The sequence below is a fragment of the Serratia microhaemolytica genome (assembly GCF_004011885.1).
Lineage (GTDB): Bacteria > Pseudomonadota > Gammaproteobacteria > Enterobacterales > Enterobacteriaceae > Serratia_G > Serratia_G microhaemolytica.
The window spans coordinates 56,109-113,079 of record NZ_SBEF01000004.1 but is presented as its reverse complement, the minus strand read 5'-3'; the positions used below and the strand labels follow the sequence as shown (position 1 = coordinate 113,079).

The following is a 56,971-nucleotide window of genomic DNA, read 5'->3' as shown; positions in this document are numbered from 1 at the left end:
CTTTCTGCCAAGGTTTTCCCTCCATGTGTCAGTGTTAAGCGCGCCAATTGCCTTAAGCTATCTAGCCCTTTACGATGTCGGCTGCCTTTGAATAACTCCTGTTTCCACTGTGCCAGTTCCCCCTGTTCATCGCGTTCTCGGTAGGTTTCTTCTAGCAGGCGGCGGATCTCTGTCGGTAGTGTTACGGTTTTACTGCGCGCCTGTCGTAACCAAACTTCCAAGCTACGACAGAGTAGATAGGGGGCATAAACGTTGGCGGTGGTACCAAAGGCAGATTGCGGGTTCTGTTGTGCTTGAGCCAGTTCGGGGGCCAAAATCCATGCCTGACATTCAGCAGTTGCTGGGCGTGGTGTTTGATGATGTCGCCATAAACGCCCGAGGCGTTGTAATAACATGTCGGTGGGAGCAAATCGTGTCACCAGTAGGTCGGCATCAATATCCAGCGATTGTTCAAGTACCTGTGTGCCAATTAAAATCCTTCCCTGTGCCATTCGCGTGCCCCAACCCGGTTTACCAAAGCAGTTCACCCAGTGATCTTCATTGCGCTGACGGTCTTTCTGTGTGAAGCGTGAATGAAGTAAACCACACGCAATATCCAACTCGCTGGCTCGTGCAGCAAATTCAAGGTAGCGATGTTGTGCTTCATCAACACTGTTTTCAATCCACAGTATTTGTTCGCCTTGGCAGGCGCGTTCCAGTACCGCTTCGATGACCGGTTGATGCGCCATTGGTAGTAACTGAAGTGAGACCGCGCGCTGTTCAGTAATCACTACCGGGTGTTCCTGTATCTCTGGTGTATTCGCTGGCAGTGCGGTTATCAGTGGATAGGCTTCAGTCTCAGTGGGTTTGCCCAGTAATTCCCCGCATTTTGTGCTGCTTAATGTCGCGCTGAGGATGATCACTGTGCAGTGCAACTCGCGCAGTAGGCTGATTAGCTCATTTAAAATAACGCTGGTGTATGCGTCATAACTGTGTACTTCGTCGAGGATCACCACTTTACCGGCCAAGCCGAAAGTGCGTACAAAACCATGACGTACATTCATCGCAGCCATTAATGCCTGATCCAGTGTGCCTACAGCAAACGGAGCCAATAGGCCTCGCTTACGATGATCGAACCAACTACGGCCTGGTTGCCCCTCTTCTCCCATCTCATGTTCCATCAGCCAAGCATTGCCATGTAGTAGTAATGCGTTTCGATGTGGGCTGTCGTGTTCAAGAATGGCGGTTAGGTATTGGTTAAATCGTTGATAGATTTTATTTGAGGTGAGTTGAGTCGGTAGCGCAAAATAGATACCGCTGGCTTCTCCTCGCGCTAGCACTTGATAAGCCGCGTAGAGTGCTGCCTCGGTTTTTCCCAATCCCATCGGGGCTTCCATTACGTATATCCCAGCGCCAACACAATTCTGGTATAACGCTAACTGGGTTGGATTAGGTTGATATGGTTTTCCACTAACATCTTGGAAAATGTCGCCAAAACTTAACCCTTGACGCACTTTTATCGGCAGAAAACCGGCACTGTCCAACGCTGGTTCAATATTGGGTTGCCAAGGAAGTTGCGGATCTTCAAAAAAGCTGCCAGAGCCTATCCAATCTGCCACTGAGGTTAATCCTGCTAATAGCAACGCTTGTGAATGGTGAGCAATGGTTGGGAAGGTTTCATTCAGTGCTGATTGCAAAGCCAATACTAGCTGATGCCGTTGTTCCTGCCAGCCTGTACCCCCTAAAAATTTGGCGTCAGCAACGTAAGCGTCAACGTTTGGGCTAGTTCCGTGATGCTGGCCAGCAATCCTGGGTATCCATGTATCATTACAGATCGCCGTTAATGCTAGCTGACTGCATCCAGCATGTTTTCCCCAGTCTTTCTCTTCCAGTGTTACAAACTGTGCCAATGTTGTTAGCCATCGATTATTTGGCACAACTTGAGACTGTAATTTCAGAAAGAATGTGGGACTTACCTTGCCAATATCATGCACTGCTGCCACCAGCCCACTGCCCGCTGGAAATAGGCGTGGTTGCAAGTTCTCGGGTAATCGCCGGATCAAGGCTCGCGCAACTTCACCGACAATCAGGCAATGTTCGAATACCGAACGACCGAGCCGAGACTCACCGAGGTAATCGTATGTTTTTGCAGGGCAGTTGTGATAAGGCACTACGGCAATCGTTGTCGCTTGCTCGGTTGCAACACGTCTACGCGATATCATATCGCCTCCAAGAGTGACCATTGACGGATGTGGCAGCTTGGTGCGCTGCAATGGAGAGATAAAATTTAGAATATTGCGTGTGAAGAATAGTTTTCACATCTGACGGATGAACATCTTCCATGCGTAATTCCTTGTAATCAACCTGTGCGATGGGCACACCACAGACTCACCGCAATCTGATCCATGATGTTTATTTGAGCGCGAGATTGTACAATTTTATTTTACTATTCCATGTGATCGGGATCATAAAAAAAAGAGAATATCTTATTTTTCAAAAAGTAATAACAAGTAAAAATAGCGGGCAGGATGAACTGTTTTGGATTTGGTTATGCTTGGTAGGTCGGTGTGCGTTTGGTGGTTGGCGGAGGAGCAGAGATTCGAACTCTGGAACGGTTGCCCGTCGACGGTTTTCAAGACCGTTGCCTTCAGCCACTCGGCCACTCCTCCGCAACGCGGCGCACTATAAACGGCATGGCGAATGTTGTAAAGTGTGGTGCTGTTCAAGCGCACGAAAAATCAGCATCTGTGTGGCATTTCCACATCTCGCACTCAACTGGGATTTGTTACACTGAGCAGCAAGTCTATTAGGGTGAGTCAAACAAGATATGTTGGAATTTGCAGGTCAGGTCATTGAAACCGATGCGCAGGGGTATTTGAAGCAAACTGACGATTGGTGCCCAGAGTTAGCCGCGCTGATCGCCGCACAAGAAGGGATTGAGCTGAGTGAGGAGCATTGGCAGGTGGTGTGGTTTGTGCGCGAGTTTTATCAGCAGTTTAATACTTCCCCGGCGATCCGGATGCTGGTTAAGGCAATGGCGCAAAAATATGGTGAGGAGAAGGGCAATAGCCGTTATCTCTACCGTCTGTTTCCCGATGGGCCAGCCAAGCAGGCAACCAAAATCGCTGGGTTGCCTAAGCCGGTAAAGTGTATCTAGCGCTGTTCAGTGGCGGATGCCAAAGCCCTGATATTCAGCAACTCCTCGTGGTTCGGTCAGTACCCGCTCTATGCGCGCGTTACGCGGGCCACCGCTTTTTAACCAGTCGATGAGCTGTTCTACCGCCGGTTTTTCACCGCAGGCCAGTACTTCGACACTGCCATCTGGTAGGTTGCGTGCGTATCCTGTCAGCGCCAGTGTTAATGCTTTGCGTTGTGTGCTGTAACGAAAACCTACCCCTTGCACTACACCATAGACATACGCAGCAATACAAACTTGTGTCATAATCGGCTCCTCATCAGTTTCGTTTCAGGCAGTTTCTAGCCTACGCTCGAAATGTGCCATTCTTTCCGTTAACTTGGCAATCGACTTAATTATGACCTTACGCCTGCTTCTGACCAAAGGACGTGAAAAGTCCTTACTTCGCCGCCATCCGTGGATTTTCTCTGGTGCTGTGTTACGTGTTGAGGGTAAACCGTTGGCTGGTGAAACCATCGATATTTGCGATAGCCAGGGCAAATGGCTGGCGCGCGGTGCTTACTCCCCTCAGTCTCAAATCGCTGCCCGTGTCTGGAGTTTTCAGGCTGATGAAGAGATCGACACCGCTTTTTTTGTGGGTAAGTTGACCCGAGCACAGCAGTGGCGTGATTGGCTGGCTGAGCGCGATGGGCTGGATAGTTATCGTTTGATTGCCGGTGAATCTGATGGTTTGCCCGGTATTACTGTCGATCGCTTTCAAAACTTTCTGGTGCTGCAACTGCTCTCGGCCGGGGCTGAATATCAGCGTCCGGCACTGCTGGCTGCTTTGCAGCAGTGCTATCCAGAGTGTTCGATCTATGAACGTTCTGATGTCAGTGTGCGTAAGAAAGAGGGCTTGCCGTTGGTGCAGGGGCCGATTGTCGGTGCATTGCCTCCAGCGCTGTTGCCAATCACTGAGTTGGGTATGCAGTTGTTGGTCGATATTCAGCAGGGGCATAAGACCGGCTTTTATCTTGATCAACGTGATAGCCGTTTGGCCGCTCGCCGTTATAGCGCCGGGCGTCGTGTGCTGAATTGTTTCTCTTATACCGGTGCATTTGCCGTTTCTGCTTTGATGGGCGGTTGTCAGCAGGTGATCAGTGTCGATACTTCCGCCAGTGCGCTGGAGATTGCCAAGCAGAATGTGACGTTGAATCAGCTAGATTTGCGTAAGGCTGAGTTTGTGCGTGATGATGTGTTCCAGTTGTTGCGCCGTTACCGTACACAGGGCGAAAAGTTCGATCTGATTATTATGGATCCACCCAAATTTGTTGAGAATAAGAGCCAGTTGGCCGGCGCTTGTCGCGGATATAAAGATATCAATATGTTAGCGTTTCAGTTGCTCAATCCCGGTGGCATTCTGCTCAGTTTCTCCTGCTCTGGGCTGCTGCCGACAGAGCTGTTCCAGAAAATTTTAGCCGATGCTGCAGTAGATGCCGGATGTGAAGTACAATTTATTGAGCAGTTTCGGCAGGCTGCCGATCATCCCGTGATCAGTAGCTACCCTGAGGGGCTGTACCTGAAGGGCTTTGCCTGCCGCGTCATTTGACTTGAAATTGTGCGTTTTGCCCTTACATAAGAGAAAACGCACTGTTTCTTAGGAGGACATCATGATTTCCAGCAAATTTGGCATTGGACAGCAGGTTCGTCATAAACTGCTCGGCTACTTGGGTGTGGTGATTGATATCGATGCCCAATACTCTCTGGATCTTCCAGAGCCTGATGATATCGCTGCTAATGATGAGTTACGCCTCGCCCCTTGGTATCACGTTGTGATGGAGGACGAAGAGGGGCGTCCGGTACATACCTATCTGGCTGAAGCGCAACTGGCAAGTGAAATCCAGGAGGCTCATCCCGAGCAGCCTTCGCTGGATGAGTTGGCGCAGTCTATTCGCCGTCAGTTGCAAGCCCCCCGTTTGCGTAACTGAGTTGCGCTGTTGGGTACTGCAATATTGGATGTTGCTAGGTTGACTGATCATTAATGTTAAAATTTTATCCACTGTTTGATGCAGTTTGATGCGATGGGTCAACCTGTCGGTCACTTTGTACTCTCGGCAATGTGCGATGCGTTCAGGCTCTGTTGGGGTTCTGCTGTGGGTATCCTGCGGGTTTGTCTGCAAATACTCGGGCTGCCACTAACAACGTCTCCGTTCAGCTTGCGCTGATGTTCCGTTGTCAGCGGACTTCTGCCTGCTCAGCTATTCGCGGTTTAATCCCAGGCGCGGTATTTCAATTTTCGGGCAGCGATCAGCCACCACTTTCAATCCCGCTTGTTCAGCCAACTCTACCGCTTGTGGGTTGATTACCCCTAGCTGAAGCCATAATACCCTGGCACCAATGGCAATCGCTTGTTGTGCGGTTTCGTAGGCGGCTTCAGACTGACGGAACACGTCAACCATATCAATCGGGTGTGGTATCTCTGCTAAGCTGGCATATACTTTCTCACCGAGTAGCTGTTTTCCCGCCAGTTTTGGATTGACCGGTGTCACTTGGTACCCTTGTCGCTGTAGGTAGGCCATTACGCCGTAGCTAGGGCGCGATGGGTTGTCACTCGCCCCTACTACTGCAATCATTCTTATCTGTTTTAACATTGCTGCCATGTCTTTATCTTGCATCAGTGACCTCTCATTTTTCTTTCAATTTATTAACAACTAATCATCATTTATCATTGCGCTTACATCGTTCATTAAGATCATTCCTCAAACCCATTAAGATCATTATTTATACAAATGTATACACTTTTCCTTTAAAAAAATGAATAATTAGTTGGTGGTGGTTTAAATACCGTTTTTCGCTGACTATCCATTCCGTTTTATTATCGATGCGCTGCGAGCGAATAACCCCCGCTTACGTGGCTGGAGAATAAGCTAAAATATTAAAATTAGTTAATTTGTAAATAAGCTGCATATTAACTACCACTACACTATAGCGCAGCAAACACATTACCACTTCGCTCACCGACGCCACGCAGTTGCAGCCTGCTCACACTCCCCCAGACCAAAAACCAAACATATCCTTATGTTTTTACTTTGTTTAATAAAAAACAAACATATGCACAACAAAAAAACAAGAAGGAAAGAATTTGACATAACCTCTTATCATACCCAATACTGACTAATGGTTTTGCTATAAGGAAATAACAATGAAATTTGCTTTGTTAGTTGTTCTGTTGCTTCTTACGGGACTCTCTTTGAGTGTATCCACCACAGCAACAACGCTGAAACTTTCACCTGATATCGATTTAATGATGATAGATGGTAGAAGGATCACCGGTTCTTTGCTAAAGGGTGCTGAAAGTCTGGAATTAGACGCCGGACAGCATCAGCTATTGTTTAAAGTGACCAAGGCCGTGCATAAGAATGCCCAAACTCAGGTGATATATAGCTCATCTCCGTTAATAGTGGTATTCAACAGTCAGGATATCAAGGCAGTAGCGATTGTATTGCCGCGCATTGAAACCATTTGTGATGGCCGTAGCTTCGATAAATTGACCAATTATCAGGTGATTGATCAAAATGGCCGCGCTTTAAACATAAAAACTGATGTGTTGCATGTCACGAGGCCATTCAACGGTGAAGAGCTGGAGCGCACCGTGGCTGCCTATAACAGTCAAAATCACAAGGCTTCAGTGCCTGAATTGTCGAATCTACCAGCCAATGCTATGGGTTCCACTGAACTTAGATAACGTTTGCAGATGAACATGTTGAAATAAATACTCCGCTAATCCGAATCGTCATGCACCGCAATTTGTAACACCTTTTGCGGATGTCGCCCCGTTGCAACCAGCACTTTTGTGTTGGGTGATCTGTTACAACATCATCTTTTGTCCCATCTTATCTCCCTATTTCGTACAAACTATAACCTATTGCTGATGCTGGTTAGCTTAGCCAAAGTTTAAAAATTCTCACTTTTCTCCGCTGCTCAATACTTATCAGGCGTAGTAAATGATGTTAAAATTGACGGATATCAATTGCCGCATGAGCTTAGTCTATGATTCCGGAAAAACGCGTAATTCGTCGTATCCAATCTGGTGGTTGCGCAATCCATTGCCAGGATTGCAGCATCAGTCAACTGTGCATTCCCTTTACACTTAATGCGCATGAGCTTGATCAACTTGATAATATCATTGAACGAAAGAAGCCGATCCAGAAAGGTCAGACGCTGTTCAAAGCTGGCGATGAACTAAAATCTCTCTATGCAATACGTTCCGGTACCATTAAGAGCTATACCATTACTGAGCAGGGTGATGAGCAGATTACCGGTTTTCATCTGGCTGGGGATTTGGTTGGTTTCGATGCCATCGGTACGCTAAGTCACCCAAGTTTTGCTCAAGCATTAGAGACTTCGATGGTCTGTGAGATCCCGTTTGAGACGCTGGATGACCTGTCAGGAAAAATGCCCAGTCTGCGTCAGCAGATCATGCGGTTGATGAGCGATGAGATTAAAGTTGATCAGAGCATGATTTTGTTACTTTCAAAGAAAAATGCTGAAGAGCGGCTGGCGGCGTTTATCTACAATCTGTCACACCGCTTCGCCGAGCGTGGCTTCTCGCCACGTGAGTTCCGCTTGACGATGACGCGCGGCGATATCGGTAACTATCTCGGCTTGACGGTTGAGACGATCAGCCGCTTGTTGGGGCGCTTTCAAAAAAATGGCATGCTCAGTGTCAAAGGTAAGTACATCACTATCGAAAATATCGATGCCCTGTCACAGTTAGCCACGACGCAAAACAGTACCAGTTCCTCTATCGTCTGATGCTTTGTACCAGCCAGTAACTTTGTTAGCTTATTGGCTGGTCTCCCTCTGTCCTGTTGTTGAATGTTGAGTTACTCTGTAGTAAGGCTGATTAGAGGTCGCTGGGTGACTGGTGTTGAAAAACAGGCTGCTATCGCTTAACCAACTGGCGCTAGATGGCTATAAGGGGGAATTATGGCAAAATATCAAAATCTTCTGGTCGCTATTGACCCCAACCAAGATGATCAGCCGGCTCTGCGCCGGGCAGTTTACTTGGTGGTTCAAAATGGTGGGCATATTAAAGCCTTCCTTCCTATCTACGATTTTTCTTATGAGATGACCACGCTGTTGGCACCGGAAGAACGTGATGCTATGCGGCAAGGTGTGATTGCTCAACGCACTGCTTGGATCCGTGAACAGTGTCGCTTCTATATTGAAAATGGCATTCCGATTGAGATCAAAGTGGTATGGCACAATCGCCCCTATGAAGCGATTATTCAAGAGGTGATCACTGCTAATCACGATCTGCTGTTGAAGATGACTCATCAGCACGCTCGATTGGAGTCGGTGATCTTTACTCCCACCGATTGGCATCTGTTAAGAAAGTGTCCTTGTCCGGTTTGGATGGTTAAAGATCAACCCTGGCCCGAAGCAGGTAAAGCCCTGGTAGCGGTTAATCTGGCCGGTGAAGAGCCTTATCATCAAGCATTAAATCTGCGTTTGGTGCAGGAAGCACTGGAGTTGGCAAATAACATTAATCAGACTGAAGTGCATTTGGTCAGTGCCTATCCAGCAACGCCGATCAATATCACTATTGAGCTGCCCGATTTTGATCCGAGTGCCTATGGCGATGCTATCCGTGGTCTCTATCTGGTGGCGATGAAGAAATTACGCCAAACTTTTCACATCAGTGAACAGTTAACGCATGTCGAGAAGGGGTTGCCAGAAAAGGTGATACCCGAGTTGGCTGAGCGTTTGGGAGCCGGGGTAGTGGTATTAGGTACCGTTGGGCGCACTGGAATTTCAGCCGCTTTTATTGGTAATACCGCAGAACATATTATTGATCAGTTGACCTGTGATCTGCTGGTGTTGAAACCCGACGATTTTAACTGCCCTATCAGCAAAGAGAGTGACGATGAACAGGGCGATGAGAAGTAGGTTAGATTGAGAGACGGGTCACAGTGAGCACGGATCGCGCTGCAAACCGTGCTGTGACACCCCAAAGCGCACTGCTGGCGCTTTGGGATTTGGCAAGTTAGCCATTTAGCTGCGCTGAATTAAGTCAGCTCGATCACGTCAAACTGTACGTCTGTGTTCACATCTGCCTCATAGTCAACTTCGTCCAGACCAAAGCCGAACAGACGCAAAAACTCCTCTTTGTAACCTGAATAATCGGTCAGTTGGTTGAGGTTTTCGCTGGTGATCGACGGCCATAGCTCAAGGCAAGTCTGCTGAACATCTTCGCGCAGTTCCCAGTCATCCATGCGAATGCGCGCAGCATTATCCAGTTTCAGGTCGTCACCATAGAGGCGCGTGCGCATCATACGATCTATCTGCTCGATGCAGCCCTCATGGATACCCTTTTCTTTCATGATTTTGAACGACATGGAAATATAAAGCGGCATCACTGGGATAGCTGAAGAGGCTTGTGTCACCACTGATTTCAATACCGCAACATGTGCGCTTCCCTTCTTGCTGGCAAGAGCACTACGGATCTCTCCCGCTGCGCGATCCAGATCTTCTTTCGCTCGTCCAAGTGTACCGTGCCAGTAAATTGGCCAGGTCAACTCGGTACCAATATACGAGTAAGCAACCGATTTAGCCCCTTCAGCCAACACCCCCGCTTGTTCCAATGCCGACATCCACAATTCCCAATCCTGTCCGCCCATTACTTTGATGGTGTTCTGGATCTCTTCTTCTGTCGCAGGTTCAACTAACGCATTAATGATCTGATCTTTATTGGTATCAATCGCCGTGCTGCTATAAACTTCACCAATTGGCTTCAAAGTAGAACGGACGATTTCGCCACTTTCTGGCATTTTGCGCACCGGTGATGCCAATGAGTAAACCACCAGGTCAATCTGACCCAGATCAGCCTTGATCAGTTCGATAACTTTAGCGCGACACTCATTGGAGAAAGCATCTCCATTGATACTCTTGGCGTATAACCCAGCCTGTTTGGCCGCTTTATCAAATTCTGCCGAGTTGTACCAGCCAGCCGTGCCCGGTTTGCTCTCAGTGCCGGGTTTTTCAAAAAAGACACCGATGGTTGCTGCATCACTACCAAAGGCAGCGCTAATACGTGACGCCAAGCCGTAACCGGTTGAGGCTCCAATCACCAGTACACGTTTCGGGCCATTCGCAATTTTGCCCTGTGCTTTGATGTACGCAATTTGACGACGAACATTGGCTGCACAACCGACTGGATGAGTAGTGGTGCAAATAAAGCCGCGAATCTTCGGTTTGATAATCATATGAGTCAAGGATCCGTTAAAGGGATAAAATTAACGGCAGCAATTTTAACATAAGTTGAGTAAAAACTGATATGTTATCTGCCTGAGCGTGCTGCACATCAGATGAGTGTACTTAGTTTTAGACAAAATCACCCAGAGCATCACTAGCAATAAGTATACTTTAACCCGTGGGGGGCTTGGCATCATCAGGCTAACCAACCGGGGATTAATTTCACTGTGTAGGCATTGACTCTGTTTTGCCATTCCTTTTATGGTCTGGTGCCTTCAGTAATCCTGGGTTTAAGAAAAGCTGTTTGTAGATGTGCAGCATCGCTCACCCGCTAGTTGTTATAGCCACGTTATCCGCTTCAACAATCCGCTGATGTTACGTTAGATAAGCACTTGTTTGAAAAATTTAAGGAAGCAGCCATTGTGATCTATTCAGGTCTCTTGATAATTTTATTGCCGCTACTGATTGGCTATCTCATCCCCATCAAAAATGAGATTTTTATTCAATATATTAATAAGATGCTTAGCGGAATGGTGTATATCATTCTGTTTTTTATGGGGATCAGCCTGGCTTTTCTGGAGGATCTCGATAGCCATCTGTTGATGATTGTTAACTACACCCTGGTGTTTTTTCTCTCTATTTTCTTTGCCAATCTTCTGTTGCTTTTTCTGCTGGAGCGCGTGGATCCGTGGCAAACGAGTGTTAAGCAGCAACAACTGCCTTCACGTTGGCGTATGGCACTGGATTCATTGCGCCTCTGCCTGGTGGTGGTTTCTGGCTTCCTGTTAGGGTTGACCCAGTGGCACTGGCTGAAATTTGCTGAGCATGGCAGTGAGTACGCCTTAATTTTTCTGCTGTTGCTGGTTGGCGCACAATTGCGTAATAGCGGTATGACGCTGAGCCAGATCACGCTTAACCGTAAAGGGCTACTGATCGCGGTATTGGTCACGCTGGCCTCTTTGGCTGGCGGGGTTGTGGCTGCACAGATTTTAGGCCTGCCAATCCAAGCAGGGTTGGCAATCGCATCTGGATTTGGCTGGTATTCACTGTCGGGGATTTTGATCACCGATGCTTATGGCCCCGTACTGGGAAGTGCCGCATTTTTTAATGACTTGGCGCGGGAGCTGGTAGCAATTATGTTGATCCCGAGCCTGGTTGTTCGCTATCGCTCGGTAGCTTTAGGGTTGTGTGGCGCAACATCAATGGATTTTACTCTGCCGGTGTTGCAACGCAGTGCTGGAGCCGAGATCGTGCCGCCGGCTATCGTACATGGTTTTTTACTCAGTCTACTCGCGCCAGTCCTGATCGCGCTGTTTTCGTGAGTGATTTAAGCGTTGTCCGCACGAGAAAAACCAAGCAAGGCGATTAAACCTTGCTTGGTGAGTTGTGATAACGCGATGTCAGTAAGTAAAGCTGCCAGTGTCAGAACCAACTGGTTAGCCAATGCTATCCACTAACTGGATTGACTCATCTTCCATCAGATAATCATCTGCGTGAGTAAAATGGTAACTTTGGTTGCCATTCTGCACCACACTGAAGATTGCCGAGGCTAACTCGTTTTCACAATCCATCTCTTTGCAGAGTGAATATTCTGTATCCGGCAGCTGTGGTAACCCTTCTGCTGAGCCCAGCACCCGTAAATCTGGGCTCATCATCTCGATTGGTTGCACGGTAACACCCAGCCCCGCCTTACAGGCGGCACGAACCGCAGAGAGCGTTGATGCCACATAAGCAATACGCCAAGAAATGCCAGCAGCTTCCAGATAACTGATCGCCATCTCACGGAATGAACTCGGTTCATCCAGTACGACCAATGGCACTGGCTCACCAGACTGAAAATGGTAATCCGCTGCGCAGTACCACAACGTTGGCGAGGTGCGCAACACAATATGCGGATGTCCAGCAGTATCAGCGGTGGTGATGACCAAGTCCACTTCCTTGTTTGTTAACATTTCCAGCATAAATGGGCTACGTTTAACCCGTACATCGATCGCTAAACGCGGATAGAGCGATGTCACGCGATTAAGGAGGAAAGGTAAGATGCTATCGGCACTGTCATCCGATGCACCTATCGTTAAAACCCCCTTAATATTGTTATACATTAAATAGTTACAAACTTCGTCGTTAAAACGAAGGATCTTCCTCGCATAACCCAGAAGTTGTATACCGTGCTCAGTCAGTAACTTGTTGCGCCCATGACGGGCAAACAGCTCTTTACTCACTAGTTGCTCTAACCGCTGCATTTGTTGACTTACTGCAGATTGAGTTCGACAAACGGCAACAGCAGCCGCAGCAAACGTATTCAAATCAGCAACAGCAACAAAGGTTCTTAGCAGATCGAGATCGAGATTAAGAATCGGACGATTTGCAGTTGTCATTATGTTTTCTTCGCTTTTTAAATTCTAATTTACAAACTTCCCCGGTGTTTTCTTTAAGGCGCTAGCCAAAAACGAGCACCTTATGGTCAACACAGTACCTTACTCATTTGAGGAGGGCAAAAAAATTACTTGTATTTCGTTATTTCTACCTCTTTAGCATTACATATATAACAAAAGCTAATCAATAAACACACTGCATTCTTAGCTTTCACAACAGAACCCGATGAACAGCAAGAAAAAATGACCAACAAATCAAAATATTAACAAAAGGAAACAATAAATACAACTCCCTTTATGTTATTCACACAATGCAGCAATCGACATTGACCTCACTCTCTTCGACAACCGCATTTGCCATACGTTCTATCAGCTAATACCCTAGAATCGACTATGCATTTTCTTACACCACGCGCCCTACTGAACCGCAGTTAAAAGCGCCAGAAAATTCAACCGTTAATATTTTTTGCCACCAAAGTGTATGCTGATTGCTGGCTAAACCTCAAGATGATTACTAAAATTTTACTAATGATATCTTGGCAAAAAAATCGCTATTGCCCTCTTCAGCAAGCACAGCAGGAACACGTTCATATGCCATTTTTTTACAAAAATTTATCAAAAAGGCAACGTAAACCGAGGTTATTCATCAGAACAAAGAACTACCTGAATTAACTATAACAGATAATTTCACCATAAATAATATCAAATGAGACAAATATTCTAAATATTTTACTTTCTTAGCGTTTCCCTCCAAGTAAGCTAATGTTATCTCATTCATTTATCAAAAAGCGTGATCATCCCGCTATTAGCACATCACACACCTACTTATCGATCTCGGACAAAAAACACGCATCGTGGTCAACATAGTGTCAACTTGAGCTAATGCCAAGTTGACACTATGTTATCTTGGTGGGAAAAATTTCTGAGTGCGCAAGTATTGAAGTTAAGCATCGTGATTTATCTTCTGTAGCCATATCTACAGAATGATCCCCTGATGCTTACCTTGTGGCAGCAAGGATGCATCTCTAAGCAATCACCACACCGATCACAAAATATTCTTAAATGCAATAGTTTGTAGTTCGATGAGGTCAGCACTGTGCGCTGGCTTAGTGCAAACAGTGTGAGAACAGTCAAAAACAGATGTTTTGAATATCAAACCAATGAGGACGACGACAGTGAAAAAATTCGCCTATCTGCTGCTTCTGGTATCAAGTATCACCCATGCCACCACATTCTCGCTGCACGATGAGAAATTTGATGCCAGTTGCCGTTACTCAGTGAATGAATACGGGCATGTCGTTTATGAAGGCTCTGACTCACAAGCACCTAAAGCTTGTTGGCGTGCTGAGATGTCGGAAAAAATAGCCCATCATCTGGCAAGCTCAAACCTTCAACCCGCTGTTGAATCGGTCGAAATCAATGATTGGCTGACAGTCAATAAGTCGGATGTAATCAATAAGAAAATCCTGGGTGCTTGTCACCTTGGTGCTCATAGAGCAATCAGTCAACAGGAGAAACTTGCTCGCCATATTGAACTTATCAATATCAGTTCAGAGTACGAGTACGCCAGTGGAGTGTTAATCAATGCCTATAAATATGGTGACGCCATGCGCAAAAACTGGGTGCTCGCCAAAAATGGCTGTGCCCGTATGGTGGCGGCCATGACTCGTTAGTTTGCGGCATCGGTTGCTGCAATTGTCAACAGCAACTCAAGCGCGGCAAGCCGTTCTGGCGTTAAGCCAGTGAGTGATGTCGGGTATGGTGCTCAGCCCTTCACCACAACCGGTGCCCTCGTTGCCGGATCAATCTGCGATGGCTCAAGCATAATGTCTTGAGCAGAAAGCGATAGAGAAATTCAGTACATCAATCTACAGTAAACTTTTATTCTGCATTGATGTGAAATTTTGTGTCCATATTTTATTTTTTGTTGGTGTTTTAATTTGTCGGTAAGTATATTAGTGATGCATTAATCTGTTCATAAGCTTCATCACTCAATGCGCGTACTTCGTTCGTTGAAATGTCACCTGGCTGTAGCTAAGATTAATCTTTGTGTCCCTAACTTCCTTAACTATAAGAAACATCTATGCAAGCTGCTCATACAACCACTCCGGATGCTGAAGACGCATCCACTCTCGTTAATTCTCGGGGAAAGGTCATTGTTGCTTCTCTGGTTGGTACTGCCATTGAATTCTTTGACTTTTACATTTATGCCACTGCGGCGGTGATCGTCTTTCCACACGTCTTCTTTCCACAGGGTGATCCCGCTGCTGCCACGTTACAATCTCTGGCCACCTTCGCCATCGCTTTTATTGCACGCCCGATTGGTTCTGCACTGTTTGGCCACTTTGGTGATCGTGCTGGGCGTAAAGTCACACTTGTCGCTTCACTGTTGACCATGGGTATCTCCACTGTGCTGATTGGTGTCCTGCCCAGTTATGAAACAATTGGCATTATGGCACCAATCCTACTGGCGCTCGCTCGTTTTGGCCAAGGCTTGGGATTAGGGGGCGAATGGGGCGGTGCCGCTTTGCTTGCAACGGAAAATGCTCCCGCACGCAAGCGAGCGCTCTATGGTTCATTCCCTCAACTTGGTGCTCCAATTGGCTTTTTCTTTGCTAATGGCACCTTCTTACTGCTCTCTTGGCTATTGACTGAACAGCAGTTCATGAGTTGGGGCTGGCGTGTTCCTTTCATCTTCTCTGCGGTATTGGTGCTGATTGGCCTTTATGTACGTGTTTCTTTGCATGAAACACCCGTATTTGCCAAAGTCGCCAAGGCCGGAAAACAGGTTAAGATCCCGCTTGGAACCCTACTCAGTAAGCATATGCGTGCCACAGTTCTTGGCACTTTCATTATGTTGGCCACTTATACGCTGTTCTATCTGATGACAGTTTATTCGATGACGCATGGCACTACGCCACAGCCGCTCGGGTTAGGCTATTCACGCAACACGTTTCTGCTGATGATTATGCTGGCGGTGATCGGTTTTGGTCTGATGGTGCCGGTGGCCGGGCTACTTGCTGATGCCGTTGGTCGCCGTAAGACGATGATCTCGATCACCTTGCTGATGATCGGTTTTGCATTCCTGTTTCCTAGCCTGTTGGGTTCTGGTAGCCAGACGCTACTGATGGTATTTTTGCTGTTAGGTATGTGTTTGATGGGGCTGACCTTTGGCCCAATGGGTGCGCTGTTGCCTGAGCTGTTCCCCACCGAAGTGCGCTATACCGGAGCTTCTTTTTCTTATAATGTCGCTTCTATTCTCGGCGCTTCTGTCGCTCCCTACATTGCAGCATGGTTAACCCATAACTATGGGTTATTTTATGTTGGCCTCTATCTGGCTGTGATGGCCAGCCTGACGCTGACCGCTCTGCTACTGATGCAGGAAACCCGCGATAAATCGCTGTAATATTAAATTATTGCATTAGGGCAAAAGCAACTTCGCTTTTGCCCTCTACTGTGGTTTGCTCACTGTTAGCACCAAGTACGTCACCCAACCGGGCGCATAATCAGCAAACCCGTCGTCGCTAAGAAGTGGCACCAACCTCAGTGTGGCGCGGTTTTGTCGCCCGTTTTCCTGCCTGTACTGCCCTATTCATACGCTGCAGTATCAGCGCGGCAAGCAAACCCACTACCGCACAGCCGAGCATAAATAGGAAGACATCGTGATAACCCGCCACTCCGGGTTTGTTATCGACCATGTTACCAACCAGGGTGTAACAGTAAATCTCAGGGAAGTAGGTCAACAGCGAAATAAAGCCAGCAGCAGTTCCAGTGACTTTGGTTGGAATATTGACTTCATCGATGATTGAGAAAAAGACGGCGTTCGCAGAGTAAATAAACACCCCCAGCGCGATCATGTTGACCAAAGCAAGAGTGATAAATTTGGCATCACCCGGCAAGAAAACATAAACCAAGGTAAACAAGATCATCCCGATAAAGGCATAAATCATAAACCGTGTACGTGATTGGCAACGGTCTGCTAACTGACCACCAATCAAGCCACCCAAGGCAAACAACACATAAGCACGGATCACGCTAGCGATCGCCACTTCGGCTCCACCCATATTAAAAACCTGAGTCAGATAGGGTGTCACCATGCCAAAACCGATATAAATCGACCACATACAGAACGTTACGGTGCCTGCCAACCACATCGTCGGCATTTTCAGTACGAAGGCCATATCCGCCAATCGGAAATCTGATTTTTCGCCCGATTTTGCCTCATCTTCAAACACAAACCAGGCAACTATCCCAGTTAAAATCGTCACCACCGAGTAAAAAATTATCGTGGCGCGTAATCCTTCGATCCCTTGACCAAATTTGGCAAACAGCGGCACCGATAAAAAGCCTAGCACAATTGATGTGATCCCTTTGCCTAAAAACCAGTAACCATACAGACGTCCTTGTTCAGCACTCTCACCCAAGGTGCGAATAATACGTACACAGACTGCCCAGAAGGTAAATACTGTGGTGATCGCCCACAATGCATGAAGTGCAACAATCATTAAATAGGATGGAAAAGTCGCATAATAGAAGCCAGAGATTCCGGTTGATACCAGTGAGAAGGTCATCAATTTACGTGCTGAAAATCGATCCGCCGCCCATCCACCTGGTAAGTAGAGTAAAAAATTGATCAACCCATAGGCTGTCATTAAAAAACCGAGCTGAGCATTACTGGCTCCGGTTGCCTGTTGCATTGCATCATAATAGGTCTCGCGTAAATAAGGCAGTTTATAAATTGCACTGCCAGCGACACCACACAGGATCAGTGCGATCCACTTTTTCCAATCAGTCTGCATGGAATTTCCCCCAGATTTGCTACCCATCATCAGATATCGCTAGCATAAGCGTTACAGCAAAACTCACTGCTACCATTACGGTAAATGCACTTGGGAAGCATGATAATCACGACATAACACTTCACTTTTTCGTTTCGTTTTGCTGAAATCATGCCGGCGATCACAGAGTGAAATGTAATCACACTACGCAGTTTCGAAATGGAACCGATAGCCCGTGCCACTGTTCCATTTCGGGGCATGATCAACAACATTGTCACTGTGCTATGTGTTCAATATTTTCTAGTGCAATAAAAGCGCTCTTTGCCATCGTTGTCGTTAACGCATACCTGGTGATTGGCAAGCTGACACCCGTACCAACAGCCAGTAATAGTGATTAAGGAAGTCGATATGTTGATTGATAAAAGCGATATCTTGGCCTGGTTGTCACAATGCGCGACTACTTATGCTGAACAGATGCACTTTCTTACTGAGTTGGATCGCGATATTGGTGATGCTGATCACGGCGTAAATATGCACCGTGGCTTTCAGCATGTGGCGGCGTTACTGCCAGCCATTGAACGGCATGATATCGGTACGCTGTTTAAGAATACCGGGATGACGCTATTTTCCAGTGTCGGTGGAGCCAGTGGGCCGCTGTATGGCACTTTTTTTGTTTGTGCTGCTTCCGCTGCCGGTGCGCGAACGTCACTGACACTGAAAGATCTGCTTGATGCTATGAGTGTCGGTATTGACGGAGTGGTCGCACGCGGTAAAGCGGCTTTAGGCGATAAAACTCTGTGTGATGTCTGGCTGCCAGTATTGGAAACCGCCAAACAAGCGTTAAGTGATGGTATCGAGCCGATGCAGATCCTTGCCCTGATTGAGAGCAGTGCCGAGCAGTGTGTGATCAATACCATTATGATGCAGGCCAAGAAAGGGCGTGCCAGCTATCTGGGCGAACGCAGTATCGGGCATCAAGATCCAGGCGCAACCTCGTCAATGTTAATGCTGAAAACACTGCATCACACCATCAGAAAGCGCGTCAGCGGCACACCATAATCAACGAGATATAGCCAGCGTCTATCATCATCAGGCGCACCGCATCATCTGATACCCCTGCCGAGCAAGGCACACAGGCAGGGGCAGAGGGCATCAACTAGTGAATACGTGCTCCCTGTTGGCGTAGTGTCTCTTGTAGCGCTTTGATATCCACATCACGCACTTTTACCCCTTGGCGGACTGACTCTGCCGCTGCGGTTCCTGCGCCTTGGCCAGTGACTGAGCAACACATCATATTACGCATTGATGTGTGAGCGATCACACTGGCCGAAACGCAGCGTCCCGCCACCAGCAGGTTGTCGATCTTCTTCGGTACCAGACAGCGGTAAGGGATCTGGAAATAGTGCCCCGTAGTAGGCAAAATCAGGTAGCCGCTACCATCAATAAACTCAGGGAAGATGCCGATGCTATCTTCACAGCGCCCCTGTTGCAGCACATGCTCATCCGTGACACAGACTTCGCCCTCAATCAGACGTGATTCGCGTGTACCGAGTGTCATACCAAAATTGCGTAATCTGGCTTTCTCAAAACCGGGCACGTAATGTCGCAGCGCATCAATAGCCCAGAGCGCCTGCTGGCGACCGGCAATTTCAGCCTGTGTCAAATCCCAAGCATTGGTGCAGTCATAACCAAAGGCATACACCATATTGAGCTGCATTGCCTCGCCTGAATCAGTAAAACTTGACCAGGTTCCGGCGATGGCTGAAGCATCACCTGGGATCACACCTTCCTGCTGAGCACGGGTGAAAATCTCTTCCATATAGGGGCTAAACATGTTGTCTTCTTTGCCACTGGTTTTGATTGTCCAGTTTTTGCCCCAGTCGGCATAAGTCGGTTTTAACTCTTCACGTACAAAAGTCTGGAATTTTTTCACATCAACACCAGAACAGTTGAACATCACCGTCACTCCCATACGTTGATCTTTTGCCCGCTGGCGATACGGTGCTCCTGCTTTTGCCGCCACATCGGCATCACCGGTACAATCCACCACACACTGCGCTAGGATCGCACCACGACCGGACTTGGATTCCACGATCACCCCAAGTAAGTCATCGCCCTGTTTAATCACATCCACTACCCATGAGTGGTAAAGTGGTGTCACACCTGCTTCGACTATCATTTTATCTGCCACCACTTTGAACCCTTCCGAGTCAATCACTTGACTGATCGACTGTGGTTCTGGTCGGGTAAAGCCCAATTGCTGAGCACGCAGCTCATATTCACGCCCAATGCCCTCACAATCAACCGTTCCCCGATGGCGATACCAAGCAAAACTCTCCACGCCCACTTGTGTCAGTACGCCCCCCAAACAGCCATACCGTTCAACCAGCAACGTTTTAACACCAGTGCGTGCGGCAGCGATTGCCGCTGTCAATCCAGAGGGACCGCCACCTACCACCAGAACTTCTGTTTCAGCAATAACGGGGATCTCTTTTTTCGGTTCAATTAATGTCTTCATGATTCTACTCTCTCTGCCAGTAAATTTGGCTCCACAACAATAACAACAAAAATAAAACAGTGGATATGCACCGTTTCACATCAGTGTGATATCACCTGCTGTTCTATTTCCCCCTCCATTGCTAACAACCTCAGCGGTAAGTCTTGATTAATCTGCTTAATAAAACTATGCACAACAATGTAAATCACAAAGCATAATGGCAACGCCGTTAAAATAGAGACTGTCTGTAGCGGCTTTAAGCTTTGTGGATTAACAAAATAGAGAGCGAGTGAAACACCGCCTGTCAGGATCAGCCAAAAAGCAATATTCCAGTGTGTCGGCGTCTGATCTGCTGTCAAATTTTTCTGGGTTGTGGCTGCCAATGAATAACCAACAGTACAGTGGCCTGTAATATAGGATATGGCGGTGATAATCGCGAAAGCCAGAATAAATAGCGTGCCAAACGGCAACTGCCCTAGCATGGTATAAACTACTGCTCCACGCCCTTTTTCTGCCATTACCGCTAATAGGTCTAAGGCTGTTTTTAATTGTAAATGGATACCAAAGCTCGATAACACCATATAGAACAGCATACAACCCAATGAGCCACTCACCAAACCCGCAATCACTAATTGGCGAATAGTGCGTCCTTGCGATATTTTGGCAATAAATAAACCAAAAGGCAGTGAATAAACCACCCACCATGAAAAATAGAAAATTGTCCAATTTTGAGGAAATCCACCGTCAGCCAAACTGTCAGTGTGCAAACTCATATAAACAAAATTTTGCAACATCAAACCTAATCCATCGACAGATTGGTTCAAAATAAAAGCCAACGGGCCACAGACAGCAATCGCCGTCAGCATAATAATGTCGGCTTTGACATTCCAACAGCTCAATACCGCAACACCTCGTTTTAATCCAAAAATCAGTGCCACCAGCGGAATAAATGTCCAGAGAAAAATCACTAGGGTATCCAGCAAGGGATTGCTGTTTTGCCATCCCATCACATAAACAATGGCATTCGCGATCAGTGGGGTACCTAATGCTAATGAGGTCATTACACCGCCCAGCAAACCAAACATAAACAGAAAATTAATTACATGGCCAGGAAAGCCATCTGCTCGACGCCCAAGTAATGGCCGAGTAAATTCACTGATTTTTAATACCGATTGTTTGCGCACATGCAAGAAATAGCCGATCGGCACGGCACTCACGATATACCATGCCCACGCCGAAGGCCCCCAATGAAACATGCCATATGCTGATGCCCAGCGTGCCGCCTCGACAGAGCCGGGCGCCACACCAAAAGGGGGGGCTTGTAGAATATAGATCCACTCTACTGCGCCAAGATAAAGTAGGCTTCCTCCGGTACCTGAAGTAAAAATCATGCCAAGCCAGATCGGTGTTGAGAATGCCGGCGCTTCACCATCACGCCCTAACACCACCTTGCCATAACGTGAAGTCGCAAAATAAATTGTGACAACAACAACAGCAAAGGTCGCCAATAAAAAGAACCAGCCTAACTGTCCTGTGGTGATGGCATGTATTTTTTCTAGTGCTCGCCCACTGGCTTCTGGCTGATAGGCAAACAAGATAATCATCAACAGCGTCACCACTGTGGCTGGCCAAAAAACCACGCCATCAATTGCAGCGCCCTGTTGCTCTGACATCGCTTTCTTTCTCATAGGCGGAATAAATCTTTCCTGATGATCATGTTTATTTTTATTGATGATAATCTAATAAAAAGAAATGTAATTCATATCTCAACAATTATGTCAGCAAAGTTTGATAGCTGACACAACTTAGCAAAAACTCGCTATTATTCTGAGCTTTCTCTGTGAGAATATGGACACTTTCATTTGTTGTTACTTTTTTTCGTTCCAAATTGAAACCGAATTTATAACTCACGATTCATTTTGAAACAAAAATGGCAGTAGAAATTAAGCGGCGTATGACTTCAGCATACTGGAGGTTGCATCAAGATTGATCGTCGCCAGTCATATAGTTGGCTATCTACCTGGTGACGATCAGGTTTGCCGTTCACATACGACTCAAATTATTTAGCGTTTTAATAGCTGGTTAACCAGCGCTATCACCACATATTAGGAGATCATCGGTTGCAAGCCATATTTGTTGATTTTTCGCCATAATGTTGTTCGACCTATTTTCAACGCCTTGGCCATCTCATTCATTTTACCACCATACAGTTCCCATGCCTGTTCAATGGTTTGTCGTTCAACTTCATCCAATGACAACACTGCCGGTGTTCCCTCTTCATTGTTGGCGTGTGGATTATTTTTTATCTCGTCAGGTAACTCATTAAAGTAAATAACATTACCTTTCCTGTGTAATAAAATCTTCTCTATTCTATTTTTCAACTCTGAATGATTCCCTTTCCAACTGTAATTGACTAATGCTTCCAAGGCTTTGGGTTCAAGTGTGATAAAACTGTTATTCACTTTACCATGTTCACGCAACAGGTTATCAATCAGAAAACGCACATCCTCCTTACGACTTCTCAATGGTGGAATATCAATTTCATGAGTAGAGATTTCATAATAGAGCTGTCGACTAAAACGACTTTGTGACACATACAGCGCGAGATCAGACTGAGCACTGGCAATTAACTGAAAATTTACTGGTATCAAGCGTTGACTATCACTGCGCATAATCAATCCAGTTTTCAGCATCTTTAATAATGCACTTTGTAAACCGGTTGGTAGATACTCGATATTCTCCAGATAAAGTGTGCCACCGTGTGCCAGTTCAAATTTTGATGCTTGCCCTTTATCTTCATCATAACCAAGTACCTCTTTATCCATGCTCTCTGGATGTAACATGCCACAATTAAGAGTAATAAATGGCCCGGCTTTAAACTCACTTTCATTATGTATCGCCATCGCCAATCCCAGTTTTCCCACACCCTCTTCCCCATATAACAAAATAGGTACCCTTGATTTTACTGCGCGTCGTGCCACCGTGATCACATGGCGCATCTTTTTCGATACCGCTGGCAGATCCTCAAAAGTGATATTAGCGGTGCGACCAATCTGCCGCTGTGCTAATTCACGTATTTTATCTAGTGGGTGTATCAGTAATAAAAAACTGTTATCGCTTAATGGGCGTAACGTCACCAATGCCTCGATAAACTCCCCCAGCACCTCTACCGTGATCTGTTTACGCACCAGTTTCACCTGCTGTTCAATGCCAGCTAATATTATGGGTGAGAAGCGGATCAATTGGTGCACATTTTTGCCAATCGTATCATTAAGCGGCAAATTAAATGCATTAGCGGCCTGAAGATTAATCATGGTGATCACCCTATTCTCATCCCAGGCTAATAAGCCGTCATCCATGCACTCCAATACAGCATTGCGTTGGCATAGCACATTATTAGTGGTTAACTGCTCACTACGCATATGCAGACGCAACTCCACTTCTCGCGCACAGGCCGTAGCAATTAATAGGCTCTCTTTGCTATATAATTCAGCACGTTTTAATAACAGAATCGCGCCACACAGCTTACCATGTAGGTCAAAAAAAGGGGCTGCTGCTCCGGCATAAGGATGCAGATATTTGTGGTAATGCTCTGCCATTATCAGCTCTACCGGTGAATTCAGTTCCAGACACAGACTAACGGCATTGGTGCCAATCATATTTTCATTCCAGAAACAGCCTTTTCTTAACCCTAACTGCGCCAGTTCCTCAAGCAGGGCCGGATGTCCCTCTAGCTGTAACATACAGCCATTGTCATCACTCAGTGCCAGCATCATCGGCTCTGACGCCGACAAAGTATAAATATCCTCCAGCACAATAGCCGCAACCTGTAGTGTCGTGCGATGACGTGTTAATAGTGAATTAAAGGTGTAGCCAGCGACAATATGTGGTTTTATCCACTGATAGGGATTAACGTGTTTGCAGCAGCGCTGCCAGGATTTAAACACCACAGACGATGAAAACTCGGGGGAGACCCAATGGTGTTTCTGAAAAAAATCCCACCGCTTTTTAAGTTCTTCTTGCTTATCCATTATTACCCTCGAATTTTACTCATGAATAAAAGATTATTAAATAACCATGTTGCACCTGGGTTATTGTGCCATTGCGATAACCATAAAATGAAATCCACGGCACTGATTACGATATATTTTTCTGTTATGGTGCTATATCGCTACATTAAATCTTGTTCACTGTGACTCTACGGGAGCAATTTCGGTATCTCAGATACTGTCCTGTGGTTAACCAGGCGTAGCGATGTGAGACCACTGTGCGCTGTTAATAGCCGTGCAAAATGATTAACACTGCGCAAGGACAAACTCGCAACTAGCACCAGATTAATCGGATAACTGCCAAGCCGTTACTACTGGATTAACTGCCATCCGATTATGCCTAGCGCCATTGACACACAACTGCCTACATCTTATCCGTTTATACGTTCCACTCATTCATCACGAATGGAAAAGTCACTCAGATGCTCTAACGCACGGATCATCGCCGAATGATCCCACTGGCTGCCACCTAACGCAGCACAAGTATTAAACAGTTGTTGTGCCATCGCGGTATTGGGCAAGTTGAGCTGTAATTCACGCGCCCCTTCCAGTGCCAGATTGAGATCTTTCTGGTGTAAGGCAATTCTAAAACCAGGGTCAAAATTCCCTTTCACCATGCGTTCACCATGTACTTCAAGGATTTTTGATGAGGCAAACCCGCCCATCAGTGCCTGCCGCACGCGCGCTGGATCTGCGCCTGCTTTGGCCGCAAACAGCAGCGCTTCTGAGACTGCTTCAATATTAAGTGCAACAATGATCTGGTTGGCGACTTTGCAGGTCTGCCCGGCGCCGTGCCCACCGACCAAAGTGATATTTTTACCTAAGCACTGAAACAGTGGCAGAATGCGGTTAAATACCGTCTCATCCCCACCCGCCATAATTGACAGTGTTGCCGCTTTCGCGCCCACTTCACCGCCTGACACCGGGGCATCAAGGTAAGCTGCTCCACTTTTCTCAATCCGTGCGGCAAAGCGTTTGGTCGCCATCGGTGAGATTGAACTCATATCGACCACCGTTTTACCCGCTGTTAACCCTTTTTCTAGGCCATAGTCATTATTAAACAGCACATCTTCTACTTGTGGTGTGTCCGGCACCATAATGAAGATAACGTCACAACGCTGGGCGACTTCAGCCGGTGTTGCACAAGCCATCCCCTGTTTACCCAATAACTCTGCTGGTGCCGGTTCAAAATGTTGTGAGAAGTGGAGCGTGCCGCCGGCATCTTGCAAGTTTTTTGCCATCGGTTTGCCCATGATCCCAGTTCCAATAAAGCCAATATTTTTCATCCTCATCTCCTGATCCTGTTACGGCATCTGTTTTAACCAGCCAAGCCCGGCCTCAGTGCCATTGGCTGGAATGTATTCACACCCGATCCATCCGCTGTAGCCCAACGCATCAATCCGCTTCAATAAAAATGGATAGTTAATTTCGCCGCTGCCTGGTTCGTGGCGCCCAGGGTTATCGGCTAACTGAACATGACCAATAATCGGTAAGTAGCGCTCAAAGGTCGTTGTCAGATCGCCTTCCATGATTTGCATATGGTAAATGTCGTATTGATAACCGAGGTTGCTCGCGCCAACTTCAGCGATAATCGCAGCGGCCTGCGGGCTGCGATTGACAAAAAAATCGGCAATGTCACGTGTGTTAATCGCTTCAAGCAGTAAATTGATCCCCTGTTCTGCCAATCTCTGTGCTGCAAACTTGAGATTGTCAACCAGGGTACGATGCGCTTGCTCCACACTGACGTTGTGCGGCTTTTTGCCTGCCAAGCAGTTAACCTGGCGGCACCCCAGCGCGTTGGCATAGACGATTGCGCTTTCCACACCACGACGGAACTCATCGACACGATCGGGCAGGCAAGCAATTCCCCGTTCACCCGCAAGCCAATTTCCAGCCGGTAGGTTGAATAGCACTTGCGTGAGTTGCTGTTTATCGAGCTGTTCAGCAATCTCTTGTGCTGAAAATTCATAGGGAAACAGATACTCAACGCCATCAAAACCCGCTTTTTTCGCCGCTGCAAAACGTGCCATAAACGGATACTCGTTGAATAACATACTTAAGTTGGCAGCAAATTTAGCCATGTTCGCTCCTGCTACAGGTTACAGATCGATGATCGGTTCGAATTCGGTTACCTTGTCAATATCCAGCCCCATTGCGATGTTGGTGACCCGTTCCGTGATCACTTCCACCACCACCGGGACACGATACTGATCGCGTAACTGTTTGGCCTGCTCCAGCGCGGGGCCAATCTGTTCTGGATCAAATACACGCAATGCTTTGCAGCCCAATCCCTCGACCACCTTAACGTGGTCGATGCCGTAACCATTCACTTCCGGCGCGTTGATATTTTCAAATGCCAGTTGTACGCAGTAATCAATATCAAATGCACGTTGTGCTTGGCGGATCAAACCAAGGTAAGCGTTGTTAATCAGGACATGGATGTACGGCAAATTGAATTGGGCACCTACCGCCAACTCTTCCACCAGAAACTGAAAATCATAGTCACCCGATATCGCCACCACCGGCGTGTCGCTATCCGCTTTAACTACCCCGAGCGCGGCCGGTAACGTCCAGCCCAGTGGCCCCGCTTGACAGGCGTTGATCCAGTGGCGTGGTTTGTAAACATGTAGGAACTGATTGGCTGCGATCTGTGCCAGCCCAATCGTGGCGACATAACGTGTCTGTTTACCAAATGCTTTATTCATTTCATGGTAGATGCGCTGCGGTTTAATTGGCGTACAGTCGAAGTCATCACGGCGCAGCATTGAGCGCTTGCGTTCCAGGCAGGCTGCCGACCACTGGCTGCGATCTTTCAGGCGACCAGCCGCTCGCATCTCCGATGCCACCTCCACTAAGCGTGTTAACGCCACTTTGGCATCAGAGACAATGCCAAGATCTGGGCTGAAAACACGCCCAATTTGGGTTGGTTCAATGTCGACATGGATGAACCGGCGTCCATTGGTATAGGTCTCTAGATTGCCAGTGTTGCGGTTAGCCCAACGGTTACCGATCCCGAATACAAAATCGGCGGCCAAGAAGTTAGCATTACCATAGCGGTGGTTCGCTTGGCAGCCCATACGTCCTGCCATCAGCGGATGATCATCTGGGATTGCGCCCCAACCGCGTAAGGTCTGGATCACTGGCACACCGGTAATTTCTGCCAGTTGTTGCAGTAATTCAGAGGCTTCAGCATTGATAATGCCACCACCGGCGATCAATACTGGCCGCTCTGCCTGGTTCATCATCTCCAAAGCGCGTGCTGCTTGCGCACGTGTCGCTTCTGGACGATGTGGTACCAGCGGTTGATACAGGTCAATATCAAATTCAATCTCTGTCATCTGCACATCAAATGGCAGATCAATCAACACCGGGCCTGGGCGGCCTGAGCGCATCTCAAAGAATGCTTTCTGGAAAGTTCCTGGCAGTTGCCCGGCTTCTCGGATGGTCACGGCCATTTTGGTGACTGGCTTGGCAATCGATTCAATATCAACCGACTGAAAATCCTCCTTGTACAATTTGCTCACTGGCGCTTGACCTGTTAGACACAAAATAGCAATTGAGTCGGCTGATGCCGCATACAGCCCAGTGATCATATCAGTTCCTGCTGGCCCTGAAGTGCCAATACAGACCCCGATATTGTCTGCTGCGGCACGCGAATAGCCGTCTGCCATGTGTGATGCTCCCTCGACATGGCGCGCAAGAATATGCTCAATCCCACCGATTTTTTTTAGTGCTGCATAGAGCGGGTTGATCGCCGCACCGGGGACACCAAATGCGACACTAATCCCCTCTTTTTTCATAATTTCGACTGCCGCTTCGATTGCTCTCATTGTTGCCATTTATTGCTCTCCAGCAGGTAATTCTCTCTTCCGCTTTAACGGCAAAAGAGGGATTACTTTGACTTAACGTTTAATTTAACGCTGATTATTCAAGATTTTTTAGTCACAGCAACTCGCTGAATCACTGTTCAAAATGAAACGATCAGCAAACTGCTGCCGTTCCGTTCTGAAACGCTGCTGTGTGCAGGAAAACAAAAATTTGATCTTGTCGTGCTATTGACGTTGTGTTTGGTAGCAGGATGTGGTGCCTGAACAGCCTAGTGTTGGCTCACTTGTCTACTCGACAATGCCAACCACAATACCGATTAGCTTTCGTGCGCAGATTGAATGACATTGGCATTCCGTTTAGCGTTAAATTGCGGCAGAATATCGGCTAATTACCGCCATTGATTGGATCTTTTCATTAGGAATCATGATGACCACAGAACAAATTGATTACGCCAGCTACATTGATCACACACTACTGGCAATGGATGCCACTGAAGAACAAATCAGTAAGCTATGCCAAGAAGCACAGCAGCAGCATTTTTACGCCGTCTGTGTTAATTCCGGCTATGTGCCACTGGTTGCCCATCTGTTAGAAGCCAGTGAGGTGAAAGTCTGCTCGGTGATTGGTTTTCCGTTAGGGGCTGGGTTGAGCGCTGCAAAAGCGTTTGAAGCCAAAGCAGCGATTGCTGCCGGCGCACAGGAAATTGATATGGTGATCAATGTCGGCTGGTTAAAGAGTGGCTTGATCGATGCTGTCACGGCTGACATTGCTGCCGTGCGTGAGGTGTGTGCCGCTATCCCGTTGAAAGTGATCCTGGAAACTTGCCTGCTGAGTGATGAGCAGATTGTTCAGGTTTGTGAAATCTGCCGCCAGCTAGATGTTGCTTTTGTAAAAACCTCTACCGGTTTTAGTCAAGGTGGTGCTCGTGCCGAACAGGTCAAACTGATGCGCGCTACGGTTGGCGACAAGATGGGAGTAAAAGCATCAGGTGGAGTGCGTGACCGCGCTACCGCAGAGCTGATGATCACTGCCGGTGCAACACGTATTGGTACCAGTTCTGGTGTCGCCATCGTCTCTGGCAGCAACAATAGCACCAGCAGTTACTGATCCGATGAGTCAGCAGTCATTTTGATCGCGCTGACTATGATTGGGTTGATGATACCAACTCCACTGCTGAAATCTGCTTGGCTGTGCGACAGCCTGTCAGGCAGATGTGCAGTCCATATTCCATCTGTCGGCCATATCGCGCTACTCACCGTGGTTCAAAGCGTAAATGAGTGCCACTGGCAGACAACCCGTTGTACTGGCTTATGTCATTTACTCTGCGTCCTTACCAACAACAGGCGGTTGATGCCACCCTCAACCACTTTCGCCAACATCGCACACCGGCGCTGATCGTTCTGCCTACTGGTGCAGGCAAAAGCCTGGTGATTGCTGAACTGGCGAAACGTGCCAAAGGGCGCGTGCTGGTGTTGGCTCATGTAAAAGAATTAGTGGCACAAAATCACAGTAAGTATTGTGCCTACTCATTAAACGCAGATATTTTTTCCGCTGGTCTGGCACAAAAGCAGCACAACAGCAAGGTCGTGTTTGGCAGTGTGCAGTCGGTTGCGCCTCATCTGGCGCAATTTGATCGCGCATTCTCGCTGTTGATTATTGATGAGTGCCATCGCATCAGCGATGACGATGAGAGCCAATACCGACAGATTATTCAGCAATTACAGAAAATTAATCCACAACTCTGTTTGCTGGGTTTAACAGCTACGCCGTATCGGCTAGGTAAAGGCTGGATCTATCAATATCACTACCACGGCATGGTGCGTGGCGATAGCACCGCACTGTTCCGTGACTGTATCTATGAACTGCCGCTGCGCTACATGATCAAGCATGGGTTTTTAGTGCCGCCCAAACGGCTCGATATGCCGATTGTTGAGTATGATTTTAGCCAGCTAAAAGTAGGGAGCAATGGTCTATTCAATAACCATGATCTTGATCAGCAGTTAAAAAAACAGGCACGCATAACACCACAAATTGTTAAGCAAATTGTTGCCTATGCCGCCAACCGTCATGGCGTGATGATCTTTGCCGCAACAGTGGAACATGCCAATGAAGTCTATTCTCTGCTTCCTGCCGGTTCCGCTGCGCTGATCACTGCGCAAAGCTCCAGCCGTGAGCGCGACCAGTTAATTAACGCCTTCAAACAGCAACAACTGCGCTATCTGGTTAATGTTGCGGTATTAACCACCGGGTTTGACGCGCCACATGTTGATCTGATCGCCATTTTGCGACCGACTGAATCAATTAGTCTCTATCAGCAGATTATTGGCCGTGGATTGCGCCTCTCTCCTGGCAAGACTGACTGCCTGATCCTCGACTATGCTGGCAACCCTCACGATCTGTTTATGCCCGAAGTTGGCGCGGCCAAACCAGCCAGTGACAGCGAACCAGTACAAGTGTTTTGCCCTAGCTGCGGCTTCGCCAATCTGTTCTGGGGCAAATGTGACCCACAAGGTGAAATCATTGAGCATTATGGCCGCCGCTGCCAAGGTTACCTAACCTCATCGCCAGAACATCGACCAAACGACCGTTCTGCACCTGCTGCCAAGCGAGTACAGTGTGACTTTCGTTTTCGCTTTAAGCACTGTCCTGAATGTGATGCTCAGAACGATATTGCGGCACGGCGCTGCCACCATTGCCAAGCGTTGCTGATCGACGCTGATGATATGTTGAAAGCAGCATTAAAACTGAAAGACGCGTTGGTGTTACGCTGTAGCGGTATGACGCTGCAAAGCGGTGACGATCCAGACAGGGATTGGTTAAAAATCACCTATTATGATGAAGATGGTACGGATGTCAGCGAGCGTTTCCGCCTGGATACTGCGGCACAACGGCACGCCTTCGAACAGCGCTTTCTGCATGTACACCAACGTGCGCCAGGTGTCCCTTTTCGCTGGCAGAATTCACAACAGATTGCTGCGCAGGCGCACCTGCTACGCCATCCTGACTTTGTTGTTGCTCGCAAGCAGGGGCAATTTTGGCAAGTACGTGAGAAAATTTTTGATTATCAAGGCCGCTTTCGTCGTGCCAATCAACTCTATTAAACGGTCACTCGACAGCTTTCGATTGCCCAAAGCGGCACTTTCCGTTAGAATGCCGTCCGCTTTGCTGCCAGTTTTTGCAGCGTAAAGCCAATTTATCGTGCCTGTTACTGGGTCGCCTGTAGCAGGATAGATTTCTTTTAAAGAGAAAAAACAATGTTCACTATCAACGTACAAGTACGTAAAGAGCAGGGTAAGGGTGCGAGCCGCCGCCTGCGTGCAGCCAACAAATTCCCTGCTATCGTTTACGGTGGTAAAGAAGCGGCTGTGGCTATCGAATTAGACCATGATGCAGTTAAAAACATGGAAGCTAAACCTGAGTTCTACAGCGAAGCGCTGACTCTGGTGATCGACGGTGAAGCAACGCAAGTGAAGGTTCAGGCAGTACAACGCCACCCCTTCAAACCTAAACTGGCTCATATCGACTTCGTGCGCGTCTAACCGCAAACTGGTCGCTTTTACTGTCAGACAAAAAACGCCGTTATTACGGCGTTTTTTGTTTTTTGGCACTATCGCCGGCATCACCATTCACATCAACCGATTTGCCTGTGCGATAAACACTTACCTGACAAACCTCACTGAGCAGGCCTCTGTTTTCAAGCAATTCATTTACCTGAGCAAAACGTGGTGGCTATGACTTGCTGTTATAGCGCTGGAGTTGATCACGCAGATTGGGCGGCGTGCCTTTAATGGTTAAAGTATCGCTGCTGGCATCCCAAAAAATGCGTTCACCAAGCAGTTGTGCATCAAAATTCACATTGACGCCACCACCACTGCCGGCAAATTTGGTTAGCTGGCGCAGCGTAGCGCGATCCGCCGGGAAGCTCTGTTCCAGTTGATAACCCTGCTCACTGGAAAACTGTTGAAAGTCTTTGTCACCAACAGTTGTAAGTTGTTGTGATAAAACAGGCAACTCAATCTCTTCACCAGCCTGCAACTGTTCATGGCAATAACTGTAAACCTGTTGACGCACAGCGTGACGCTCATTGTTGTCCAGTTGTACTTCCGCACAATAATCATCGACTGCCTGTAGCAAGCCCCGATTCTGTGCCTTAGCATCCAGTCCCTCCGTCGCAGCCAGAAAGTCCATGAAGAAATCAGACACTTTCCGCCCTACCCGCCCCTTCAGAAAAGTGAGATAACGCTTCGATGCTGGATTTGTCTCCCATTCGGTCAGATCAATACGTGCAACAATATCAGCATGATTGATGTCCAGATGATGAGTACTGCGGATATCCAACTGCTCGCTAACATGCATACTGTTGCGGTTGCTAAGCACCGCGATCAGCAGGTACTCAACAGCCAGATAGCGATAGTGGCCAAACAGCACTACACCACCTTCAGCAAACGGATATTTTGCCAGTTCATCACGTAGCCGCCCAGTCGCTGCGCGGCTGAAAGCTAAAAACGTCTCATCACCGTTGCGGCAACGTTGCAGTGCATCCGCCAGTTCACTCTCTGGGTTAAACAAGCCATAGGCTTTCGTTTTGGCACTGTAGACCCGATGTAGCTCTGCCATCATCTCCTCTACTGCCGTATCGGTGGGCAACAGTGAATCACGCAGTACTACCTCAAGTGTCTGTTCGTCTCGTTTTATTAATTGGTGCAGAACAATTTGCTCAATATCCAAACTCATAATCACCGCTATAAACACATCCCGCTTGCAAAAACATGCACTGCTTGTCCGCCGACAACCAATCACACACTTGCCTTTGCAACCTTTCTGCGCTCACCCTCTTGCCCAAAATGTTTTTGTTTACCCACTACCTGCTAGCCCCTACCGCTCACGCATCTAGGGCATCACTCGAGGGGTGCTTAACCGCTCACTATCCTATTGGTTATCAATATCAACCCAATTTTAGTTTTCAGTGCTGTAACTTACCCGATTAAAAGAGCAGAAAATCACGCGATTATGGGGTAAGATACGGCACTTTATCAGACTTGATGCACAATTTTTATGCCACAATCATCCCGTTATAGTGACGAACAAATTGAACAATTGCTCGCTAAATTAGTCAATGTATTAGAAGAGCAGCAGACACCTGTCGATCTCTCGCTGATGTTACTTGGCAATCTGGTCACCAACTTGATCAATACCAGCATTGCTCCAGCACAGCGCAAGTATCTGGCAAAATCGTTTGCCGATGCACTACAGGCTTCCATCAATGAAGATAAGGCACATTAGATAATTCGCTATGGTAACAAACGCGCAAAATTATCGTGAGAAAGTCTCCCAAATGATCAGTTGGGGGCATTGGTTCGCGCTATTTAACATCCTGCTTAGCATTGCGTTAGCGAGTCGCTATCTGTTGGTTAGTGACTGGCCAGGTTCTCTGCTCGGTCGGATCTATGCGTTTGTCAGCCTGATAGGCCATTTTAGCTTCATTGTTTTTGCTGGTTATTTGCTGATTATCTTCCCGCTTACCTTTGTTGTGATGCGGCAACAGCTACTGCGTGTGCTTTCTGCATTGTTAGCCACCGCAGGTTTGACGCTGTTGCTGATCGACAGTGAAGTATTCAGCCTGTTTCACCTGCACCTTAACCCAATGGTGTGGGAACTGTTGATCAACCCTGAACAGAGTGAGCGAATACGTCAGCTCCAACTCATGTTTATTGTGGCACCGCTGATCTTCCTTGTAGAAATGCTGTTTGCCACCTGGAGTTGGCAAAAGCTACGCAGTCTGAATCGCCGTAAATTCGCTAAGCCGTTGGCGGTGCTATTTATCTGCTGTTTTGTTACCTCTCACTTACTTTACCTGTGGGCTGATGCTAATTTTTATCGCCCGATCACGATGCAGCGCGCCAATCTACCGCTCTCTTACCCGATGACTGCGCGTAAATTTCTGGAAAAATATGGTTTGCTTGATGCTCAAGAGTATCAGCGTCGATTAATGCAACAAGGTGATCCGGCAGCAACGTCAATTGAATACCCACTTAGCAAACTCACCTACGTGGATAAGGGCAGCGGTTACAACCTATTGATGGTGGTTGTTCGTGGCATCAACCCTGATGATATCGCAAAAAATATGCCGGTATTGCACCAGTTTGCCCAAGATAATATCCGTTTTGATGCCCACTACAGTGCCGGGTTAATCAGCCTATTTTACGGTATTTCACCTACCTATCTGGATAGCGTGCTAGCTGGGCGTAAATCCTCAGCACTCATTAATGCACTGAGTGATCAAGGCTACCAGTTCGGGTTGTTCTCCTCTGATGGCTTCAAAGCAACACTCTATCGCCAAGCGTTGCTTGCCGATTTTTCGTTACCCAAAGAGTCACTGGTGCAGAGTGATGCTGATACTACGCGCCAATGGCAGAACTGGTTGGCACTACAGCATCATGAAAGCCCGTGGTTTTCTTACCTCTATCTCACCGGTAATAACGCACCAAAGGCGAAAGCCAAGCAGGGTGTCGATGCGCAACTCGCTCAAATACTGGCGACACTGCAACAGCAGCAACTGCTGGAAAAAACTGTGGTGGTGATCACCGCTGAACATGATCTGAGCACTGCCAATGATAAAGAGAAAGGGCGTGATGGATTTCACCGTTATCAATCGCGCGTACCACTGGTGATCCACTGGCCAGGTACACCCGCACAAAGCATCAACAAACTCACTAGCCACCCTGACGTTATGCGCACGCTGATGCAACGTCTTTTGCACGTTAAGACCAGCGCTAGCGACTACTCACAGGGAGAAGATCTGTTCGCCGCACAACGCAGAAACAATTGGATTGTCAGTGGTAATGATCATCAACTGGTGATCACTACCCCAACACAGACATTAGTGCTTGATAGCAGTGGCAAGTACTCTGTCTATGATCACAATGGTGAGGAGTTATTGGAGCAAAAACCGCAATTAACACTGCTGTTGCAAGTTTTGACTGATATTAAGCGCTTCATCGCTAATTAACTGCTTAGATGTAAGGCAATCAGATAACTCAGCGCTTGAATTCTCTGTCGAACAAGGTATTATGTCGCCACTGCGTCGGCATGTAGCGCAGCCTGGTAGCGCACCGTCATGGGGTGTCGGGGGTCGGAGGTTCAAATCCTCTCATGCCGACCAACTTTTTATAGAAAAACCAACCTGTTACGGTTGGTTTTTTTGTTTACATGGTTTTAACATGGTAAAAAAATGGTAAAACTATGGTAAAACTCCCGACGAAAATAGCGCGAGCCACCTACTCATAGCGATCCAGTTCGCGTTGTATATTTTCCCGAAACGGCTTCGAGAATAAGGCATCAAATGATGAGCCCAACGTGACAAGCAGTTCCTCAGCTTCACGCATTGGAAGTACTTGCTGTCCATTTAATAACCGTTTTATCTTCTCGTAACTCATTCCAGATTGTTTTGCCAACCAAGCCTTGGTTAGCCTTTTCTCTTGTAAAAGCCTGTTGATTTCGTCCAGCACTCGTACATCTGCTGTTTTTTCTGGTGTCATAAGAAAAAAAGTAAAAAAAAGTAAAAAAAATTTTGGGCAAAAAATGCCCCGCTCGTCCTCTATTTTTGTCTGTTTTCACTAACCAATGGTCGAATTCAGACCTATACCTTCGGATAGTTAATCTGATCAAAAAATCACTGTGATCCAGATCACAGTTAAATGGAAATTAACACACTATATTCGGATCATTGAGATTTAAAGAGGACTTAAAAGGAATGATTAACTATTTTTATGTCAATTAAAATGATTTAATTCTTTCAATTTATTAATGCCATTAAGTATCAATTTGTTATTTTTTGCCATGTTTGGGGGCAACGATGGGAGGAGGCGTAATGGTTTCTGAAAAGATACAAGTTATTAATGAAAATGTTAACGGTGAATCTCACTTGCGAGTTGAGTGTGAACGACAAATGCGTAACTATCATGCTGCTAAGGTTCACACTATCACACTCACTGATGAAGAACTGTGCAACCTATGCTGGCTCTGGAACGCAGCTGAATATATGCGGCAACAGATTGCTGCCGCACATCCAGCACTGGAGTTACTGCAATCAAAGTTAGCCGGATCATATTGGTCAATGGGCTTTGAGTATCAACATACGTTAGACAAAACAAAGCAGATTTTGGCGCGTGAAACGCAAGCAATCACCCCACACCCGGATGATGATAGTGATGCGAATTGGCGTAGCGTGTTGACGCGTTTAAGAGGCTGACAATCAACTAATAAAACCCGCCATGGCGGGTTTACTTCTCTGGTACCTCCGGCCACTCAATGTCAGGAGCTGTTGCGACATCAACAGCCTGTAGCGCTTTGATATAACGCAACCAAGCGATGAGTTGTGCTTTATCCGCATCACTGATCACCCCTAGCTGCATTTCGCTTTGCCATAGGCTGATGGTGGCGCGTGCCGTGGCCAGTAGCTCACTCTGCTGCTGTTTGGCGGCGGCCAGTTGTGCCGCGTGCTGCTGCTCCAGTGAAGTGACCCATTGGCCATCTTGCCACTGGTCAAAGGGTGTAGCCGGTGCCAGTAAGGTGGTGTCTGGTGGGTAGTCGCCCAAGGCAGTGATGGTCAGCGCTTCGCCGTTGGCAGTATGGTAGACCGTTTCGCCCCGGTGGTCGGCAACGCTCTGCCAGCCGCTATTGTCTGCCGTGCGCACTACCGCTTGCCCGGCTTCAGGCTGGGGGGGGGCATCCAGGTAGCTGTATGCCGGTAAGCCCACTCCCTGTTCCAGGTACTCTTCTGAAGGCGCTAGGTATTCACGCTGTTGCGGTTCGATGTTGTAGACCGTCAGCCAACCAGCAACCGTTGCCAAACCGTTGTTATCCAGTTGTGTACGTGGTTGATTCATTAGGCTGCTCTCACGATGTAGTTAAAGGCGATATTGCGGGGGCGGTTTTCACTAGCGGTCGGTACAACTTTTGACGCGTCAAACCCGATCGCACCAGGATATAAATATGGCGGATTACTTATTGTCGGCAGCCCCCTGACATCCAGCCATGCGCTGGATTGATGTCCGCTGGGAATAAAAGCCCCTGCGAAGCTCCCCACGTGCTCAAGCAGCGTCAATAAACCTGAGTTTACGAGTCGACACTCACCCGTTATATTTCGTATTGCATCCCCTTGCCAACTCAACAGCCCCCGACCTTTATCCACTCCGCGTGCATCATCCCAGCCGCGAATAAATTCACCACGCAGATCCGGCAGTTTGCCACTGGGGTAGGCGGCGGCCAGTAGTGGGTATTTGGCTTTGTCGAAGCTGGCGCCGTTGCATTTTAGCCAGCCACTGGGCGGTGTGGCTTGTGGCCAAGGCTGCGGGATGCCCACTGGTACAGCTACTGTTTTCACTGCTTTCGGCGTCGCCGCCATCGTCTCATCATCACTGTCTGTAGCGCTGCTTAGCTTTGTGATGCCTGCTGTTGTTTTTGATGCAATCGGCACTTCTGCACCTACAATTTTCTTGATGGCAGTAAAAAGCTGCGTGTTATTGCCTTTTTCGAGTGATAACCCCGCACCCTCGACAACCCCCGCCAGTTCTTCTTGGTGGGCATCAAAATAATCATCATCAACTTGCGTTGCCTGAACCCCGGTCTGGGGGTTTCCTCGGGTAAAGCCGTTCTTTCCCGCCCCAAACTTATCTTTTTGGGCGGTTGGTGTATCAATTCTGTGCATAGTTACTCCGCTGGGTATTGGAAAATTACATAGGTATGTGAGGGGCAAAGTTTGTTGATTACGCACTCTGCAACTGTATCCCCCCATGTACGCAGGCTTTCAGTACAAGATGAGAGACAGGTCATGTTCGTAATCTGTGTGGCATTTGGCATATTGACCCGCCACCAGAAGCGCCATTCTTCTGAATAAAGCGAGTCAATACAGGTAGAGGTACAGCGGAAAACATCATCAGTGAACTGTGTGATAGTGGCACCGGTATAACCTAGCGCTTCAAGTTGTGCCTGATAAAAATTTTTGCTGATACCTCCGCCTAAGTTTATTTTTGCATCCAACCGCTGTTGCCGTTGTGATGTCGTTTGTAATCCCGCTGGGGTGCAAGAGTCCGGCAGGCCAGTAATGTGTTCGTAGCGGTCTAACAACTCAACAGCGGTGCGAGGATCGGTTTCATTGGTGAGGTCATTACCGCGTTGGTGTATACGCAGTAATGCCGGTGCAAAACCGACCACCAGCGGATCACACCCTTCCCACGCGGGGCCTCTTGGCAGCAGGTTTTTGAGCAAACCTTCATAATCCTTTAACTCCATAGCACCTTCCCGACGATAGGCAGCTCCGTCGCACCCAATTCAATATCGCTAACAGGGGTAAAGAGGGTGTGGTTGTGCTCGCCAGTGGCAATGCTGATCGCTTCCGATATACGTGATAACGCCAACGTGCCGCCAGGCACACCATCACGCATAAACATCGCCTGCAATTCTGCCAGCACGGCATAACGCACTGCTGGGGTATCCGGCATCACTTTAATGCGAAAGGGGATGACTTTAGGGAGCGGCGCAAAAGTATATAAACTTGCCCCAGCCACAGGAGCCAGTGGCAAAATATGCTGCCGTGTAGCTTCTACCACAGCGTCGTCGGGTATCGGGTTTTCAGGGTTGCTATTGGCGACCATTACGCCGACGGTTCCGGTGCCCATCCAGTGCCGGTATGTCCATGCGCGGGTTACGCCTGGCACTTCTTTTGCCCACACGATGTAATCACCATCAGCACCACCCTGTGGGGTGTAGTACCAGCGTTCGATGATCCGTGCTCGCCACTCTTCGAGCGGTTCAATATCCGCGCCACCTTCGATGCCATCCGCCAAGGCTGCCGAGGGCAAGCCTTTAATTGGTTGCGCTAGTATCATGCTGATAGCATCATCAGTATTACCAAGGCTGCCAGGCGCTGAACACACCACGGGCGCACGCAGTACCCCCGCAATCGATGTCGCTGGTGCTGTAGTCACATATTCCAGTAAATCATCACGCTGGAAAATTGCACCTTCAGGCACAGTGATCCCATCACTCACCCCCTCCCAACGGACAAAACCGGATGCTGTAGCATCGCCTTTCCTGTGGCAGCGCTTCATGTTGCCATGCCGCACTAGCCACTCTTCATCACACAAATCTGGCAGCAGATTACGCGCCAAATAGTCAATATAGCCGTATAGCGTATGCACTGCCCCTGACAGCACGCGGCTGTACACCTCGGCATCAGTACGGCGTAACACATCATCCGCTTGCAACCGTGCATGTAAATCGGTGCGGATCTGGGTGATTAACTGCGGCAGCGTGGGGCGATTAAAACCGCTATTCATTGAGTACACTCCACATGTCATCAAATTTAATTACGTGATTGGTTCCGTCGTGGCGGTATAACCTGATCTCTGCTGTGAGGGTTTCATTATTGAGCCGCGTGATATCTACGGTGACTCGTGATATCACGCCATCCTCTTTCATCCATGCTAGGGCTTGCAGGATATAACCCCGCGCCAGTTCCCCTGTTTTGCTGGTGAGCTTTTCACGCCGTAGCAGGTAGAGCCGTGAGCCAATGCGGTCATTCTGTACCGTGGGGTAAGTGTCACCCCACCAGCCCATCGAGTGATCGGCATTATCATCAGGTTCAGCCCTGCGCCAGGTGAAGAGTGATATCACAACGGAGCGTGTTAGCAGATCGCTCGGTGCATGTACCGAGCGGCGCTGCCCATTAACTACGAGGATCATGGTTACCTCATCGGGTTGTTGGGGGTTCCGGTTGTCGGTTCGCCGTGTGGGTGAGTGTGGCCGTTGTAGGTGGTGCGGATGGCGCTCATGGTGCTGGCCTGGTCTTGTACTTGCGCGGCACCTTCAATATTGCCTGCCACGGTTAAGCGCCCTGACATCGCCACCAGCGGCGAGTTGATTTGCACTTGTGTTGCGGCATTGATAGTAAGTGTCTGGGTCTTCACTTCGATCTGATTGCCGCGCTTTAAGATGATGCTGTCACCCTCATCGCTATAAATCGCCACTTCGCCACTATCCAAACCCGTGAGCCGGTAACGGCGATCCGCCACCACCAGCACCACACCGTGCGAGCGATCACCGTCTGGGTATGCGGCAAAAGCTTCAGCACCAAGGTGGGGGGCGCTGGTAAAACCGTAGGGTTCTAAGTGTTCAATGTTGCTCTTTAACTCACCCGCTACCATGCTGATTTGCAACACTTGGTTTTTACGCGAGCCATCCCGGTGCTGCACCACTGCACGTACCAACATATTGGATAAGCTGCGTTGAATTGTGTTTAACAAGCGCATTAATACTCCTCCTCTTCATCTTTTTTACGCTGTTTCGGTGGCTTGGGCAGGTAAGCATCAGCGGGGCCACAGCGCAGTTGTGTGGTGGTGCCTTGTTCGTTCTGGAGATAGGTCACTTCGGCAATTAGTAACGTGCGGTAGTTAAAGCCCAACACTGGATCGAACACGCTCACTAACTGATTGGGTTGCCATAACGCGCCGTTGCCTTGCCGCCAGCCCTGTACCGTGTATGTCACTTCGTCAGTGCGAGCCTTGCGGCGTACCATCTCGAAGTGGCTGCGGTCAATCACCGTTTCGCCCGTGGCGTTGCCGACTTGTTTAATTACCAGTGGTCGATGGCGTTTAATGGCGCTATCTGCGTTTTTTGCCAATATTGACGTGGTCGTTACCTCGCCATAATCCTCATCATCTCCCGCCCGCTGGCCTGCCACTTGGTATACGCTGAAGCGCTCTTTAACGCTCAGTTCAGCATCACAAGAAAGAATGTTCTCGCCGAGCACCAGTGCAGTCACACAACGCTCTGCACCCACTTGGCTGAGCACCAGATCGCCCTGTTCGTTGTCATAAGCCAGCACTTGTTGCAATCCCATCATTTTGTCGAGCACATCAATCACCAGCTCACCGTGATCAGCTTGCAGGCCGATAATTGGTGTGCTGGGTATGCCACGATTAATCACCTTTAAACCAAACGGTTTAACCAGCTCGCTGGCGATTTGTGCAAAAGTACGATCCGTAAATTGCCCCACAACAGCAGAGCAATCGACTAAATCAGCAGTTTTGCTGCGCCCCACAATTGATACCGATACGCGCTGTGCGTCATAGCGCACGGGTGTTGCATCAACATACCCAGTCATCACTGGATCGGCCCCAATCAACACTGTTACAGCATCCCCCGCTTTGACTTTCGGCTGTAGCTGTCCAACTTCTTCAGCACCTGGCCATTGCCTGGTGATTTCCACAGTGAAGTCCCGCGCTAATCGTTCAATACCGGCGGCGATGGATATGGATGTCCAGCCGCGCCACTCGCGATCATTTACCCTTAGCGTGACATCATTGTTCATCTTATCGGTATCCTGAGTGGGCTGGCTGGTACAAAGCCAGGATGCTTAATGGGGTTACGGTCGGTAATGTCGGATTCACGGGCGGCAGAGTCATACCAGTCTGCTGCTAATACCAGTGCTGGCAACACCTCGGTGGGTGTGCGGCGTGTGGTTTTTTCCGTCTGTTCCAAACGTTGGTTAATGTCGCGGTTAACATCAGTTCGTAATGTATTGAGTGCCAAAAACAGAGCATCGTCGGTGACGCGCAGCAGCTCCTGATCAATGGCTGTAGACAGTACATCGCGTAAATGAGTTAACGCCTCGTAGCTCACCAACATTTCCCGCTGAGGCTCTGCCAGTGAAGTTACCGCAGGGTGAGCAAGCAGGGGTTGCCTTATCACTGGCGATACAGTTACAGGCAACGGCCTTTGTGGCAGGGTGTAAATACTGCGTGCAGCCTCCGCTATTGCTGTGGTGCGCATCACTTGTGCAATGGCGTTGCTCTGTTCTGTGCGTTGCTGCATAGTTTTACTGTTGGTTTTCCACACCCCACGCGGTGCTAGGCCGCGATCAACAGTAATACCCGTTAGGCTGGTGATCTTGCTCACCAAGTCACTACCATTTCTTAACAGTGCGCTGCCACTGCGCCATAAACGTTGCAGGCGGTTGGTGAAATCCATCCCAGGGCTAGGAGCCATCAATAGCACCGACAAGTCACCCTCAAGCAAGCGGCTTGCATCACCCAGCCCTGAATTCACCCGGTCAAGTGCTTTGGTGGCAATGCCCATCATGTTGCCCGCATCATCAAGAACGCCGGTTTGTACAAAATCGGGCAAGCCATCTAAAGTGAATGATTTGCTGAACGCATCGTTGGCGCAATCGCTCACCGCGTCACAGGATGAAACCAGCTTTTGCCCGGTGGCTACGCCAGCCGTTGGATAACTGAGTTCACCCGCTTCAACAAAGTTAAAACTGAGGGTACACATGCGCCCATCTGAGGCGCTGTGGCTCACGGTGACATCACCATCAATGCAGACGGTAAGTTCACCATATTGCGGATGCACTAATTTGCCGGGGCCGCCTTGATTAATGGCGGCGATAAGCTGATCACGTTGTGCCTGGTAATCATCACCAATGACGTAAGCAGAGAGCCTATCGCGTCGTGTAGCGCGGCCAAGGTCTTCAGTGTAGGGTTTATCGCGGTTGGGGTATTCATGGGTTTGCGTTCTGCGGCCTACTGTGGCCTCATCATCTGTGATTTTAAACGGCACCCCGCGAAAGGATGCCGGCAATAATTTTTCCTTCCAGCTCATGCATTCTCCTTCTCTGGGCGTAAAAAAACCGCCATTAGGCGGTTGCATTGGTTACTCTTTGCTTAGTTTTGGCAGCGTTGCTCACATTGAAACGCTCGAAGTATTCGGCAAAACCTAATAGGCAAATTTACCTAACCCATTGATTATCTCAGAATCCACCATTGGTGGAAGCTGGATTATTCCACTGAAACCACGAGCGTGGGGTTTACCATGCCTTGTCAAAGGAGAGAAGGCAAAAGGAGTTGCCAGAACAAGAACCAGAGACAATATACCGCCCCTCTTGAATTCGCTTCACTACTCCTCCACTGGTTATCGCCCTAACAAAACGCGAACTGCCGATGAGATTTTCAACCACCTCTTCAGCTAATTGGCGGTTTTTGGCGTTTACTTTGTCGTACTGTGGATCGTCGTGGTATTCATTCCAAGAGACGGTAAAGTATCGCGCTTTTGTCTGTACAGTAAAATCAGGGTCTTTGGCAAATTTGTATGACTGGAAATACACGCCTGGATTGTCTTCTATTTTTTCCACTTCAACGATTTTTGTTTTTGCAAGTGACTGTACTTCCTTTTTCGTCAAAAAAGCAGCCGTATCTTGAGCGAAAGAAACCAATATGATAGCGGAAATAACGCTACGAAACGTCATAAAAACCTCCTGTTATCTATAAGCATATCGACTATATCCGACATCATAGCCCATGCCAAGCTTGGGTGAGCTGGTCGCAGTGCTGACTACGCTCATGCCCTGCGGCGCATTTTCAAACTTAACGACCATTTCACCGGCCATTTTTTGGTTTTGGCTTGATATCAAGTAATTGCTTGTCTGCGTTGACAATAAATTCTGCTCTGGCTCATCACCAAAAACATAATCCCAGCCACCGCTGATCCAACCCTTCACTTTCTTCATTGCGTTAAAAATGGGTTCAATATAGCTACTCACTCGTTCCCACATAGATTTAAACCAGTCCACAATGGGTTCCCAGTTTTTAATAATAATTCCAAGAGGATGGTAATCAAAAAATAATCCCTTGATGAATTCCCAGCCCGCATTACACACCTGTTTAATGCTTTCCCATGCTTCTGAGAACCAACTGGTAATTGATTCCCACAGGCTTTTAAACCATGGGCCAATGCTACTCCAGTTTGCTAAAATAAGTCCTGCCCCCATAGCTACAACGCGCAAAATTATACCAATGGGCGACATTCCGATTGTTTTTCCTATTAAACCAAGAACGAAATTTACACCTAACATCGCTAATTTCAACGTAACCAAACCAGCTGCCAAACCAATCACACCTCTGATTATCTGTGGGTTGGCTGCTGCGAATGTGCTGAATTTTTCCGCCATATCTCCAAGGGTGATTATCAAGGATTTTATATCGTCAGCATAAGCGCCGCCTATAGCCGCTAACCCATTTACAGCCGTGCCAGACATAGCCCCCCAGAGGTTGGTTAGTGTGCCAAGCTGTGCTTCAACTCTGGTTTGTAAGGATGCTTGCCGCTCCATGCGTTGAGTAACTTCATCATAACCAGCCTTTCCTTTAGTTATCAATGCTTCAAGAACTTGTAAGGTTTCAGAATCATTGCCAAATATTTTCTGAATGATGGTTGTCCTCTGCGTTGTATTAAGGGAGTCAAGCTTTTTAAGTTGAGCAAAAAGGTTATCGATGCCCCCAAATTCACCTTTACCATCAGTAAAATCGAGTTTTATTCCTTTTTTGGCAAGTAATTTATTTGCTTCTTTCATCTTCTTGACGTCAAAACCAGCCTGAAAAACCTTTCGCAAGGCATTGCCTGAAGACTCCCCATTCATACCCATTTGATCCATCATCACGGTAATTGGAGCTAATGCTTTTGCCGCAGTTAACCCATCTTTGTTAATGAGTTTTAGGATTGAACTGGTTTTGCCAAAAAATGCCAACATGTTAGTGTCATCGACACCCATATAGAAGGCTTTCTGGATCGTATCGAATAACCCCATCATGTCACTGGCAGCAGTGCCTGTTGCATCCTGCATCTTAGCCGCAAACTCAGCCGCTTGCTCTGGGGTTTTCTTCAGTTGCACAGCAAGATAAGCCGTAGCCTTACCAACACCTTTTAGAATGTTTTCAGCCGGAATGCCTTGGCGTGTTAACATTTGCATCATGTTCTGAAAATCCGCCGTGGTGCCCGGCAACTTATTACCCAAACCAATAGCGAGTTGGTTTATTTTTTCAAACTGTTTGCTAACCGCTCCTCCCGCTTCCATCATCGCTACTTTCAACCCCATAGCAGCATCTTCCTGTTGAGCAAAAGCCACGGCACCAGCTGTAAGCCCAGCAGCGATTCCCGCTGCCATTGGTAATGCACCTTCGCCATTTTTTTCCATATTACGGCGAAATTTTTTCATGTTTTTCTGCATCTGGCTAAGAGCCGGAGACAGTTTATCAATGCCCGTAATGAGCGCCTTCAGTTGAAAACTATCAGCCATCGTTTATCTCCGACTCAATGCGATTAGCCTGCTGCTCTAACAAAATTAGAGTTGAAAAAGGATGTGTTAACAGTTCGAGTGGGTTTATCGCCCAATACTTCGCGGCTGTGAAATATCGAGCAATAATCTCGTTAACGGTTAGCTGTTGAGGAAAAAACCCGCGATCAACCACCCCCCTGTATTAAGATCGCTTGGCGACATTGCATCCACTGCACTGGGTGGTATTCCGCCTAGTGTTGAAAGATATTTACAGACCACACCAGAAATCAATCTCACGGATTCATCAGCGTTCAACTGATAGGGATAGCCTAAATCGCGCACATCTTTACCGGTCGGCTCGCGTAATTCAATCTCGGTGATCTCTTCGCCATGCGCCATAATTGCTTTTGATAGTGTTAGTTTCATTGGTAAAAACCCTCTTCTGAATGGAACTCAAGTTCTGCGGTGCCTTCTTCGGCGTTGTGGTTGGCTTCCCCTTTCAGCCAGGCTTCTGAGAGCACATAAACCTCGCCATTGGCCAGTTCTGCGGTGATGGTCATGGTGTCGGATGAGGTGATCTTTTTGATGGGGAAACCGCGTGGCACCTTAAAAGTGCCTTTGATGTAGGGGGCGCGGTGCGTCTCTTTATAATCGACGCTGCCATCCGTGCCAATGACATCCTCCTTGATTACGGTGTTCATCGGTACTTCAATGCCGCCGGTTAGCGAGAGTTGCTGACCGTCGATTTTGAAGTAGCAGGTGCCACCAATACGTTTGCTCCTCGCCATTTATGCGCTCTCCTCTTGGTATTGCAGGCGGAATTGGTTAAGTACCGCAAATACCCGCAACTGATTAACGTAATCAGGCGGTAGCAGTACATCCAGCCGGTTCGGGTCGTTGGCGTTGCGCTCAACAATCAGGTGTTGGCTGAACAGTTCAAAGTTTTCGACGATTGCCGCGCGCTCGAGCTGGCGATACACCGCCAGAATTTCTCCCCTGATCACCGCCGGGGTGACGACTGCTTGCCCAGCACCAAAGCGCGTGCCGTCACTGGCTAGCTTGTGGCGCGGGTATTTGCTGGTGATCACCGCTTTCAACCGGCGCAGTACGTAGGCGCTGGTATGAAGGGTTTCGCTGTCCAGGTAGCTGTTGTCGGCGTTGCCGTAGGCGTTTTTTTGGTAGGTGGTGATATCACGCTGGATACGTACCACACCGCCTTCGCTGTAGGCCGTTGCAATGCCGTGGGTGAGCAGTGATTGCTGTTCTGTTAATACAAAGCGTTTACCTGCTGGCGCGGGTAAGGCTCCGTTTAATACGCCGGTTTGCGTTGGCCGCGCTGGGTCGTTGCGGATAAATACCGCGTTGCGTGCAGTGCGTGCGGCGATCAGTTCATCGGTAGCCATTTGCACACTTGGCTCGTATCCGGCAATGGTGAGATGCGGATCGTTAAACGTAGAGCCGAATGCCACCAGTTCTGCCAGTTCGCCCACTTTGGCAGTGTAAACGTGGCCGTAAATTTGCCGCGTCCAACTCCAGCGCCCGGTGTCGTCATTCATCGCTTGGCCGATAGCTGCAAGGCTGCCCGCGTCATTATAGGGGAAGGCGATATAATCAAACGGTTCATCACCCATGGCCGCGATAGTGGCTGATAACTCCGGCGCACCGCTGCCGCCTGCCAGTGGGGTAATGGCAATATTCAACCCGGCAGGGGTTTGTTCACCACCAATCGCCCCACGGTAGTTCAGTGTGATGGGTACTGCGTTGCCACTGCTGCCAGCGGTTTTTGCAGTGAGCGTGACGGTTTCGGCTGTCGCTGCCGCGACAACGGGTAAATCAACGTGTTTGTTGATGGCAATGGCGATGGCTTCAGCAATGGCGCTGTTGGCTTCCCGTGCCGCCACCACAGCTTGTACCCGCGTAGCGCCGATGTAGATGCACAGCGTTCCCGCCTCTTGTGCTTCCCCCATCACGGTTAGGCTGCCGGTGGCCGGGGCGCTGGTTTGTTGTGGTGGGGCGAGTACCCAGAGTTCACCAAACGGATCCACTGCACGGTAAGCCGCCACCATCCGTGCTAATTGGCTGCCTCGGCCTGCCAGTTTCCCTGCCTGGTCTGCACTCGACATAATCGTGAGGGTGTTTTCTGCCAAATCACTACCGGGTGATGCATGGGCAATGATTAATGCCGGTGCGCTGTCTTGTGCTGTGTTGGCTGCGCTGTTGTCCATCTCTGCATAGAACAACGGCACCCGCACATCAGGCGCGATTTTATCAAAGCTGATCATGTGGTTTGTACCTTCTTTAGGTATAAAAAAACCCGCCGGGGCGGGTTGTTACTCTTGAAGTGGTAGATACATTTGAACCTCTTCTACCATTCGGATTCTTGCACTATGTAGTAGTTGCTTGCGTCCACCAGCACCCCATTTGGCCATTTTACTGGCACACTGGCTTACCTCCTTTGTTTCGGTGTTGATGATGTGATCCAGTCGGTTTAAACGAGACATAGCATCAATACCAATGCGCATAACTGCCCTGAAAATCTCATAAACTTCTATTTCAAACTCTGGTTTAATCCATGCTGCATAACGGATGGCAAGAATTTCCACTCCCCATACGCCTGATTCATCGCCACCTTTAATCACTTTAAGTGGTTGAATTTCTTCCGAAGTGCTTTTTTGCACTTTGGCTTTTAGTGCTTTTATGAAGCGCTTAACCTGTGCGCTTCGCAAAAACTGACTCGGGCGTTGTTGCTCCGTTGCCTCTCCATTTGTTACTGCTGCTGCATGCAGATCGTTAAGGCTATAACGTCCACCATCATCTACACGGACAGATACACCATTTACTACTACGGTTGGATAGTTCATTGTGCTTACCTTTTTAGAAATGAAGCCTGCCACATAGGAAACCAGCCCAAAGAGGCAGCACAAACCATACTGGTTGCCTCAGGCTTCATTCCTAAACAGGTTCTTTGGCTGTTGCGCATGTGGTGCGCGGTGAAATTTGGGTGTAAAAAAACCCGCCGGGGCGGGTTGTTAACGGGTCGCGTAAAACTTTTACGCGAACCCATTACGGTTGAGTGGATGACTGGTTAAGTGGTATCGCTACTTTGTGCTCGATATCGCCGTCAGGCTGCATGAAATCAACATCAACCACCACCCGCGCCAGTTCTTCCAGTTGCTGTAGATCTTGCCAGTGTTGGGTATCTTCAGCGGTGATGTCTGTTTTGGCGGAGAAGTCGAACTGGTAATAGAGGTGGGCGCGGTTCATATCGAGCAGGTTGCCGCCGTCGTACTCGATCGGGTCATAGCCTTCTGGCTCAAAACCGAGTAGCGCTTTCCAAAGCTCTGCCCGGATATCATGCACCACATCAAACGCGGCAGCTTGTCCGCGCTGATCTGCTGAGTTATCCATAATCACTATTACCGCAAAGCCTTCGGTTAATTCCTGCCAGTAGTCAGTTTGTGATTTCTGCTCGCCTACGTTGTCATCAAGTGGGATCACCCACGCGGAAGGCAACTTCATTTTTGCCGTGTCCGGTATGGGTTTGTATTCTGCTGCACCCGATACGCGCCCCTCAAAGGATGGGCAGCGCAGCCGCAGCGCAGCAATTACCGATGAGAGTTTCATTTGGGTACCTTTACAGAATCTTGCAGGGCGTTAAACAATACCTGTTCAATCCATGCCCTTTTGTTGTGTAGTGCCTGTTCCATGAAGTTTTTGCGTGGAGCAATCCGCCACGGTGAACCACCGGATGAGCCCTTTTTGTGTTTCTTCCCCCGTTTGGCTCCGCGTCTTACGCCATACCACAGGAATGCTGGGTAAAAGTCGCCTGTGATGGGTCTTGAGCCTTTACCCCCTTTCTGATTTGGCGCAACTTTTACCATAAAGCCAGGGCGCGATGCTGTTGCTGTTGGCACCTTGTAACCAATCGATTTTGACAATCTCCCAGTCCTGAAGCCCGGTGCTTCACCCGCTTTAGATATTGCGCGGCGAGCAACCAAGCGGCGTGACTCTGCCATGACACGTTGACCAACATTGACAAAAGCACGACGAACCTTAGCTTTGTTGAATGTGATTTCCGGTGTTTTATCAAAATCGATGTGCAGATACAGGCCACTGTTTGAACTCTCAATGCCCATTGTCACCCCCTATTGCTTCTACAGTGCCCAGTTCTTCAGCGCTAATCACCAAAAAGCGGCGTTCGTCGTTGAGGTCTTTGGCTCCTTTTATGCGGTAAACCATGCCGCTGATCACCACTTCACCATCCGTTGTTATGCCTTGGCGATAGCGGATAATGATCCGGTGTGTGATGGCGGCATCAACTTGCATTGAGTCAATGCGTACCGAGTCGCCAACCGCTGACAACTTCGCCCAAGTTTTAAATGTGTTGTGGTAAACGCTATCAACACCCATATGGCCTGAGCCGGGTACATCTTCACGCGTTCTGAATTGGGCGCGGCGGTTGAGTTCTCCTTCGGCTGGGGGTCTGTATGTGCTACTGATTTCTGCGTATCGTCGCTTACTCATTAGGGGCGCTTCCTATAATCTGATAACAGACTAGTGAAGAACATTGGTGTTTCTGATTGCTCAAAATCACTGACCGTTGCCCGATTTCTCTGGTAATGGCATGCAAGGCCAAGTATCGCGGTCTTGATGCTGCTGTTTATCAGAATTCCATCGGGATCAGTTTCTGGAACGGAGTCTGTGTAAACGCCTCGGTTTAAGTAGATGAGCGCCTTTTCCTGGGCTGCCTCTGCATAAAGCTGAAGTAGTTCATCTTCCTCGGTTAAGTCAGGGTCAATCTTGCATTGCGCTTTTATCAGGTCTATCTCTACAAACAACATGATTACGCCCCATTAGGTTATTTTTTCCCTTTTTTAGCTGGCTCTGCTTGTTGTGCTAGCTGTGGCTCTGATTCTGGCTCTTGTTCTTGCTCTGACTGCTGCTCTTGTCCAGCATTTTGCCCATCGTCGCCACTGTCAACAGAACAGATAATATTCAATTGACTGGCAATAGCGATTGCACGTTCTGGCAGTTCACTGGGTTGATATTCACCCGCACGGATAATTTCAATCACGCAGCCGTTCGGTGACCACTTTAGATCTTCAAGTAACTTGATCATCTTCATCGCTCTCATATGAAAGGGGGGGCAATGCCCCCAGTAATTACGCCGTGGTACCGATTTTCAGTAGCTTGATAGCCTGAGAGTCAACCAGCATACCGCCAGTGCGTTTGGTGGTGTAGAAACCAACAAACGGTTTGTTGGTGTACGGATCACGCAGAATACGTGTACCCATGCGATCAACGATGGCGTAGCCTCGTTTGAAGTTACCAAACGCTATCGCTTTGGCATCGGCGGCAATGTCTGGCATTTGCTCATTTTCAGCAATGCCATAGCCGATGAGTGTTGAGGGTTGCCCAAGCTCTAGCCCTGGTCGCCATAAGTAGTTGCCTTCTGTGTCTTTCAACATGCGAATTTGAAATAGGGCGTTGTTGTTCATCATAAACTTAGCGCCAGCACGGTGTACTTTGCGCAAGGTGTATACCAGTTTGATGATGGCATCTGTTGTCAATCCACCCACGCTGCCGGATGCAACGTGTTGTAATACACCAAAAGCACGGCTCTTATCATCCTCAGCATTTGAATCGTAAGCCAAGAACCCTTTGGGTTTTTTAGCGCCATCACCAAGGGTGAAAGCAATTTCTTCTTTTTCAGAAAACTCGTTAGCCAACTCACTGTTCAACCAACTTTCAACATTGAAGAATGCATCATCTAACATCATTTGAGTGGCTTGAGGGTTGCCGTAAATTTCTCCCATGAAGGGGGTGATCTGGCCAAGTTTTGAGGTTTCAGTAGCAGGCCGTGCATCCGTTTCACCCACCCAACCAGAGGCTGTCCCGCCCAGGTTAACCAGTTTTTTATACTCAGAACCGCCTACTGTGATCACGGTAGCTTCTTGGCGCATGATGACTTCGTCATTAAGCAGTTCAAGGATGGTGCGATCAAGTTCTTCAGGTACGGCATAACCCCCATCAGAATCAACGTTAATCTGTAACGCTTTTTGCTCTAACTCACGCAACCCTTCCTCTTTCCCCTTGCGCACGAAATTAATGAAAGCCGTCTTGTGTTCACTGGCGGTTTTGCTTGTTGGTCCACCACTGGGGCGCTTAACTTGCTTTAGCTCCTCTTCCAATGAGGTTTTCAGTGCATCCAGCTCGGATAACTTGCCGTTGAGCGTATCAACCGTTTCCGCCAGTTTGCCTTTTTCCTGCTCGATCGCTTCCAGCCGCTTGTCATTTTTTTTGGTGAAGTCATCAAAGTTACCCTTCAGTTCCTGTGCGACCAGTTCTACATCTTTAATATCAATTGGCATGATGTGATTCTCCAGATTCAGAATTTAATAGATTTCAGTATGTTCAGTGCAGTTTCCATATCATCAGCATCACGCAGTGATAAGGCACTATAGCCGTTAGCCATGAATGCTTTGGCTTGTGAACGGGATAGCCCAGCATCGCGCAGGACTCGTTCTATATTTTTAGGGGATGGTGTTTCACCACGGGCAAACGCTGACTTGACATCACTCACCCGCGCTTCATCATTTGCCGGGAAGGTGACTGGGCTGACTTCCCACAGGTCGATCTCCTTTAGGATAAAGGCATCTTTTGCTCGGTCGTACTCCCAGTCATTCAGCACGTAACCAATAGAAAGGCCGGTTAACGAACCGGCCTTCATATGGGCATATGCACGCTTTGCCAGGGGATCATCGTCAATCAGTAATCGCCCTTTAACATAAAGGCCAACATCATCTTCCCGCATGTCGGTATAAACCCCGATCGGTTCATCTGTTTTGTGTTGCCAGAGCATGGCGGGCTGTGCGCCCTTCGATTTCCAGTTATCCAAGGACTTTACGAACGCGCCAGGCACGACAATATCGCCATAGCTGTCTTTCACGCCAAACACTGAACCATAACCCTCAAACTCACCGCTATCACTGACCGATTTCAGCTTTAGCGGAACGTCCAGGCGCTGTTTAGTCATTGCCATCACTGTGTTCCTCAATGGGGTTGTTCTTGCCACTCTCGTTTGGCTTAGTTGTCATGTTCATTGGTGTGAGATAGATATCACCACCATTGCGAGGGTTAAGTTCCTCCAGTTCACGGCATTCATTCGGTGAGTAGATCCCCCAGTTGATCCCCGTAGCATAAGCATCAAACCGCGACTTCATATCACCCCGCAGCAGTGCTCCTGCATTGAACTTGGCGTAAAAACGCCCCTGAGCAGAGGGTTTAACCAATCCAATATTGATCCGTTGTTCAATGCGGGTAAGGTACGGCACCAGGGAATAGTTAATGAAGCCTATCCCCAGATTCTCAATATTGTTGAATGTGGCGCGATCCGTGTTCTGCACCATGTGCAGCGGAACACGGAAAATACGGCAGATTTCCTCAAGCTGAAACTTTCTGGTTTCCAGAAACTGGGCATCTTCGGCGCTCAGGCTGATTTGTTGCCACTTTAGCCCCATTTCCAAAATCATCGGTTTGTGAGCATTTGATAACCCTTGATGGCGGGTTTCAAAATCACTTTTCAGACGATTGAACGCCTCGTCTGTCAATGTCTGGTCGGTTTGCAAGAGACCACTGGTTACCGCGCCATTGCCAAACAGCCTGGCCCCGTGTTCTTCTGTGGCAATGCCCAACCCGATAGCTTGACGGGCATAGGCAATTGGACTTAGGCCAACCAGCCCATCCAGCGTAAAAATACGCACATGCCAGATTTCATCTTGCGTCAATGTGGCGCAACTGCCGTCGGGTAGTGTTACTTGGTATATTGGCTTCCAATCACTGCCGAGCCGAGGGACAACACTGCTTGGATCCAATGGGAGTAATTCAACCACTTCACCAAGTGCCATTACTTTGTAAGCGTAAAAATTTCCCCTCAAACACAAGCAGGCGATCAACAACTCCCAGAACTCTTGTGGTGTCATGTAGTCGTTGGGCTTAACCGAAAGTAGCTTATTCAGTCGTTCCTTTATTGCCCGTTTATTACCTCGCTCTAACTGTTCATACAGCGTGCAGGGCAGCATGCCCACCGATTCTGCCAGTACACGTACACAGCTAAACACTGACGTGAGTTGCATGGATAATTGTGGGCTGATTTTCCTGCCGACATAGGTGTCGTAGGAAAGGCCAATAAGCTCAGCAAGCGCTTGTGATGTTAGCGGCTTATCTGCCGACTTTTGAAACAGACCAGGAAAGAACATCAATCCCCCTTATCCTGCCGCAGATTACCACTGAGCATTTTAGATACCAGCCATGACCATGTGAGGCAAAGTATTCCCGCAACGATAAAGCCTGCCGCTGGATAGATGAGCCATACACCGTAAGTCAGCAAAAAGGCACCAGCAACACCCACCAGCAAAGCCAGTGCGCCAATTAAATGAATGATCCGCATGTTCTGTTTCCGTTAGAGTGAACGCAACCCGTGGGTTTCGATGTGTTTAGCCAAACTTTCCGTGGTGTCATGGAGCATTGCCCGTCCGATGGTCATCACCAGCGCTACCGCGCCATCAATTTTGCTGCCAGCTTGTTCCTTGATCGGCTTTACAACATCATCATTACCCGGTAAAAACTTGCCGATTACGTTACTCAGGCACCAAAGCATGATCGGGTTGCCATCATGATGGAATCGGCCTGATTCAATCGCCGCTTCCAGCTCTTTCATGGCATCCGACATGTTGGTGTAGTTCTGAATGATAGTAATGGGCGACATGTTCTCGTCAGCCAGTTCGTGAGAAATGCCGGTAGCGCCAAAAGGATCAATAGGCGACTCTTCTACAGGGTTCAGGCGATTGGCTGCCTTGGCTTCCTCCATGATGTAACGATAATCAACCTCGGCACCTTCGGTTACCGATAACAGCCCCATTTCTACCCACTTTTGGAAACGTTCAGCGGTTCGCCTATCTTCGTTTTTTTCTACGCTGTACACCGTGTCATAGGGCACCCAGAAGCGAGGAGCAACACTGTAGTAGTGCCGTTTGCCATCAATATCACGGGTAAACAGACGTGCCATACTGTTCATGTCCAACTTGCGTGCAAGGTCAAAACCAAGCAGGCAAGGTTGTCCCTCAAACTGCTCAAGCGTTAGCGTGGTATCCTCGCAACGCTTCAGGCTAACAAGGTTAAAGAAAGCGTTACGGGCTGATACCCAGATATTGAGATGTTTTGTTTTGAATGGCCCCGCCAGCCTTGCGTTGTTAATCGCCCGTTGCTGCTGGCTGAGCAAGAAGTCACGGTAGACAGAAACCCCCATGTTTGGGTTGGCCTTCTCCAGTGCAGCCGGTTTTGTCCAGTCGTCCCCCTCATCAATGGTGTAGATAATGCCAAACAGCTCATCGTTCGGCACCGTGCCATTTAGCGCTTCTATCACTTCTCGCCGCTTGTCATAGCACGGGCCTTCAATGTTATAACCTGCCGTTGTGATCGCCCACATTAACCCCTGACGGCGGGCCCCCATACCCGTGAGCATAGTGGTATACAGTGCATCAGTAGGATGCTCATGGTATTCATCAACTACTGCAAGACTGGGTGATGAACCGTCACCAGGATTACCAATCAATGGCTCAAAACGGGCGCCATCTTCAGGGCGGTTCAAGTTTGAGGCATTAACCTCTATCCCAAATGCCTCCATCAGTAGTGGGGTGCGCTTGCACATTAACCGGGCTGGTCTAAACACTTCCCAGGCTTGTTTCTCTGTTGTGGCCCCTGAATAGACTTCGGCACCAAACTCGCCATCGCAAGTGAAGCCGTAAAGCGCCACACCAGCAGAGATTGCTGATTTACCATTTTTACGCGGTATCTCGGTGTAGACTTCACGAAACCGGCGAAGCCTGCTCCCCTTATGTACCCAACCAAAAACAGAGCAAACAATGAAAAGCTGCCACGGCTCCAGAGTTATCGGCATGCGCTTATAGGCCCACTCGCCCTTGGTGTGTGGCAACAACTGGATAAATTTGGCTGCCTGCTCTGCCAAGTCGCGGTCAAAGCGATAGCGAAACTTACGCCCCTTCTCTTCAGCAAGATCGTCCATGTGTCGCTGACAAGCAGAGATAACAAACTGGCAGGCGACAATCTTCCCGCGCACCACATCTCGTGCATACTGATTGGCTGCGTTAACGTTTGGGTAGGATTTTCGTGTCATGACGTTATCAACTTGATGAAAGGATTTGAGGTTTTCTTTTGCCCCGCCAAGCCAATCAACCGTTGGCGACTGCTGGGATCGAGTCCGAGCAAGGCACCGGTGCTATCCATTTCTGATTGCTGCTCTTTTTTGGCTGTTAACTCAGGATTCTTGACCACACCGCCAGTGACGCCTGGCACAGTGTTGCCTTGGCTGGCGATCTTCTTTACTGCCCGACGCCAGAATTCATAGGCTACGCACCACCGCTCCAACACTGCCAGATCGGTTACGCACAAGATCCCCTGTCCGCATAATTCCTTGGTAGTCATTTGCCACATCACTGTAGCCAAGGGCAAATCTTCTTCTTCAAACCATGCCGGAGGCTCTACCCCCTTGATCGGAGTGAACACTGGCTCATCTTTATTTAATGACCGCTTGCCGGGGTTGCCAGCCAACTCCTTTCGTGCGGTCGGTTTGGGGCGTCGCCCGGATCGGCCTGCCGTTCCGGCCATAGTCGCTCCAGATTAAATTTCATTTTTCGCGGGTACGTAAATGTGTAGGGGCGGGCAGTACGGAAGGGAAAACGCTGTAGAGATTTTACCCCCCCTTACCGCCCTGTGCGCCGCTCTCGTGCGGTCTTTGCTCGATGGCAAGGGGCGCATAGGCTTTGTAAGTTGTCCGCACTATCGCCGCCACCGTGCGCTATAGGGGTAATGTGATCAACACAAGTTGCTGCAGTAATTGCCCCGCGCTGCAAGCATAACTGACACAACCCATTGTCACGCTTAAGAATGCGTTTCTTAATAGCATCCCAATGGCTGCCGTAACCGCGCTGGTGGCGGTTCTGCCCTGGCTTGTAGTTCTTCCAGTTCTCACCTTTGTGAGCATCGCAAAACCCACTGCTATCTGTGGTGGTGTTACGACACCCACGACAACGGCAGGCTTTTGGGGTACGTGGTGGCATTGAAATATCCAAAATAGAAAAGCCCCAGACTATGCTGAGGCTTCGTTTATTGGTGAAACAGTAACTGATCTATTTTTGCAAGATAAAATATGAGGGATTGCTAATCGAGCACTCTTCCGCTGATATAATTGACGATGCTATAAAAACCGCAGGTTTTTTTTCATCGTTTATATACGGAATGGACACCATGATTGTTTGAAGATACAAGTCACCAAGATTGGGCACTTGTATCTTCTTATCATTGATATCTTTCATCTTAGTTCTGCTTATTAAAACAGAGGTTACCTTGTCTCGGTCTAACCTTGGGTTCTGAATCTTTTCTTCATTGGCTATTGTCTGAGCGGCCCAAGAACCCGCTGTGGCGCAATAATCCAGCTTTTGCTTTTCTGTGTAAGCAAAGGTTGATGTAGTTAATGATGCCAATGTTATCGCTAAAAAAATCTGTTTCAGTAGAGTATTCATCATTCAACCACCAGCTCTCTATCCATTGATTCTATTATAGCACTCCTCGTTCTGCTGCCTATGACAATACACCCTTCCGAAGCCTCGCCAGGGTGAGTTCTGCTGTCTCCATGTATGCGGAAAGCCGTTCTGCCAAACATCTGATTCGACTGTGAAGGTATCAGCACTATTGTCATATCCCCTTTAGAATTGGTAACATTGCCTATAGTGTAACGTCCTCTCGGGATTGGCCCCCAGTTACGTATAGCTTCAGACGCTGGGTTATTTTTATGCGCTCCTTTCCCACTGTAACCAACATCACGCGCCATCACACCATTGTGATACATCCGCCCAGAATACTGGTCATAAGTCCACACCATAATCCATAATCCTTTTGTAAAAAA

The 56,971-nt window shown here is 48.3% G+C and carries 58 protein-coding genes and 2 tRNA genes (1 of these 60 running past the window's edge); 17 read left to right on the top strand and 43 right to left on the bottom strand.

Translation table 11 applies throughout. From position 1 onward, the window contains the following. Window positions 1-2,201 carry the 5' portion of a CRISPR-associated helicase Cas3' gene (cas3, locus tag EOJ37_RS04325; protein WP_127958180.1) on the bottom strand. 418 nt of this gene lie to the left of the window's left edge, so only the first 2,201 of its 2,619 coding nucleotides appear in the window; the start codon lies at window positions 2,199-2,201; its stop codon lies off the left edge, out of view. Window positions 2,202-2,560: 359 nt separating this feature from the next. Beyond that, window positions 2,561-2,648, bottom strand: a tRNA-Ser gene (locus EOJ37_RS04320). A 158-nt stretch (window positions 2,649-2,806) separates the two neighbouring features. Here EOJ37_RS04320 and tusE point away from each other — a divergent pair. Next, window positions 2,807-3,136, top strand: coding sequence for a sulfurtransferase TusE (gene tusE / locus EOJ37_RS04315; protein ID WP_127958178.1), 330 nt, complete (start codon window positions 2,807-2,809; stop codon window positions 3,134-3,136). A gap of 6 nt (window positions 3,137-3,142) precedes the next feature. On the opposite strand, the gene yccX is transcribed toward tusE, so the two are convergent. Next, window positions 3,143-3,421, bottom strand: a complete 279-nt coding sequence (gene yccX / locus EOJ37_RS04310; RefSeq protein ID WP_127958176.1) for an acylphosphatase — start codon at window positions 3,419-3,421, stop codon at window positions 3,143-3,145. A gap of 91 nt (window positions 3,422-3,512) precedes the next feature. Here yccX and rlmI point away from each other — a divergent pair, with 91 nt between their 5' ends. Together rlmI and hspQ are read left to right on the top strand one after the other, a co-directional pair. Next, on the top strand, window positions 3,513-4,703 hold the full coding sequence (gene rlmI / locus EOJ37_RS04305) for a 23S rRNA (cytosine(1962)-C(5))-methyltransferase RlmI (RefSeq protein WP_127958174.1): 1,191 nt from the start codon (window positions 3,513-3,515) through the stop codon (window positions 4,701-4,703). Between the two features lie 61 nt (window positions 4,704-4,764). Then, complete coding sequence (hspQ, locus tag EOJ37_RS04300; RefSeq protein ID WP_127958172.1) at window positions 4,765-5,082, top strand: heat shock protein HspQ; 318 nt, start codon at window positions 4,765-4,767, stop codon at window positions 5,080-5,082. Window positions 5,083-5,352: 270 nt separating this feature from the next. Here the strand turns inward: hspQ and EOJ37_RS04295 are convergent, their stop codons facing one another. Next, a complete protein-coding gene (locus EOJ37_RS04295) occupies window positions 5,353-5,769 on the bottom strand; it encodes a CoA-binding protein (protein ID WP_127958170.1) in 417 nt (138 codons plus the stop codon). A gap of 527 nt (window positions 5,770-6,296) precedes the next feature. Between EOJ37_RS04295 and EOJ37_RS04290 the strand changes: the two genes are divergently transcribed. The 3 genes from EOJ37_RS04290 to uspE all read left to right on the top strand — a co-directional run bounded on the left by EOJ37_RS04290 (window position 6,297) and on the right by uspE (window position 9,046). Further along, on the top strand, window positions 6,297-6,839 hold the full coding sequence (locus EOJ37_RS04290; protein WP_127958168.1) for a DUF2057 family protein: 543 nt from the start codon (window positions 6,297-6,299) through the stop codon (window positions 6,837-6,839). A gap of 305 nt (window positions 6,840-7,144) precedes the next feature. Beyond that, window positions 7,145-7,909: an FNR family transcription factor gene (locus EOJ37_RS04285; protein ID WP_127958166.1), complete on the top strand. Its 765-nt coding sequence runs from the start codon at window positions 7,145-7,147 to the stop codon at window positions 7,907-7,909. A gap of 174 nt (window positions 7,910-8,083) precedes the next feature. Further along, the gene (uspE, locus tag EOJ37_RS04280) at window positions 8,084-9,046 is read left to right on the top strand and encodes a universal stress protein UspE (protein ID WP_127958164.1); all 963 of its coding nucleotides are present in this window, start codon (window positions 8,084-8,086) and stop codon (window positions 9,044-9,046) included. Between the two features lie 119 nt (window positions 9,047-9,165). On the opposite strand, the gene fabV is transcribed toward uspE, so the two are convergent. Beyond that, the gene (fabV, locus tag EOJ37_RS04275; protein ID WP_127958162.1) at window positions 9,166-10,362 is read right to left on the bottom strand and encodes an enoyl-ACP reductase FabV; all 1,197 of its coding nucleotides are present in this window, start codon (window positions 10,360-10,362) and stop codon (window positions 9,166-9,168) included. 414 nt (window positions 10,363-10,776) lie between these two features. Here fabV and EOJ37_RS04270 point away from each other — a divergent pair, with 414 nt between their 5' ends. Beyond that, window positions 10,777-11,673, top strand: coding sequence for a LysO family transporter (locus EOJ37_RS04270; RefSeq protein ID WP_127958239.1), 897 nt, complete (start codon window positions 10,777-10,779; stop codon window positions 11,671-11,673). Window positions 11,674-11,787: 114 nt separating this feature from the next. Here EOJ37_RS04270 and lrhA read toward each other — a convergent pair whose 3' ends face one another. Continuing rightward, window positions 11,788-12,729, bottom strand: coding sequence for a transcriptional regulator LrhA (gene lrhA, locus EOJ37_RS04265; RefSeq protein ID WP_127958159.1), 942 nt, complete (start codon window positions 12,727-12,729; stop codon window positions 11,788-11,790). 1,172 nt (window positions 12,730-13,901) lie between these two features. Here lrhA and EOJ37_RS04260 point away from each other — a divergent pair. Together EOJ37_RS04260 and EOJ37_RS04255 are read left to right on the top strand one after the other, a co-directional pair. Then, on the top strand, window positions 13,902-14,399 hold the full coding sequence (locus EOJ37_RS04260; RefSeq protein WP_127958157.1) for a hypothetical protein: 498 nt from the start codon (window positions 13,902-13,904) through the stop codon (window positions 14,397-14,399). Between the two features lie 410 nt (window positions 14,400-14,809). Further along, on the top strand, window positions 14,810-16,132 hold the full coding sequence (locus EOJ37_RS04255; RefSeq protein WP_127958155.1) for an MFS transporter: 1,323 nt from the start codon (window positions 14,810-14,812) through the stop codon (window positions 16,130-16,132). Between the two features lie 118 nt (window positions 16,133-16,250). Here the strand turns inward: EOJ37_RS04255 and EOJ37_RS04250 are convergent, their stop codons facing one another. Beyond that, entirely contained in the window at window positions 16,251-17,525 is a 1,275-nt protein-coding gene (locus EOJ37_RS04250) for an MFS transporter (protein WP_127958153.1), read from the bottom strand. Between the two features lie 387 nt (window positions 17,526-17,912). On the opposite strand from EOJ37_RS04250, the gene dhaL reads away from it, so the two are divergent. Then, the gene (dhaL, locus tag EOJ37_RS04245) at window positions 17,913-18,563 is read left to right on the top strand and encodes a dihydroxyacetone kinase subunit DhaL (protein ID WP_127958151.1); all 651 of its coding nucleotides are present in this window, start codon (window positions 17,913-17,915) and stop codon (window positions 18,561-18,563) included. Between the two features lie 97 nt (window positions 18,564-18,660). On the opposite strand, the gene EOJ37_RS04240 is transcribed toward dhaL, so the two are convergent. The 6 genes from EOJ37_RS04240 to gcl form a co-directional block, all read right to left on the bottom strand. Continuing rightward, a complete protein-coding gene (locus EOJ37_RS04240; protein ID WP_127958149.1) occupies window positions 18,661-20,022 on the bottom strand; it encodes an FAD-dependent oxidoreductase in 1,362 nt (453 codons plus the stop codon). A gap of 80 nt (window positions 20,023-20,102) precedes the next feature. Next, on the bottom strand, window positions 20,103-21,689 hold the full coding sequence (locus EOJ37_RS04235) for a BCCT family transporter (protein WP_240651664.1): 1,587 nt from the start codon (window positions 21,687-21,689) through the stop codon (window positions 20,103-20,105). Between the two features lie 417 nt (window positions 21,690-22,106). Next, entirely contained in the window at window positions 22,107-24,032 is a 1,926-nt protein-coding gene (gene dhaR, locus EOJ37_RS04230; protein WP_127958146.1) for a dihydroxyacetone kinase operon transcriptional regulator DhaR, read from the bottom strand. 410 nt (window positions 24,033-24,442) lie between these two features. Then, a complete protein-coding gene (locus EOJ37_RS04225; RefSeq protein WP_127958144.1) occupies window positions 24,443-25,336 on the bottom strand; it encodes a 2-hydroxy-3-oxopropionate reductase in 894 nt (297 codons plus the stop codon). Between the two features lie 18 nt (window positions 25,337-25,354). Further along, window positions 25,355-26,131, bottom strand: coding sequence for a hydroxypyruvate isomerase (gene hyi / locus EOJ37_RS04220; RefSeq protein ID WP_127958142.1), 777 nt, complete (start codon window positions 26,129-26,131; stop codon window positions 25,355-25,357). A gap of 18 nt (window positions 26,132-26,149) precedes the next feature. Then, complete coding sequence (gene gcl / locus EOJ37_RS04215) at window positions 26,150-27,889, bottom strand: glyoxylate carboligase (protein WP_127958140.1); 1,740 nt, start codon at window positions 27,887-27,889, stop codon at window positions 26,150-26,152. Between the two features lie 415 nt (window positions 27,890-28,304). Here gcl and deoC point away from each other — a divergent pair, with 415 nt between their 5' ends. From deoC to rplY, 3 genes are all read left to right on the top strand, one after another. Further along, window positions 28,305-28,985: a deoxyribose-phosphate aldolase gene (gene deoC, locus EOJ37_RS04210; RefSeq protein WP_127958138.1), complete on the top strand. Its 681-nt coding sequence runs from the start codon at window positions 28,305-28,307 to the stop codon at window positions 28,983-28,985. Between the two features lie 203 nt (window positions 28,986-29,188). Continuing rightward, window positions 29,189-30,979, top strand: a complete 1,791-nt coding sequence (radD, locus tag EOJ37_RS04205) for a DNA repair helicase RadD (protein ID WP_127958136.1) — start codon at window positions 29,189-29,191, stop codon at window positions 30,977-30,979. Between the two features lie 153 nt (window positions 30,980-31,132). After that, complete coding sequence (gene rplY, locus EOJ37_RS04200; RefSeq protein WP_127958134.1) at window positions 31,133-31,417, top strand: 50S ribosomal protein L25; 285 nt, start codon at window positions 31,133-31,135, stop codon at window positions 31,415-31,417. Between the two features lie 190 nt (window positions 31,418-31,607). On the opposite strand, the gene yejK is transcribed toward rplY, so the two are convergent. Beyond that, entirely contained in the window at window positions 31,608-32,612 is a 1,005-nt protein-coding gene (yejK, locus tag EOJ37_RS04195) for a nucleoid-associated protein YejK (RefSeq protein ID WP_127958132.1), read from the bottom strand. 321 nt (window positions 32,613-32,933) lie between these two features. Between yejK and EOJ37_RS04190 the strand changes: the two genes are divergently transcribed. The 3 genes from EOJ37_RS04190 to EOJ37_RS04180 all read left to right on the top strand — a co-directional run bounded on the left by EOJ37_RS04190 (window position 32,934) and on the right by EOJ37_RS04180 (window position 35,040). Beyond that, on the top strand, window positions 32,934-33,161 hold the full coding sequence (locus EOJ37_RS04190; RefSeq protein WP_127958130.1) for a YejL family protein: 228 nt from the start codon (window positions 32,934-32,936) through the stop codon (window positions 33,159-33,161). A gap of 10 nt (window positions 33,162-33,171) precedes the next feature. Continuing rightward, a complete protein-coding gene (gene yejM / locus EOJ37_RS04185; RefSeq protein WP_127958128.1) occupies window positions 33,172-34,887 on the top strand; it encodes an LPS biosynthesis-modulating metalloenzyme YejM in 1,716 nt (571 codons plus the stop codon). Window positions 34,888-34,963: 76 nt separating this feature from the next. After that, window positions 34,964-35,040: transfer RNA gene (locus EOJ37_RS04180), tRNA-Pro, on the top strand. A gap of 115 nt (window positions 35,041-35,155) precedes the next feature. Here the strand turns inward: EOJ37_RS04180 and EOJ37_RS04175 are convergent. After that, a complete protein-coding gene (locus EOJ37_RS04175; protein ID WP_127958126.1) occupies window positions 35,156-35,416 on the bottom strand; it encodes a helix-turn-helix domain-containing protein in 261 nt (86 codons plus the stop codon). Between the two features lie 332 nt (window positions 35,417-35,748). Here EOJ37_RS04175 and EOJ37_RS04170 point away from each other — a divergent pair, with 332 nt between their 5' ends. After that, window positions 35,749-36,129: a P22AR C-terminal domain-containing protein gene (locus EOJ37_RS04170; protein WP_162473652.1), complete on the top strand. Its 381-nt coding sequence runs from the start codon at window positions 35,749-35,751 to the stop codon at window positions 36,127-36,129. Window positions 36,130-36,160: 31 nt separating this feature from the next. Here EOJ37_RS04170 and EOJ37_RS04165 read toward each other — a convergent pair whose 3' ends face one another. The 28 genes from EOJ37_RS04165 to EOJ37_RS04025 all read right to left on the bottom strand — a co-directional run bounded on the left by EOJ37_RS04165 (window position 36,161) and on the right by EOJ37_RS04025 (window position 56,896). Beyond that, on the bottom strand, window positions 36,161-36,766 hold the full coding sequence (locus EOJ37_RS04165) for a tail fiber assembly protein (RefSeq protein ID WP_127958122.1): 606 nt from the start codon (window positions 36,764-36,766) through the stop codon (window positions 36,161-36,163). Further along, window positions 36,766-37,587, bottom strand: coding sequence for a phage tail protein (locus EOJ37_RS04160; protein WP_127958120.1), 822 nt, complete (start codon window positions 37,585-37,587; stop codon window positions 36,766-36,768). Before EOJ37_RS04160 ends, EOJ37_RS04165 begins: the two co-directional genes overlap by 1 nt. 2 nt (window positions 37,588-37,589) lie before the next feature. After that, the gene (locus EOJ37_RS04155) at window positions 37,590-38,171 is read right to left on the bottom strand and encodes a YmfQ family protein (RefSeq protein ID WP_127958118.1); all 582 of its coding nucleotides are present in this window, start codon (window positions 38,169-38,171) and stop codon (window positions 37,590-37,592) included. Beyond that, on the bottom strand, window positions 38,162-39,217 hold the full coding sequence (locus EOJ37_RS04150) for a baseplate J/gp47 family protein (RefSeq protein ID WP_127958116.1): 1,056 nt from the start codon (window positions 39,215-39,217) through the stop codon (window positions 38,162-38,164). Before EOJ37_RS04150 ends, EOJ37_RS04155 begins: the two co-directional genes overlap by 10 nt. Then, entirely contained in the window at window positions 39,210-39,623 is a 414-nt protein-coding gene (locus tag EOJ37_RS04145; protein WP_127958114.1) for a phage GP46 family protein, read from the bottom strand. Before EOJ37_RS04145 ends, EOJ37_RS04150 begins: the two co-directional genes overlap by 8 nt. Window positions 39,624-39,625: 2 nt before the next feature. Beyond that, window positions 39,626-40,189 carry a phage baseplate assembly protein V gene (locus tag EOJ37_RS04140; protein WP_127958112.1) on the bottom strand — a complete coding sequence of 188 codons (564 nt, stop codon included), beginning with the start codon at window positions 40,187-40,189 and terminating at the stop codon, window positions 39,626-39,628. Beyond that, window positions 40,189-41,250, bottom strand: a complete 1,062-nt coding sequence (locus tag EOJ37_RS04135; protein ID WP_127958110.1) for a phage baseplate assembly protein — start codon at window positions 41,248-41,250, stop codon at window positions 40,189-40,191. Before EOJ37_RS04135 ends, EOJ37_RS04140 begins: the two co-directional genes overlap by 1 nt. After that, window positions 41,247-42,542 carry a DNA circularization protein gene (locus EOJ37_RS04130; RefSeq protein ID WP_127958108.1) on the bottom strand — a complete coding sequence of 432 codons (1,296 nt, stop codon included), beginning with the start codon at window positions 42,540-42,542 and terminating at the stop codon, window positions 41,247-41,249. Before EOJ37_RS04130 ends, EOJ37_RS04135 begins: the two co-directional genes overlap by 4 nt. Before the next feature lie 205 nt (window positions 42,543-42,747). After that, complete coding sequence (locus EOJ37_RS04125; protein WP_127958106.1) at window positions 42,748-43,185, bottom strand: hypothetical protein; 438 nt, start codon at window positions 43,183-43,185, stop codon at window positions 42,748-42,750. A 12-nt stretch (window positions 43,186-43,197) separates the two neighbouring features. After that, entirely contained in the window at window positions 43,198-45,009 is a 1,812-nt protein-coding gene (locus EOJ37_RS04120; RefSeq protein ID WP_127958103.1) for a phage tail tape measure protein, read from the bottom strand. A gap of 138 nt (window positions 45,010-45,147) precedes the next feature. Beyond that, a complete protein-coding gene (locus tag EOJ37_RS04110) occupies window positions 45,148-45,414 on the bottom strand; it encodes a phage tail assembly protein (RefSeq protein WP_127958099.1) in 267 nt (88 codons plus the stop codon). After that, entirely contained in the window at window positions 45,411-45,776 is a 366-nt protein-coding gene (locus tag EOJ37_RS04105; protein ID WP_127958097.1) for a phage tail tube protein, read from the bottom strand. Before EOJ37_RS04105 ends, EOJ37_RS04110 begins: the two co-directional genes overlap by 4 nt. Then, window positions 45,777-47,270, bottom strand: coding sequence for a phage tail sheath subtilisin-like domain-containing protein (locus tag EOJ37_RS04100; RefSeq protein ID WP_127958095.1), 1,494 nt, complete (start codon window positions 47,268-47,270; stop codon window positions 45,777-45,779). A gap of 48 nt (window positions 47,271-47,318) precedes the next feature. Next, on the bottom strand, window positions 47,319-47,849 hold the full coding sequence (locus EOJ37_RS04095) for a KilA-N domain-containing protein (RefSeq protein ID WP_127958093.1): 531 nt from the start codon (window positions 47,847-47,849) through the stop codon (window positions 47,319-47,321). A 202-nt stretch (window positions 47,850-48,051) separates the two neighbouring features. Further along, window positions 48,052-48,612 (bottom strand): phage tail terminator protein, encoded by a 561-nt coding sequence (locus EOJ37_RS04090; protein WP_127958090.1) that lies wholly within the window; start codon window positions 48,610-48,612, stop codon window positions 48,052-48,054. Then, window positions 48,609-49,124 carry a hypothetical protein gene (locus EOJ37_RS04085; RefSeq protein ID WP_127958088.1) on the bottom strand — a complete coding sequence of 172 codons (516 nt, stop codon included), beginning with the start codon at window positions 49,122-49,124 and terminating at the stop codon, window positions 48,609-48,611. Before EOJ37_RS04085 ends, EOJ37_RS04090 begins: the two co-directional genes overlap by 4 nt. After that, the gene (locus tag EOJ37_RS04080; protein WP_127958086.1) at window positions 49,114-49,512 is read right to left on the bottom strand and encodes a phage head closure protein; all 399 of its coding nucleotides are present in this window, start codon (window positions 49,510-49,512) and stop codon (window positions 49,114-49,116) included. Before EOJ37_RS04080 ends, EOJ37_RS04085 begins: the two co-directional genes overlap by 11 nt. Continuing rightward, a complete protein-coding gene (locus EOJ37_RS04075) occupies window positions 49,512-49,829 on the bottom strand; it encodes a head-tail connector protein (protein WP_240651663.1) in 318 nt (105 codons plus the stop codon). Before EOJ37_RS04075 ends, EOJ37_RS04080 begins: the two co-directional genes overlap by 1 nt. Before the next feature lie 17 nt (window positions 49,830-49,846). Continuing rightward, window positions 49,847-50,107, bottom strand: a complete 261-nt coding sequence (locus EOJ37_RS04070; protein WP_127958084.1) for a hypothetical protein — start codon at window positions 50,105-50,107, stop codon at window positions 49,847-49,849. Between the two features lie 43 nt (window positions 50,108-50,150). Then, window positions 50,151-51,359: a phage major capsid protein gene (locus EOJ37_RS04065; RefSeq protein WP_127958082.1), complete on the bottom strand. Its 1,209-nt coding sequence runs from the start codon at window positions 51,357-51,359 to the stop codon at window positions 50,151-50,153. Between the two features lie 17 nt (window positions 51,360-51,376). Then, on the bottom strand, window positions 51,377-52,030 hold the full coding sequence (locus EOJ37_RS04060; protein WP_127958080.1) for an HK97 family phage prohead protease: 654 nt from the start codon (window positions 52,028-52,030) through the stop codon (window positions 51,377-51,379). Continuing rightward, window positions 52,017-53,246: a phage portal protein gene (locus EOJ37_RS04055; RefSeq protein WP_127958078.1), complete on the bottom strand. Its 1,230-nt coding sequence runs from the start codon at window positions 53,244-53,246 to the stop codon at window positions 52,017-52,019. The genes EOJ37_RS04060 and EOJ37_RS04055 overlap by 14 nt, the downstream gene beginning before the upstream one ends. Next, window positions 53,246-53,437 carry a hypothetical protein gene (locus tag EOJ37_RS04050; RefSeq protein ID WP_127958076.1) on the bottom strand — a complete coding sequence of 64 codons (192 nt, stop codon included), beginning with the start codon at window positions 53,435-53,437 and terminating at the stop codon, window positions 53,246-53,248. Before EOJ37_RS04050 ends, EOJ37_RS04055 begins: the two co-directional genes overlap by 1 nt. 12 nt (window positions 53,438-53,449) lie before the next feature. Then, window positions 53,450-55,183, bottom strand: a complete 1,734-nt coding sequence (locus EOJ37_RS04045; protein WP_127958074.1) for a terminase large subunit — start codon at window positions 55,181-55,183, stop codon at window positions 53,450-53,452. Continuing rightward, a complete protein-coding gene (locus EOJ37_RS04040; protein WP_127958072.1) occupies window positions 55,180-55,674 on the bottom strand; it encodes a phage terminase small subunit P27 family in 495 nt (164 codons plus the stop codon). Before EOJ37_RS04040 ends, EOJ37_RS04045 begins: the two co-directional genes overlap by 4 nt. Window positions 55,675-55,769: 95 nt before the next feature. Continuing rightward, window positions 55,770-56,126 carry an HNH endonuclease gene (locus tag EOJ37_RS04035; protein WP_127958070.1) on the bottom strand — a complete coding sequence of 119 codons (357 nt, stop codon included), beginning with the start codon at window positions 56,124-56,126 and terminating at the stop codon, window positions 55,770-55,772. Between the two features lie 69 nt (window positions 56,127-56,195). Beyond that, window positions 56,196-56,591 carry a hypothetical protein gene (locus EOJ37_RS04030; RefSeq protein ID WP_127958067.1) on the bottom strand — a complete coding sequence of 132 codons (396 nt, stop codon included), beginning with the start codon at window positions 56,589-56,591 and terminating at the stop codon, window positions 56,196-56,198. Beyond that, window positions 56,588-56,896: a tlde1 domain-containing protein gene (locus tag EOJ37_RS04025; RefSeq protein WP_240651666.1), complete on the bottom strand. Its 309-nt coding sequence runs from the start codon at window positions 56,894-56,896 to the stop codon at window positions 56,588-56,590. Before EOJ37_RS04025 ends, EOJ37_RS04030 begins: the two co-directional genes overlap by 4 nt. Window positions 56,897-56,971 lie beyond the last annotated feature (75 nt).

Coding starts and splice junctions, on each gene's coding strand:
- EOJ37_RS04130 (WP_127958108.1), bottom strand. CDS start 42,542: ATGAGCTGGAAGGAAAAATTATTGCCGGCATCCTTTCGCGGGGTGCCG.
- EOJ37_RS04050 (WP_127958076.1), bottom strand. CDS start 53,437: ATGCGGATCATTCATTTAATTGGCGCACTGGCTTTGCTGGTGGGTGTT.
- EOJ37_RS04295 (WP_127958170.1), bottom strand. CDS start 5,769: ATGCAAGATAAAGACATGGCAGCAATGTTAAAACAGATAAGAATGATT.
- EOJ37_RS04135 (WP_127958110.1), bottom strand. CDS start 41,250: ATGAACAATGATGTCACGCTAAGGGTAAATGATCGCGAGTGGCGCGGC.
- EOJ37_RS04160 (WP_127958120.1), bottom strand. CDS start 37,587: ATGCACAGAATTGATACACCAACCGCCCAAAAAGATAAGTTTGGGGCG.
- EOJ37_RS04060 (WP_127958080.1), bottom strand. CDS start 52,030: ATGGCAATGACTAAACAGCGCCTGGACGTTCCGCTAAAGCTGAAATCG.
- tusE (WP_127958178.1), top strand. CDS start 2,807: ATGTTGGAATTTGCAGGTCAGGTCATTGAAACCGATGCGCAGGGGTAT.
- EOJ37_RS04285 (WP_127958166.1), top strand. CDS start 7,145: ATGATTCCGGAAAAACGCGTAATTCGTCGTATCCAATCTGGTGGTTGC.
- EOJ37_RS04065 (WP_127958082.1), bottom strand. CDS start 51,359: ATGCCAATTGATATTAAAGATGTAGAACTGGTCGCACAGGAACTGAAG.
- EOJ37_RS04235 (WP_240651664.1), bottom strand. CDS start 21,689: ATGAGAAAGAAAGCGATGTCAGAGCAACAGGGCGCTGCAATTGATGGC.
- rplY (WP_127958134.1), top strand. CDS start 31,133: ATGTTCACTATCAACGTACAAGTACGTAAAGAGCAGGGTAAGGGTGCG.
- EOJ37_RS04040 (WP_127958072.1), bottom strand. CDS start 55,674: ATGGCCGGAACGGCAGGCCGATCCGGGCGACGCCCCAAACCGACCGCA.
- dhaR (WP_127958146.1), bottom strand. CDS start 24,032: ATGGATAAGCAAGAAGAACTTAAAAAGCGGTGGGATTTTTTTCAGAAA.
- radD (WP_127958136.1), top strand. CDS start 29,189: ATGTCATTTACTCTGCGTCCTTACCAACAACAGGCGGTTGATGCCACC.
- EOJ37_RS04150 (WP_127958116.1), bottom strand. CDS start 39,217: ATGAATAGCGGTTTTAATCGCCCCACGCTGCCGCAGTTAATCACCCAG.
- EOJ37_RS04090 (WP_127958090.1), bottom strand. CDS start 48,612: ATGAAACTCTCATCGGTAATTGCTGCGCTGCGGCTGCGCTGCCCATCC.
- EOJ37_RS04250 (WP_127958153.1), bottom strand. CDS start 17,525: ATGCAGACTGATTGGAAAAAGTGGATCGCACTGATCCTGTGTGGTGTC.
- EOJ37_RS04120 (WP_127958103.1), bottom strand. CDS start 45,009: ATGGCTGATAGTTTTCAACTGAAGGCGCTCATTACGGGCATTGATAAA.
- EOJ37_RS04045 (WP_127958074.1), bottom strand. CDS start 55,183: ATGACACGAAAATCCTACCCAAACGTTAACGCAGCCAATCAGTATGCA.
- EOJ37_RS04290 (WP_127958168.1), top strand. CDS start 6,297: ATGAAATTTGCTTTGTTAGTTGTTCTGTTGCTTCTTACGGGACTCTCT.
- yccX (WP_127958176.1), bottom strand. CDS start 3,421: ATGACACAAGTTTGTATTGCTGCGTATGTCTATGGTGTAGTGCAAGGG.
- EOJ37_RS04075 (WP_240651663.1), bottom strand. CDS start 49,829: ATGTTGTTTGTAGAGATAGACCTGATAAAAGCGCAATGCAAGATTGAC.
- rlmI (WP_127958174.1), top strand. CDS start 3,513: ATGACCTTACGCCTGCTTCTGACCAAAGGACGTGAAAAGTCCTTACTT.
- EOJ37_RS04070 (WP_127958084.1), bottom strand. CDS start 50,107: ATGATCAAGTTACTTGAAGATCTAAAGTGGTCACCGAACGGCTGCGTG.
- yejM (WP_127958128.1), top strand. CDS start 33,172: ATGGTAACAAACGCGCAAAATTATCGTGAGAAAGTCTCCCAAATGATC.
- deoC (WP_127958138.1), top strand. CDS start 28,305: ATGACCACAGAACAAATTGATTACGCCAGCTACATTGATCACACACTA.
- gcl (WP_127958140.1), bottom strand. CDS start 27,889: ATGGCAACAATGAGAGCAATCGAAGCGGCAGTCGAAATTATGAAAAAA.
- EOJ37_RS04240 (WP_127958149.1), bottom strand. CDS start 20,022: ATGAAGACATTAATTGAACCGAAAAAAGAGATCCCCGTTATTGCTGAA.
- fabV (WP_127958162.1), bottom strand. CDS start 10,362: ATGATTATCAAACCGAAGATTCGCGGCTTTATTTGCACCACTACTCAT.
- hyi (WP_127958142.1), bottom strand. CDS start 26,131: ATGGCTAAATTTGCTGCCAACTTAAGTATGTTATTCAACGAGTATCCG.
- EOJ37_RS04095 (WP_127958093.1), bottom strand. CDS start 47,849: ATGAACTATCCAACCGTAGTAGTAAATGGTGTATCTGTCCGTGTAGAT.
- EOJ37_RS04145 (WP_127958114.1), bottom strand. CDS start 39,623: ATGATCCTCGTAGTTAATGGGCAGCGCCGCTCGGTACATGCACCGAGC.
- EOJ37_RS04085 (WP_127958088.1), bottom strand. CDS start 49,124: ATGGGCATTGAGAGTTCAAACAGTGGCCTGTATCTGCACATCGATTTT.
- EOJ37_RS04105 (WP_127958097.1), bottom strand. CDS start 45,776: ATGGCGAGGAGCAAACGTATTGGTGGCACCTGCTACTTCAAAATCGAC.
- EOJ37_RS04110 (WP_127958099.1), bottom strand. CDS start 45,414: ATGAAACTAACACTATCAAAAGCAATTATGGCGCATGGCGAAGAGATC.
- uspE (WP_127958164.1), top strand. CDS start 8,084: ATGGCAAAATATCAAAATCTTCTGGTCGCTATTGACCCCAACCAAGAT.
- EOJ37_RS04055 (WP_127958078.1), bottom strand. CDS start 53,246: ATGTTCTTTCCTGGTCTGTTTCAAAAGTCGGCAGATAAGCCGCTAACA.
- lrhA (WP_127958159.1), bottom strand. CDS start 12,729: ATGACAACTGCAAATCGTCCGATTCTTAATCTCGATCTCGATCTGCTA.
- hspQ (WP_127958172.1), top strand. CDS start 4,765: ATGATTTCCAGCAAATTTGGCATTGGACAGCAGGTTCGTCATAAACTG.
- EOJ37_RS04125 (WP_127958106.1), bottom strand. CDS start 43,185: ATGACGTTTCGTAGCGTTATTTCCGCTATCATATTGGTTTCTTTCGCT.
- EOJ37_RS04225 (WP_127958144.1), bottom strand. CDS start 25,336: ATGAAAAATATTGGCTTTATTGGAACTGGGATCATGGGCAAACCGATG.
- EOJ37_RS04080 (WP_127958086.1), bottom strand. CDS start 49,512: ATGAGTAAGCGACGATACGCAGAAATCAGTAGCACATACAGACCCCCA.
- yejK (WP_127958132.1), bottom strand. CDS start 32,612: ATGAGTTTGGATATTGAGCAAATTGTTCTGCACCAATTAATAAAACGA.
- EOJ37_RS04190 (WP_127958130.1), top strand. CDS start 32,934: ATGCCACAATCATCCCGTTATAGTGACGAACAAATTGAACAATTGCTC.
- EOJ37_RS04030 (WP_127958067.1), bottom strand. CDS start 56,591: ATGATGAATACTCTACTGAAACAGATTTTTTTAGCGATAACATTGGCA.
- EOJ37_RS04165 (WP_127958122.1), bottom strand. CDS start 36,766: ATGAATCAACCACGTACACAACTGGATAACAACGGTTTGGCAACGGTT.
- EOJ37_RS04025 (WP_240651666.1), bottom strand. CDS start 56,896: ATGGCGCGTGATGTTGGTTACAGTGGGAAAGGAGCGCATAAAAATAAC.
- EOJ37_RS04140 (WP_127958112.1), bottom strand. CDS start 40,189: ATGCGCTTGTTAAACACAATTCAACGCAGCTTATCCAATATGTTGGTA.
- EOJ37_RS04100 (WP_127958095.1), bottom strand. CDS start 47,270: ATGATCAGCTTTGATAAAATCGCGCCTGATGTGCGGGTGCCGTTGTTC.
- EOJ37_RS04175 (WP_127958126.1), bottom strand. CDS start 35,416: ATGACACCAGAAAAAACAGCAGATGTACGAGTGCTGGACGAAATCAAC.
- EOJ37_RS04170 (WP_162473652.1), top strand. CDS start 35,749: ATGGTTTCTGAAAAGATACAAGTTATTAATGAAAATGTTAACGGTGAA.
- EOJ37_RS04255 (WP_127958155.1), top strand. CDS start 14,810: ATGCAAGCTGCTCATACAACCACTCCGGATGCTGAAGACGCATCCACT.
- EOJ37_RS04155 (WP_127958118.1), bottom strand. CDS start 38,171: ATGGAGTTAAAGGATTATGAAGGTTTGCTCAAAAACCTGCTGCCAAGA.
- EOJ37_RS04035 (WP_127958070.1), bottom strand. CDS start 56,126: ATGCCACCACGTACCCCAAAAGCCTGCCGTTGTCGTGGGTGTCGTAAC.
- dhaL (WP_127958151.1), top strand. CDS start 17,913: ATGTTGATTGATAAAAGCGATATCTTGGCCTGGTTGTCACAATGCGCG.